Origin of the sequence: Curtobacterium sp. MCLR17_055 (genome assembly GCF_003234305.1) — a bacterium.
Classification (GTDB): domain Bacteria; phylum Actinomycetota; class Actinomycetes; order Actinomycetales; family Microbacteriaceae; genus Curtobacterium; species Curtobacterium flaccumfaciens.
In genome coordinates this window covers 54,729-103,325 of sequence record NZ_QKSX01000016.1, presented here as the reverse complement: position 1 = coordinate 103,325, position 48,597 = coordinate 54,729, and the positions used below count along the sequence as shown (strand labels likewise).

Sequence of the window (48,597 nt, the reverse complement as noted above, 5' to 3'; positions counted from 1 at the left end):
TAGCGAGAGGGAAACGCCCGGTCACATTCCGAACCCGGAAGCTAAGCCTCTCAGCGCCGATGGTACTGCAAGGGGGACCTTGTGGGAGAGTAGGACGCCGCCGGACTTAACTTATAAGAACCAGGGAACCCCTGACCATTCGTGGTCAGGGGTTTTCTGCGTTCTGCGGCCCGTTCTGGGTCCTTGTCGACGGGGACCGGTCAGGCCGTAGGATCAGCCGACGACGGAGGAACGATGACCGAAGCCTGGCCGGCCCTGCCCGACGGCTCCCGCCTGGCGCTGCGGGAGATCCTCATCCACGGGGTGCTCTCCCGTGCCGAGATCGCACGGTCACTCGGGCTCTCACGGGCGAGCCTCACGCGGGCGATGCGCATCCTCGTGTCACAGCGGCTCGTGGTCGAGGTCGGCACTGATGTTCGCGGCGCCACCGGCCGCCCGTCGGAGCTCCTGCAGGTGAGCAGCGGGCAGTGGGAGTTCCTCGGCATCAAGCTCACGAAGGACCGCCTGTACGCCGCGGTCACGGACCTGGGCGGACGGGTCCTCGCGCTGCACGAAGAGGCGATCGACGACACCGCCGCCGAGTCGCTCGCGGAGCAGATCACCCTGGTGCTCGCCCGGCTCCGGGATGCGCACCCGGCCATCTGTGCGATCGGGGTCTCGCTGCCCGGAGACGTTATGGTGCGGGCGGGGGAGTCCGTCGTCGCGGCGTCGGTGTTCCTCGGGTGGCACGAGGTGCCGTTCGCCCGGATGCTCGAGGAGCGGACGGGCATCGCCACGTTCACCGCGAACGACGTCCATGCGCTGACGGCGAAGGAGCACTGGTTCGGTGCCGGCGCCGGCCGCGGGTCGATGGTGCTCGTGACGGTCGGTGAGGGCCTGGGCCTCGGGCTCATCGCGAACGGGCAGGTCTCCACCGGGGAACACGGGCGGCTCGGGCGCATCGGGCACCTCCCGGTCCTCGGGGGCGGTCCGGACTGTGGTCTCGGGCACGCCGGGTGCGCCTCGAGCTACCTGCCGAGCCCGGTCATCGTGCGGAACGCCGGGCACGAGGGGAAGACCTACGACCAGGTGGTCGAGCTTGCCCGGGACGGCGACGAGGGCGCCCTCGCTGCGTTCGAGGATGCCGGCCGTGCCCTCGGGGTCCTGCTCGCCACCGCGGTGCACATCGCGGACCCCTCGGCGATCGTGCTGACGGGTGACGGGCTGCCCGTGTACGACCTGGCGCGGGCGACCGTGGACGAGTCGATGCGGGCCGCACTGGCGCCGTACACCGAGCCGGTGACGGTGGAGGTGCAGCCGTTCGAGTTCTCGGAGTGGGCACGTGCCGGGGCGGTCCTCGCCATCCGTCGGCTGCTGGGGGAGTAGTCCGCCACGGGAACTACAGAGGTGTCGGCGCGTTAGTTACGCACGTTGACAAACGCGGACGCAGACGGGAGGCTTGAGCGGTCCACACCATCGAAGGAGATGCCGTGACCGCTGCCCCCACCGTCCCGTGGCCGACCGACGGCCTGTCGTTCGGCGGCGACTACAGCCCCGAGCAGTGGCCCCGGGAGACCTGGCTCGAGGACGTTCGCCTGATGCGTGAGGTCGGCGTGAACCTGGTCACCGTCGGGGTGTTCTCGTGGGCACTGCTCGAGCGGTCGCCGGGGGACTTCACGTGGGAGTGGCTCGACGACGTCCTCGCGCTGCTGCACGAGAACGGCATCGCGGTTGACCTCGCGACGCCGACCGCTGCACCACCGAACTGGCTGCTGACCGCACACCCGGAGATCCTGCCCGTGGACGCCACGGAGCGGCGAGAGCGACCGGGCGGACGACTCGGGTGGTGCCCGGCCTCCGAGCTGTTCCGGGAGCACGCGCTCCGCATGGTCGACGCGCTGGCGGAGCGGTACGGCCGGCATCCCGCGGTGCGGCTCTGGCACGTGAGCAACGAGCTCGGCGGCGGCAACGGCCGGTGCTACTGCGAGGAGTCGGCAGCGGACTTCCGGCACTGGCTCGTCGCGAAGTACGGCGACGTCGAGGCCGCGAACGACGCGTGGGGCACGGCCTTCTGGGGGCACACGTACACCTCGTTCGACGAGGTCTCGCCGCCGCGCGGGGTGGGCGGGGCACCGAACCCCGGGCTCGCGCTGGACTTCGAGCGGTACTCCTCCGACGCGCTGCTCCGCCACTACGACGCCGAGAAGGCCGTGATCGAGCAGCACTCGGACGTGCCTGTCACGACGAACTTCATGGTGGGCGCCGGGTCGCAGGTCGTCGACTACGCCGGGTGGGCCAAGCACGTGGCGATCGTCGCGAACGACCACTACACGCTCGTCGACGACGCCCGCCGCGAGCAGGACCTCGCGCTGGCCGGTGACCGGATGCGCGGGATGTCGGCGGACCGTCGTCCCTGGCTGCTGATGGAGCACTCGACGGGTGGCCCGAGCTGGCAGCAGCGCAACCGCGCCAAGGAACCGGCCGAGCTCGTCCGGAACGCCCTGGCGCACGTCGCGCACGGGTCCGACGGGGCGCTGTTCTTCCAGTGGCGGGCCTCCACCGCGGGTGCGGAGCAGTTCCACTCGGCGATGCTCCCGCACGCCGGCACCCGCACTCGCATCTGGCGCGAGGTGCTCGCCCTCGGCCGGGCGCTGCAGGCCCTCGCACCCGTGCAGGGCACCCGCGTCGAGCCGGCCCGGGTCGCGATCGTCGTGGACGAGGCCTCCGGGTGGGCCGTGCAGTCGGGGCTCAAGCCGCACCGGGGCCTGCGCTACGGTCGGGAGCTCCGCGCCTGGCACCGCGCGTTCCACGACCGGCAGGTGCTCACGGACGTGGTCCCCGCCGACGCCGACCTGGACGGCTACGACGTGGTCGTCGTGCCGACGATGCTCATCGTCGACGACGCGACCGCCGCGCGGCTGTCCGCCGTGGTGGACCGCGGCGCGACCCTGATCGTCACGTACCTGTCCGGCGTCGCCGACGAGACAGCCCGCATCCGCACCGGCGGCTACCCGGGCGCGTTCCGCGAGGTGCTCGGCGCCTGGAGCGAGGAGTTCACCCCGCTCCAGCGCGATGAACGCTGGACCCTCGACGACGGCGAGGTCGTCACCGACTGGGCCGAAGCGGTCGTGCTCGAGGACGCCGAGTCCGTGCTCCGGTACACCGACGGCCCGCTCGCGGGCCGGCCCGCCGTCACGCGCCGCCCGGTCGGCGGCGGCGCCTGGTACGTGTCCGCGATGCTCGCGGACGACAGCATCCAACGGCTCGTGGACGGGGTGATCGCGGAGCGGGGGATCCTGCGGACGGTCACCGGGCCTCCCGGCCTGGAGGCGGTGCGTCGCGTCGGCGACGACGGTTCCGCCTTCCTGTTCCTCGTCAACCACCGTGCTGACGACATCACGGTCGTCGCGTCCGGCACGGACCTGCTCGACGGGTCCGGCCACGGGCCGGACACCGTCGTGCCGGCCGGACGCGTCCGCGTGCTGCGCGAGGAGCGGGCCTCGTGACCGTCGTGGAGCGCGAGTCGACAGCCGTCGGTGCCGGCGATCGACGTGTGTACGTGCTGCGATCGGCCGGGGTGTCGCTGGTGCTGGCGTCCGCGGCGGACGGGCTGCCCGAGGTGCTGCACTGGGGTCGGGACGTCGGGCCCGTCGCGCCGGACGATGCGGCCGACCTGCTGCTCGCACTCGGTCGGCCGCTCGGACCGAGTGCGCTCGACGCGCGGTGGCCCCTCACGGTGCTGCCCACCGAGCGCGACGGGTGGGAGGGGCGACCGGGGATCGCCGGGCACGTGGACGGGATGCCGCTCGTGCCGCGGTGGTTCGACGTGGTGGTGATCGGTGACGACGAGCGGATCGTCGTGACCGCCGAGTCGGACTCGTTGGCGCTCCGGAGCGAGTTCGCGCTCGACTCCGCGGGGGTGCTGCGGGTGCGGCACACGGTGACGAACACCCACGCCCAGCCCGTGCACGTGCAGGCGCTCGAGGCGACGCTGCCGGTGGGGGAGCGGATCACCGAGGTGCTCGACCTGGGCGGACGGTGGACGCGTGAGCGCACACCGCAGCGCCGGGCGGCGACGGCCGGGAGCCACGCGCGGGAGAGCCGTCGCGGGCGGACGGGCCACGACTCGCCGACGTTGCTCGTGCTCGGCACGCCCGGGTTCTCAGACGCCGAGGGTGAGCTGTGGGCGGTGCACCTGGCCTGGAGCGCGGACTCGGTGTACCGGTACGACCAGCTCGCCGAGGCGCGACCGCTGCTCGGTGCCGGAGAACTGCTGCGTGCCGGCGAGGTCGTGCTCGGCGAGGGGGAGTCGTTCGCCGCTCCCGACGCCGTGTTCGTGTGGAGCGACACCGGGATCGACGGGCTGTCCGACCGGCTGCACGACTCGTTGCGCAGCCGCCCGGGGCACCCGCGACGACCCCGGCCCGTGGTGCTCAACACGTGGGAGGCCGTCTACTACCGGCAGGAGCTCGAACCCCTGGTGGCACTGGCGGAGACGGCAGCGGACATCGGCGTCGAGCGGTTCGTGCTCGACGACGGGTGGTTCCTCGGCCGGCGGTCGGACTCGACCTCGCTCGGGGACTGGCGCGTCGACCCGACGGTGTGGCCGGACGGGCTGGCACCGCTCGTCGATCGGGTGCGTGCGCTCGGCATGGAGTTCGGCCTGTGGTTCGAGCCCGAGATGGTCAGCCCGGTGTCCGAGCTGGCGGAGGCACACCCCGAGTGGATGCTGCAGCGCCCCGAGGACGACGTCCGCACGTGGCGGAACCAGTACGTGCTCGACATGGCGAACCCGCTGGCCCGGCACCACGTGCTCGAGAGCATGTCCCGCGTGATCGGCGAGCACCACGTCGACTTCGTGAAGTGGGACCAGAACCGGGACATCGTGCACGCGGTGCACGCGGGACGCGCCGGCATCGACGCGCACACCCGCGGCGTGTACGCGTTGATGGACGAGCTGCGTGCGCGGCACCCGTGGCTCGAGATCGAGGCGTGCGCGAGCGGCGGTGCCCGGATCGACCTCGGCGTGCTCGAGCGGACCGACCGGGTCTGGCCGTCGGACTCGAACGACGCCTTCGAGCGACTGCCGATCCAGCGCTGGACCGAGGCACTGCTCCCACTCGAGCTGATCGGCTCGCACGTCGGGCCGGAGGTCTCGCACACCACGAGCCGGCACCTCGACCTGGACTTCCGGATGGCGGTGTCGTTGTTCGGCTCGGCCGGCATCGAGACCGACATCACGAAGCTGTCGCCCGAGGAGCTCGACCGGCTCCGGGCCTGGACGGCGCTGTACCGACGGGAGCGCGGGCTGCTGCACTCCGGGCGGCTGCGGCACCTGGACCTCGGAGACCCGGGAACGGTGGCGACGTCGGTCGTGGCCACCGACCGTTCGCGGGCGCTGGTGCGGGTGGCGCGGACGGAGACGGGGCCGAGGTCGTTGCCGGTGCCGCTCCGGGTGCGTGGACTCGACCGGTCGCGGCGCTACCGGCTCGCCCCGGTGACCGGGCTCGCTGTCCCGCGCGGGCTCGACATGGTGCCGCCGGAGTGGCTCGTGCGCGGACACCTGGAGCTGACCGGCGCCGTGCTCGAGGACGTCGGCGCGCGGCTCCCGCTGCTCGCACCCGCGACCGCGATCGTGCTGGAGCTCCGCGCGATCGACTGAGCGCCGTCAGCCGCGCTGTTTCGGCGGGGGAAGCGTTTCCTGATCGGCGACGTGACGGTTCTGGTTCGCGATCCTCGGCGATCGTGAACCAGAACCGTCACGCGTCGAGAGGAAATGGCCGTCCCGGGGCGATCGGTGGGGTGCCGCGCGGTGAACGAGGGGCGGTGCGGGACGATCACTCCGTCCGCGGGCTTCGGTGCTGCGGGCTGCCGGGTTGCGGGTGCAGCGGAGGTGGGCGGGCGTGCTCGGGTGACGGTTCCGGTTCGCGAACCCGGGGGATCGTGAACCGGAACCGTCAGCGGCGCGAGGGAACGTCGCCGTCCCCCCCCAGGGCACCCGGGTCAGGGCAGGAGCGAACCTGCGTGGCGGAGGACGAGCGGGTGGACGAGCTCCTGTGCAGCGATGCCCGGCGCGCCCGTCACCGTGAAGGTCACCGACTCGCCGGGGAGCAGGGACACCAACCCGTCGTCGACGCGGGCGGCCGCATCGACGCGGTCGGGGAACAGCGAGACGTCGCGCGCGTACGCCTTCGCCGTCACGGTGACCGTTGCGCCGTCCTCCGTCGCCGACACCACCGTGGACAGGGGCGAGGGCTCGAGTGCCTGGTCGACGACCTCGGCGAAGTCGTGCACGGTGTGGGTGCCGGCTCCCGTGACGACGAGGACCTCGGAACCGGGGTCGCCCGGTGCCGCGAGCGACGACGGCAGCTGCACCCGGTCGGCATCGGCGGGGGCGGCCGCGAGCATGAACGACGACGACTCGAGCACGGTGCCGTCGAACGCCACGCGGGAGACCGTGACCTCGTCGGCGACCGACGCACCGGACGCGTTGACGAGGACGACGTCGAGACTGCCGTCGCCGTCGCCGTCGCCGTCGTCACCCTGGGCACCGGACGACGGCTGCACGGTGAGCAGCACGGGCTGGTACGCCTGCTGGACGGCGTACCAGACGGGCTTCCGGATGCCGGCGTGGTCGACCAGCGCCCAGGACACCACGGGCCAGTCGTCGTTGAGCTGCCAGACGACCATGCCGGTGTTGTCGGGCGTGCGGGAGCGGAACCACTCCATGCCGAAGCGGATCGCGTGCGCCTGGTTGAGCTGCGCGGCGAAGTGCCAGTCCTCGATGGAGGTCGGCTCGGGCAGGTGCCCCCGCATGCCGTCGGCGAGCTTCCGGTTGCCCTGGTCGGCCTTCTGGTGCACGAGCATCTCGTGGCCGTCCGGGTCGAGGGGCTCGTCGTGCACCACCGCGGTCAGGGTCGACCACGCCGGCGGGCCCTGGAACCCGAACTCGGCGACGAACCGCGGCTCCCAGTCGGCGTAGGCGCGGTAGTCGAGCCGGTTCCAGACGTCCCAGATGTGCACGCTGCCGTTCCGCTGGTCGTTCGGCGTCAGGTACTCATCGAACGAGAACGGGCTGCCCGGCGTGTACGGCCTGGTCGGGTCCAGCTCGGCGACGACCGCCGGCAGCAGGGAACGGTAGTAGCCGTTGCCCCAGGTCCGGCCGACGAGTGACTGCCGCCAGCCCCACTCGGCGTAGGCGACGAGGTTCTCGTTGTTGCCGTTCCACACCACGAGCGACGGGTGCGGGCTGAGGCGGGTGACGGCCTGGCGGACCTCGGGCTCGACCTCGTCGGCGAGCCAGGGCTCCTCGGCGTAGGCGGCACAGGCGAACAGGAAGTCCTGCCACACCAGGACGCCGAGCTCGTCGCACCGGTCGTACAGGTCGTCGGACTCGTAGATGCCGCCGCCCCAGATGCGCAGCAGGTTCATGTTCGCGTCGATCGCGTCCTGGATCCGGTCCGCGTACCGCTCGGGCGTCATCTCGGTCAGGTAGGCGTGGTCGGGGATCCAGTTCGCCCCGCGCACCATGACCGGACGGCCGTTGACGCGGAGCAGGAACGGCGCGCCGCCGGCGTCGGCGGCGGTGTCGAGGGTGACCGTGCGGAAGCCGACGCGGCCGGTCCACACGTCGTCGCCGACCTCGACCCGGACGTCGTACAGCGGCTGGTCGCCCTCGCCGCGGGGCCACCAGACGGCGACGTCGGGGACCTCGAGGCGGACGGTCGCGGCGCCGTCGACGACGGGACGTGCGCCGACGACCCGGCCGGCGGTGTCGGATACCGTGTGTCCTGCGGACGCGGGGTGCGGGGCCAGGGTGATCCGGGCCTCCAGGCCGGTGCCCGCGGAACCGTCCGCGGACGCGACGGGCGCGCTGCCGATGGCCTGCGAGAAGGAGCCGGTGGAGCCGGCGTGCTCGACGTCGACGTGGGCCGTCAGCACCCCGGTGGTGCCGTCGAGGTCGACGAGCGGGCGGACGGCCGCGATGCGGACGCCGCTCCAGGACTCGATGCCGATCGACTTCCAGATGCCGCTCGTGGCGACGTCGACGCCCCAGTCCCACCCGAAGTTCGACGCGTTCTTGCGGAGCGCGTTGTAGGGGTGGTGGTTGACGTGGGGCAGCTCGCCGCCGTGCAGGGCGGACAGGCGCTCGGCTGCGGGGACTGGGGCGTCGAACGTGACGACGAGCTCGTTCGTGCCCGGTCGGAGCAGGTGCCCGACGGGGAACCGGTACGAGCGGTGTTGGTTGGCGGTCGTCGCGACGACGATGCCGTTGAGCTCGATCGTGGCGAGGGTGTCGAGGCCCTCGGCGACGAGGTCGTGGCGGGTCTCGTCCGGTGCGCTCCACTCGAACGTGCGGCGGTAGCGCCAGACGGTGTCGCCGATCCACTGGGTGGCGGCCTCGCCGTCGCCGGCGAACGGGTCGGGGATCCGCCCGGCCCGCAGCAGGTCGGTGTGCACGCAGCCGGGGACCTGCGCCTCGACCGGTTCGCGGTGCTCCGCCGACTGCTCGGGCCCGGTCACCGCCTCGAGGGTCCACGTGCCGTCCAGGGTGGTCCGCTCCATTGCGTCTCCTCATCGTTACGGGGCCGTGACCCGACCCCTTGACCGCCTTAGTTTACGCGTGTAACAATCACGCTCACAACGTGGACCCTGCGACGACGCAGACCGAGAGGACAACGATGTTCAACCCAACCCGTTCACGGCTCGCCATCGGCGGCGCCGTTCTCCTCGCAGCCGGCCTCGCGCTCAGCGGCTGCAGCTCCAGCGGCACCGCCAGCACGAACGACGCCGCTGCCTCGACCCTGGTGGCGTACACCGGCCAGTCCGGCGACTACCAGATCAACTTCAACCCGTGGTCGCCGTCCAACATCGGCGGCGTCGGCACGATCTACGAGTCGCTCTTCTTCATCACCAACGTCAACACGAAGGACCCGAAGCCGCTGCTCGGCAAGTCCTCCGAGTGGAACGACGACGGCACGCAGCTCACCATCACGCTGCGCGACGGAGCCACCTGGAGCGACGGCGAGCCGTTCACCTCGAAGGACGTCGTGTTCACGCTCGACATGCTCAAGAAGCAGAAGGCCCTGAACTCGATCGGCTACGACGGCACCGCGAAGGCCGACGGCGACGACAAGGTGGTCGTCTCGTTCGACAAGCCGTCGTTCGTGCTCGGCCCGAACCTGCTCGGCAAGACCTGGATCGTGCCTGAGCACCTGTGGAAGGACATCGACCCGACCACCGACGTCGTGCGCGAGCCCGTCGGCACCGGCCCGTACACGCTCGGCACCTTCAAGGCGCAGGCGTTCACTCTCGAGGCGAACAAGAAGTACTGGGACGGTGCCCCGGCCGTGAAGACCATCCGCTACCTGTCGCTCTCCGGCAACACCGCCGGCGCCGACGCACTGAAGCAGGGGTCGATCGACTGGCAGACCGGCCCGGTGCCGAACATGGACGACATCCCCGCCAACTACAACGGCTACGACGGCATCACCGTCGGCCAGAACCAGATGGCCCTGCTGACCTGCGCGAACACCGACCTGGGCTGCGCCGGCCCGCAGACCGACCCGGCCGTCCGCCACGCGATCGCCGACGCCATCAACCGCAAGCAGCTCAACTCGCTGGCGTTCGAGAACACCGCGAGCGAGATCTCGCCGACCTTCGCGCTCACGACGACGCAGAAGGACACCATCTCGAAGGACATCGAGCCGGCCGTGATGCCGGAGACCGCCGACACCGACGCGGCCGCCTCGACCCTCGAGGACGCCGGGTGGAAGAAGGGCTCCGACGGCATCTACGCCAAGGACGGCAAGAAGCTGTCCCTGACGGTCGAGGTCGTCACCGGGTGGACCGACTACATCACCGCGATCGACACGATGACGCAGCAGCTCAAGGCCGCGGGCATCGAGCTCAAGGCGCAGCAGTCGTCGTGGAACGAGTGGACCGACAAGAAGACCAAGGGCAACTTCGAGCTCGCGATCGACTCGCTCGGCCAGGGCCCGACGGCGAACCCGTACTACCTGTACAACAACTACTTCACGACGGCCAACACCGCGAAGGTCGGTGCAGCAGCCCCGATGAACATCTCGCGGTACAGCAACCCCGACGTCGACAAGGCCATCGCGAAGCTCGCCACCATCAACCCCGAGGACACCGCGGCGACCCAGCCCGAGCTCGACACGATCCAGGAGCACATCGTCGAGGACCTGCCCTACATCCCCGTGATGACCGGCGGCACGACGAGCGAGTTCCACGCGGCGAAGTTCACCGGCTGGCCGACGAAGGACGACCTGTACGCGTTCCCGGCGGTCTGGGCGAGCCCGGACAACGCCGAGATCTTCAAGGCGCTCAAGCCGGCGAAGGGCTGACACCGATGGGATCGCGACCGAGGGGCACTCGACGATGACCTACTTCCTGCGCAAGATCGGCTTCTACGTCGTCGCACTGTGGGCGGCCCTGACGCTGAACTTCATCATCCCCAGGCTCCTGCCCGGCAACCCGGTGGACATCCTGCTCGCCAAGCTCCAGCAGCGCGGCGGCCAGGTGACCCCGGCGACCCGGGAGGCGTACGAGCTGCTCCTCGGTGGCGATTCCTCGGAGCCGCTCATCTCCCAGTACGGCCACTACCTGGTCAACGTGTTCCGCGGTGACCTCGGCGTGTCCGTCAGTTACTTCCCGGCACCCGTCACCGAGGTGATCGGCAGTTCGCTGCCGTGGACCATCGCCCTGGTCGGGATCGCCACCATCGTGGCCGCGATCATCGGCGTCGGCCTCGGGGCCTTCGTCGGGTGGCGGCCCGGCACCTGGCTCGACTCGTTCGTGCCGGCCACCACCCTGCTCGCCGCGGTGCCGTACTTCTGGCTCGCGCTGATCCTGGTGTACTTCTTCGCCACCGGGCTCCACCTGTTCCCGGCGCAGGGCGGCTACGACGTCATCCTGACCCCCGGGTTCAACTGGGACTTCATCGTCTCGGCGGTCCAGTACGGGGTGCTGCCGGCGGTGACGATCGTGCTCGCGTCACTCGGCGGCTGGCTGCTCGGCATGCGCAACATGATGGTGTCGACGCTGTCCGAGGACTACATCACCACCGCGCAGGCGAAGGGCCTGTCGGACGGCAAGATCCTGCGGAACTACGCCGCCCGGAACGCCGTGCTGCCGTCCGTCGCCGGGTTCGCGATCTCCCTCGGGTTCATCGTGTCCGGTTCCGTCGTCACCGAGCAGGTGTTCTCGTACCCGGGCATCGGGTCGAAGCTGCTGTCCGCCGTGACGAACAACGACTACGCGCTCATGCAGGGGATCTTCCTGTTCATCACCCTGGCGGTCCTCGGCGCGAACCTCGTCGTCGACCTGCTGTACGGACTGATCGACCCGCGCACGCGGGCCCGGAGCTAGGGGAGGAGACGACCATGACCAACATCCAGCAGGAGACCGAGCCCACCATCGGCGCGCTGACCGAGGAGGCCGACAGCACCACGTCGATCGCCACCCGGCGCGCGTCGAAGGGCGGCATCCGTCGGTTCCTCCCCACGCTCACCCCGTGGCTCGTCACGGGCATCGCGCTCGTCGCCGGCGTCACGCTGTTCGGGGTGATCGGACCGCTGCTCGTCGGCGACCCGACCACCATCCGCGACACCGGGCTGCAGGGACCGAGCGGCTCGAACGTCCTCGGCACCACCCAGACCGGTCAGGACGTCCTGGCGCAGCTCGCCTTCGCCACCCGGGGCAGCCTGCAGATCGGGCTCATCGTCGGCGTCCTCGCCACGGTGCTGTCCGCGTTCTTCGGCATCCTCGGCGCCTACCTGGGCGGGATCATGGACGAGGCGTTCTCGCTGTTCTCGAACGTGTTCCTCGTCATCCCCGGCCTGCCGCTCGTCATCGTCATCTCCGGCCTGGTGCCGCGTGAGGCCCGCGGGCTCTGGACCATCGCCGTCGTCCTGGCGATCACGTCGTGGGCCGGGTCCGCCCGGGTGCTGCGCGCGCAGACGATGTCGATCCGCAACCGCGACTACGTGTCCGCCGCCCGGGTCGCCGGCGAACGGCCCTGGCGGGTCATCGCCGTCGAGATCCTGCCGAACCTGCTGCCGGTGCTCGCGTCGCAGTTCGTGTTCGCGGTGATCGCCGCGATCCTCGGGGAAGCGGGGCTGTCGTTCCTCGGGCTCGGGGCGTCGAACTCCTCGACGCTCGGCACCATGCTCTTCTACGCCCAGAACGGCTTCGCGCTGGCGAACGGCGCCTGGTGGTGGTTCGTGCCGCCGGGCCTGCTCATCGCCCTGCTCGGCATGGGCCTGTCCCTGGTGAACTTCTCGATCGACGAGGTCATCAACCCGCGACTCGCGAACGTGCGTGCGCAGCGACGGCGCGACCGTCGTGCGAAGCGTGCGGCCCGCTCGGGAGGCCCGGCCCGCGTCGCCACCGCCGGTCACGACACGAAGGGGGTCGCCCGATGAGCGCCACCGACACCGCACGACCGGTCACCTCCGACGCCCCGGGCGACGGCCGCCGCCCGGCCGTGCTGACCATCGACCACCTCGACGTGGTCTACGAGACCGAGCACCCCGTGCACGCCGTGAAGGACGTCTCGCTCACCCTGGCGCCCGGTGAGATCCTCGGACTCGCGGGGGAGTCGGGCTGCGGCAAGACGACCCTGGCGTACGCCATCACCCGGCTGCACCGGCCGCCGGCGAAGGTCACGTCGGGCAGCATCACGTTCCACGACCGCGACGGCACCGACGTCGACCTGCTCGGCCTGCCGCACGAGCAACTCCGGGCCGTGCGATGGTCGAAGCTGTCGATGGTGTTCCAGGGGGCGATGAACGCGCTCAACCCGGTCACCACGATCCGCGCCCAGCTCGACGACGCCCTGGTCGAACACCGCAAGGGCCTGCCCCGCAAGGAACGACGGGCCATCGCCGAGGACGCCCTGCGCCGCGTCGGCGTCGACCCGTCCCGCATCACCGCGTACCCGCACGAACTGTCCGGCGGCATGCGGCAGCGCGTGATGATCGCGATGGCGATGCTGCTCGAACCGCAGATCATGATCATGGACGAGCCGACCACCGCGCTCGACGTCGTGGTGCAGCGGGAGATCCTGCGCGAGATCGTCCGACTGCGCGACGAGCTCGGGTTCGCCGTCGTGTTCATCACGCACGACCTGCCGCTGCTGCTCGAGATCAGCGACCGGATCGCGATCATGCTCCGCGGCGAGGTCGTCGAGTGCGACCGCGCCAGCGTGATCCAGCACGACCCGCAGCACCCGTACACGCGGAAGCTGCTGCAGTCGTTCCCGAGCCTGTCCGGAGCCCGCGGCGCGTTCATCCGCACCGGGGTCGAGGACGGCGCCGAACCCGAGACCGACACCCGGGCCGTCGTGGTCCAGGCAGCACAGGAGACGGACCGATGACCAGTGTGACCGTCAGCCACCTCGGCAAGGACTTCCACACCCGCAAGGGCCTCAAACGCACCACCCTGCGGGCCGTCGACGACGTGTCGTTCGACCTGCTGCCCGGCCGGACCGTCGCACTGGTGGGGGAGTCCGGCTCGGGCAAGTCCACCATCGCGCGGATGCTCGCCAAGCTCGAGACCCGGACGCGCGGTTCGATCGACGTGCGGCTCGAGGACGGCACCCCCGTCGAGGGCAGCATGTACCGGCGGCACGTGCAGATGGTGTTCCAGGACCCGTTCGCCTCGCTCAACCCGTTCCACTCGATCGAGCACCACATCGCCCGACCGCTGCAGCTGCACCACCGGGCCCGCGGCGCCGACGAGACCGCCGACAAGGTAAGGGAACTGCTCGGCCGGGTGAACCTCGACGAGGACTTCGCGTCGCGGCGGCCGCACGAGCTCTCCGGCGGGCAGCGGCAGCGCGTCGCCATCGCCCGCGCACTCGCCCCGGGCGCCCAGGTGCTCATCGCCGACGAACCCGTGTCGATGCTCGACGTCTCGATCCGCCTGAGCGTGCTCAACCTGCTCGGCCGGCTGCAGCGCGAGGACGAGCTCGCCGTGCTCTACATCACGCACGACCTGGCGACCGCGCGGCACTTCTCCGACGAGATCCTCGTGCTCTACCGTGGCCGGGTCGTCGAGCGGGGACCGTCGGACGCCGTCATCCTCGACCCGCACCACGACTACACCCGGCTGCTCGCCGAGGCCGCCCCCGACCCGGAGCGCACCGAGCGCCGGATCACCGCGGGGCCGCCGCTCGACCGGACGAAGATCGACAACACCACGTGCTACGACCACACGGTCGGGGACTGGGTGTCGAGCGAGCCCGCACCGGTCGGGGCGCGATGAGCGACGGGCCGACGTTCGTCGACTGGGTCACCGACGGGTTCGCGGCACGGTTCCGGGTCGGTGCGGACCAGCCCGCGGCGCTCGTGTCGTTCGTGCCGGCCGGCGGAGCGTCGGCTGGCGGAGCGCTCGCCGGCGGGCCGGACGACCCGCAGCCGCTCGTCGAGCTGACGACGATCGGGCACGGGCGGTTCCCGGGCGGGTTCCGCCACGTGGACTCCACGATCGGGGCGCGACTGCGCCCCGTGTCGCACCACGTGCACGACGACGGGACCGACCTGTGGTTCCGGATCGTGCAGGCGGACGCGGCCACGGGCCTCCAGGCCGAGTCGGTGTTCCGGGCGCGCGCCGGCGTGCCCGCGTTCCAGACGTGGACGGAGGTGTCGGCCGGGCACGGCGAGCACGTCGTGGACTCCGTGTCGTCGTTCGCGACCGGGGCGTTCCTGACCGACTCGGGCGCCTCCGTCGACGACCTCGCCCTCGTGCACGCCGACAACGACTGGGCAGCGGAGAGCCGGTGGCGGACCGATCCGCTGCGATCGATCGGGCTCGCGGCGATCGACCGGGAGGCCCAGCACCACCCGCCCCGCAGCCGCGCCGTCGTGCAGAACCGCGGTTCGTGGTCGACCGGTGAGGCGCTGCCGATCGGGGTGCTGCGGGCGGAGGACGCTGTGCCGCTTCCGTACGCGCTCGTCTGGCAGGTCGAGCACAACGGGCCGTGGCTGTACGAGCTCGGCGAGACCCGGCGGCACGCGTACGTGCTGTTGAGCGGCCCCACCGACCAGGAACACCAGTGGACCACCGTCGTCACGCCCGAGCAGCCGTTCACCTCGGTGCCGGTGTCCGTCGGCATCGCCGGGTCGATCGACGACGCCTTCGGGGTGCTCACACGGCAGCGTCGGGCGTTCCGGCACGTGCGGGAGGCCGACCGCGCCCTGCCCCTGGTGTTCAACGACTACATGAACACGCTCATGGGCGACCCGACCACCGAGAAGCTCCTGCCGCTGATCGACGCGGCCGCCGACGCCGGAGCGGACCTGTTCTGCATCGACGCCGGCTGGTACGCCGAGGGGCACTGGTGGGACACCGTCGGAGCGTGGGAGGAAGCGGCCTCGCGGTTCCCGACGGGGCTCGGGGCCGTCATCGACCACATCCGTGCGCGCGGCATGCAGGCCGGCCTCTGGCTCGAACCCGAGGTCATCGGCATCCACTCGCCGCTGGCCGGGACCCTGCCGTCGTCCGCGTTCGTCGAGCACCACGGTGTCCGGGTCGCGGAGCACGGGCGGCACTTGCTCGACCTGCGCTCGCCGGAGGCCCGCGCGCACCTCGACGCGGTGGTCGACCGCCTCGTCGGGGAGCTCGGGGTGACGTTCTTCAAGATGGACAACAACACGATGACGGGGCCGTTCGCCGGGATGCTCGACCACCAGCGGGCCCTGCTCGACTGGCTCGACGCGGTGCAGGAGCGGTACCCGGCACTGCTCATCGAGAACTGCGCCTCGGGAGCGATGCGCGCCGACTGGGCCATGCTGTCGCGCCTGCACATGCAGTCGACGTCGGACCAGCAGGACCCGGTGCTGTCCGCCACGATCGCCGCCGCCGCTCCCGCCGCGATGCTGCCCGAGCAGGCGGGGAACTGGGCGTACCCGGCGCCGACGATGGACCCGGAGCTGTTCACGCTGTCGCTCGTGAACGGGGTGCTCGGGCGGATGTACCTGTCCGGGTACCTCAACGAGATGTCGTCGTCGCAGCGTGCGGTGGTCGGTGACGCGATCGCTGCGCACCGGCAGGTCCTGGACGTCGTCGAGGCGTCCGTCCCGGTCTGGCCCCTCGGGCTGCCCGCCTGGGAGGACCCCTGGACCGCACTCGGCCTGCACGCCACCACGGGCGACCTGTACCTGTCGGTGTGGTCGCTGCCCGGTGCGTCGGCGTCGGTGTCGTTGCCGCTGCCGGCGTTCGCCGGGCAGGCGGTGGTCGTCGAGCCGCTCTTCCCGACGGCACTCGGGTCGTGGTCCGTGGCGTGGGACGCCGCTTCGGGCTCGCTCGAGGTCGCGAACGGCGGGTCCACCCCCACAGCGCGGGTGCTCCGCGTCCGGTCGCAGGAGGCGGACGCGGGGGCCTGAGCGGGCGCGCGTCGCGATGGCAGGGCGCGCGCTGGAGCGGACGGGAGGCACGGTGCGGGCAGGCACCGTGCCTCCCGTTTCGTCGGTGGTCGCGTCCACGGCGCGGGGGACGCGGGTTCGTGTCCGCGCGGTGACGGTTCTGGTTCAGGATCCTCGGGGATCGTGAACCAGAACCGTCAGGAGCGCTGCAGAACGGGGTCTCCGGTCACGCCTGGTCCTCGTCGTCGGGGCGTCGTGGAGCCCGGAGGCGCAGGGTGGCGCCGAGGCCGATGACCAGGAAGCCGGCGGCGGAGAAGGCGGCGGCGCGGGTGCCGTCGGAGAACGCGTCGGCGGCGTCGGCGCGCGTGGCCCCGTCGAGGCCGGAGATGGCTCCGCCGGAGGACTGCACCACGGCGTCGGCGATCTTCGTCGCGGTGGCGGCCGGGGTGCCCGCGTCCTGCAGGCGGTGCTCCAGGATGCTGCCGGTCGAGGTGAACAGGACGGTGCCGAGGACGGCGATGCCGAGCGCCGAGCCGATCTGGCGCGCGGTGCTCTGGGCGCCGGACGCCTCACCGCTGCGTTCGACCGGGACGTCCTGCAGCACCACACCGGTGAGCTGGGCCGTCGCGAGCCCGACGCCGAAACCGTAGACGAACAGGCACGGCACGATCGCCCACCACGGCGTCGACGACGTCACGACGAACCCGATCGCGGCGACCCCGACGATCTCGGCGCCGATGCCGATCCGGACGATCGGCAGTGCTCCGACGCGTTGCCCGACCGTGGCGGCGAACCCACTCGCGACGAACGACCCGATCGCCAGTGCGAGCAGCACGAAGCCGGTCTGCAGGGCGGAGTACCCGAGCACGTTCTGCAGCCAGAGCGGCAGCGACAGGATGATGCCGAACTCGCCGAGCGACACGATGAGCGCGGCGACGGAACCGTTCCGGAACGAGCCGATGCGGAACAGGTCGAGTGCGATCAGGGTCGAGCGTCCGCCTCGCTGCCGGCGCAGGGAACGGACCACGAAGGCGGCTCCGGCAGCGACCGCGATCACGAACGCGACCGGGATCGGGGAGATCGGGCCGTCCCACGACCACGAGCCGATGGTGAGCGGCGTCGACGACGGGGTCCACCAGCCGTAGGTGCGGCCCTCGATGAGCCCGAACACCAGGGCGGCACTCGCGATCACGGACAGTAGCGCTCCGACCAGGTCGATGCGGCCGGTGTGCCGGGCATCCCGCGACTCCCGCACGGCGACGGCGAGCCCGACGAGGATGACCGCGACGATCGGGACGTTGATGCCGAAGGCCCACCGCCACGAGAAGTCCGTCGTCAGCCAGCCCCCGAGCAGCGGGCCGACCGCGACCATGCCGCCGATCGTCGAGCCCCACACGGCGAACGCGATGCCACGCTCCCGGCCGGTGAACGTCGCGTTGAGGATCGAGAGCGTGGTGGGCAGGACCATCGCGCCGCCGATGCCCTGCAGCACGCGGGACACGACGAGGAGCTCACCGGTCGGCGAGAGCGCGGCGAGCACCGACGCCACCGCGAACACGATGACGCCGGTGGTGAGCAGGCGTCGGCGGCCGAACCGATCGGCCACGGACCCGAAGACGAGCAGCAGGGCGGCGAACACGAGCGTGTAGCTCTCCTGCACCCACTGCACCAGGGTCGAGCCGATGTCGAGGTCGGCGACGATGCTCGGGATTGCGACGTTGACGATCGTGGAGTCGACGATGATGAGCGCCACGGCGAGGCTGATCACGACCAGGCCGAGCCAACGACGACGGTCCGGCGTGGTGGGTGCTGCTGCGGCGGGAGCGCTCATTCCGGTGGTTCCTCTCAGATGGTCAGCATGCTGACGACCTGACGGTACACCCGCTCCCGGTGACCGGCGGACCGGGGACTCACGGGAGGAGCTGGAGCTCCATCGCGCGGGTCACGGCACGGGTGCGGTCGTTCACGCCGAGCTTCTCGAAGACGTGGCCGAGGTGGGTCTTCACCGTGGCCTCGCTGAGGAACAGCGCGCGGCCGATCGCCGGGTTGCTGTTGCCCTGGGCGACGAGGCGCAGGACGTCGAGCTCGCGCGGGGTCAGCGACGGGCCGGCCGCGGCGGGGAGTGAACCCGTTGCTCGGCGGACGAGTGCTGCGGCAGCCGAGGGGGCCAGCGCCGTCTCGCCCCGTGCGGTCGCCCGGACGCCGGCGAGGATCTCGGACTCCGGGGCGGCCTTGAGCAGGTAGCCGGTGGCACCGGCCTCGATGGCGGCGAGGATCTGGTCGTCGGACTCGTACGTGGTCAGGATCAGGACGCGGACGCCGGGGTCGGCGGCGAGGATCTCCGCCGTCGCCGCATCGCCGTCGAGCACGGGCATCCGGAGGTCCAGGAGCACGACGTCGGGGCGTTCGGCCAGCGCCACCGTCACCGCCGCGCGGCCGTCGCTCGCTTGACCGACGACCTCGACGTCGTCGGCGTCCTGCAGCAGGGCCACGATGCCCGACCGGACGATCGGGTGGTCGTCGGCGACCACGACGCGGATCACCGGGTCACCTCCGCCACGGGGTGACGATCGACGGCCGGGAGGCTCGGCTCGGGTCCGGTGGGCAGGCTCGCGTCGACGACGGTGCCGCCGCCCGGGGTGCTCGTGATCGTGCAGGTCCCGCCGGAGAGCGCCAACCGTTCGTGGAGGCCCCGGAGACCGTGCCCGGCCGTCGGGACACCGATGTCGAAGCCGACGCCGTCGTCGGTCACACGGACGCCGACGTGATCGGGCGCGTGCCGCAGGACGACGCTGACGGAGCCGGCGTCGGCGTGCGCACGGATGTTCGCGAGGGACTCCTGGACGACCCGGAGCAGCACGACCTGGGCATCACGGTCGAGCGGGCCGTCGGTCGCGTCCACGGCGACGGGCGTGCCGGTCTCGCGGGTGTAGCGCTCGGCCAGGCGGTGCAGGGCCCCGGCGAGGCTGCCGCTCGTGGCACCGGCGACCCCGGCGGCGATGAGGGCGCGGGAGTCCTCGAGTGCCGCTCGTGCCGACTCCTCGAGGACCGCCAGCCGTTCGTCGAGCGCGGCACCGCGGTCGTTCGCCAGGTCCTTGCGGGCACGTTCGGTGAGCATGACGATGCCGGCGAGGTTCTGCGCGACGGTGTCGTGGATCTCGCGGGCCAGGCGCTCCCGTTCGCTCGCCACACCGGCACTGCGGTGGGCGTCGGCGAGGGACTGCTGGGTGGCGCGGAGTTCGTCGAGGAGCTGGCGGCGCTCCTCGGACAGGCCGGCGACGCTCGAGATCCACACGCCCATCGCGCAGGCACCGATGACGCTGATGCCCTCGATGAACAGGGAGCTGACGAGGGCGTCCGAGCCGCCGGAGACCTGCAGGCCGATGCCGCTCGCGACGCCGACCGCGACCGAGAGCAGGACGGCGGTGCGGACCCGTTCGGACTGCACCCACACGAGCGGGAACGCGATGCACTGCACGAACGCGGTGCTCGGCACGACGGCGGGCAACACCAGGGCGGCGACGAGGACCAGCGGCAGGAAGGCCGCGGCGGCACGGGGGCTGTCGTAGCCGCGGTGCCCGAACACGGCGTAGGCGACGACGAGCACCACGACCGCGGTGTAGGCGGGCCAGCGGATCGACCACGGGGACCACCCGAACACGGTGATCACGGCGGTGAGGAGCATCGTGCCCGCGAAGAAGACGTGCAACCACCGGTTGCGCATCCACGTCTCGCCGCTCATGTGCCCAGCATCCCACCAGCGGGGCGCCATCAGGCGTCCTTGCGGTTCCACCGGAACGTCAGCAGACAGGCCACCGTGCCCAGGACCAGCCACGCTGTCAACACGAGGGCTCCGAGACCGAGGTGCCACGCGCCTCCCGGCTCACCCGACTCGAACGCACCGGGCAGGAAGACGGACCGCATGCCGGACGCCATCCAGCGCAGGGGGAAGACGGAGGCGACGTCCTGCAACCAGGTGGGGAGCTGCGTGAAGGGCAGGTAGACGCCGGAGATGAACTGCAGCACCAGCACGATCGGGACGATGGTGGCGGTGGCGCGGCGGCCCTCGCGGGGGAGCGCCGAGACCGCGATGCCGAGGACGCAGCTGGTGGCGATGCCGAGGACCATCACTCCCGCGAAGACACCCCAGTTGCCCGCGTCGGTCGGCAGGTCGACGCCGAACACCAGGCTCGCGATCGCCAGCAGCAGGGCCGTCTGCACGAGCGTGGTGACGAGGACCATCCCGATCTTGCCGACGAAGTACGACAGGACCGGGAGCGGTGTGCCGCCGAGACGCTTCAGCGTGCCGTCGCTGCGCTCGGTGGCGATGTCGACGCCGAGGGACTGCGTGCCGGAGAGCAGGATGCCCGTCGCGACCAGGCCGGGCAGGTAGTAGGTGGCGTAGTCGACGCTGACGTCGGGGCCGGCCTGGATGTCGGCGGCGCCGGAGAACGCCACCGAGAAGAGCGCCAGCATGATGATCGGGAACAGGAACGTGAAGAAGACCGCGTCGGGAGCGCGGAAGTAGGTGCGGATCTCGTACGAGATGCGGCTGGTCGCTGTCTTCACTGCTGTCCCACCATGTCGAGGTAGACGTCCTCGAGGGACGGACGGATGACTTCGAGGTCGTGCATCGGTGTGGTGCTGCTGCGGATGAGCGCCGTCGGGTCGGTCGTGCGCTCGTCGTGGTGTCCGCCGTCGTCGTCACGCCAGCGGACACGGGGCGTGCGGGCCTCGGCGCCGCCGATCTCGTCGATGGGAGCGAGGTCGAGGAGCTTCCCGTCGGCGATGACCGCGGCCCGGTCGGCGAGCTGGGCGGCTTCGTCGAGGTAGTGCGTGGTGAGCAGGATCGTCGTGCCCTCGTGCTGCACCTGGCGCAGGAGGTCCCAGAACTGCCGGCGGGCCTCGGGGTCGAAGCCCGTGGTCGGTTCGTCGAGGAACAGGACCTCGGGGCGGCCGATGATGCCGAGGGCGACGTCGACGCGGCGGCGCTGGCCTCCGGACAGGCGGCTGATGCGGGTGTTGCGCTGCGTCTCGAGCCCGACTGCGGCGAGGAGCTCCTCGGTGCTGCGGTGCTTCGGGTACAGCGTCGCGAAGTGGTTCAGCTGCTCGGCGACGGTGACGTTCGGGGACTCCGCGCTGGTCTGCAGGACGATGCCGATGCGTGCGTTGTGGCTGCGGCTCGTCCGTGCCGGGTCGTGGCCGAGGACTCGGACCTCGCCGGCGGTGCGGGAGCGGTAGCCCTCGAGGATCTCGACCGTCGTGGACTTGCCGGCACCATTGGGGCCGAGGAGCGCGAAGGTCTCGCCGCGCTCGATCGTGAAGGAGATGTCGTCCACGGCACGTTTGCCGGTGGCGTACTGCTTGCCGAGGTGCTGGACCTCGATGGCGGGGGACTCGGGCATGGGTCCAGCTTCGCCGCCCGGCTGCCAGGGGGGATCGGCCGGGGCGGTGGTCTCGGCATCGTCCGATCGGGGGATGGTGCCGGATCGGAGGCGCGGTGCAGGTTGGTCGTTCACAGACCACTCCATTAATGGTTGTGTCCGGCAACTCTTTGATATGTTGCCTGCGGGGAAGTGGCGCGGGGCCGCTGCGGCGAGACGGGGGAGACGATGGCCGATCTGACAGTGTCGTGGAGCACGCTCGAAGCCGTCCACGGTGCGCTCGACAAGGCGACGGGCACGTTCACGGGCGCCTCGCTCCCGGCCGAGGGCGGCGCGTCCGGAGCAGAGGACGTCGCGCAGGCGTTCGCGACCTTCCGGACGGCGCAACGGCGTTCGGGCGAGTGGCTGGCCGACACGAGCCGGACGCTCGGCGAGTACGCGAAGGACACGAAGTCGCTCTTCGCCGACGCCGACGACGACCTGGCCGGCAAAGCCGGGGGCAAGTGATGGCGGCCGATCCACTCGCCGGCGACCCGGGCGCGATCACCAGGCTCTCGAGCGCGCTTGCCGATCACCAGGACGACATCCGCACGGGCGCGCATCACGTCGCCAGCGCGCTGCACGACGCCGACGGGTGGGAAGGCGCATCGAAGGACCGCTTCACCACCACCGTCGGGACGATCGCGCCCGCCGCGCAGCGCATCATCAGTCGACTCGACGCAGCGATCGACGTGCTCGACACCTACGCCGAGGCCGTCCGACAGATCCAGGACGAGGCCGAACGGATCCAAGCCGCTCAGCTGACCAACGCCGTCGACTCGATCGCCAACGCCGTCTCGTTGGGCAGCGCTCAGTCGACCGCCGCGGGCAGCGACGCCACCGAAGCCGACGACCGACGAGTCGATCGTCTGCAGACCGACGCCGGCGACCTCGCCGCCGCTGCGAAGCGACTCGACGCGGAGTGGGACGCCCTCGTGGAGCGGCGGGCTGCTGCGGACCGGGCAGCAGCCGCGGGCCTCACCGACAGTGAGGTGCTCGGGGTCGCCGTCGGGTACGCGGGGACGCTCGCCGCGATGAGCGACGCCGACTTCCTGCGGGCGGTGGCCGGGATGCCGCCGGAAGTGCTCGCGGCGCAGGACCAGGCCGTCGCCGACCGGATCGCCGGGATGCCGCCCGAGGTCGTGCAGGCGTGGTGGGACGGGCTCGGTGGACGCGGGACCGCGGGGGAGCACTCGGCGGCGCAGGACGCGCTGATCACGGCGTTGCCCGCGGTGATCGGCAACCTGAACGGGGTGCCGTACTGGGCGCGTGACCAGGCGAACCGGCTGAGCGCGCAGCGGGCGTACGTGCAGGCGAAGGAAGCGGTGAAGGCCGCGAAGAAGGACCTCAAGACGGCGATCGGTCGGACCGCGCAGCTCGCGGCGCAGCAGAAGCTGGACGCCGCGGAGCGTCGGTACGACCAGCTCAAGAACTTCGTCGCAGGAGTCCGGACCGGCCTGAACGGTGTCGACGGGATGCCTCGCCAGATGGTCTCCTTCAGCGATGCGCAGCCACCGCTCGGTGCCATCTCCATCGGCGACCTCGACACCGCCGACAACGTGAGCTACCTCGTGCCGGGGATGGGGACCACCCTGCAGGACACGACCGTGCTCATGCGCGCGAGTGCGAACGTGGCCGCCACCCAGCGGCTGTCCGAAGCAGGACAGAACACGGCGATGGTCTCGTGGATCGGGTACGAGGCGCCCGGGAACGTGCTCACGACGGGTGACCCTGGTGTGTTCGGGGAGTCGCACGCCCGGGCCGGCGCCGAGCGACTCGCGGACGACCTCGGTGGATTCCGTGCGATCCGCCCGGACACGACGCTCAACGTGGTCGCGCACTCCTACGGATCGACGACCGCAGCGATCACCTTGCACGACCACCCGGAGCTCGGAGTGCACTCATTCGTCACCCACGGATCGGCAGGGATCCCGAACAGCATCCCGGACGCAGCCGCGACGAACGCGGACCACGTGTACTCCGCTCAGGCGGAAGAACGTTGGAACGTCGCGCACATCGGGCGGTCGTTGAGCTACCCGCAACGACTCGATCCCACCGACCCTGATTTCGGGTCGACGGTGATCGACGCCTCCGGGGCCGACCGATCGCCAGCGGTGGACGTCCACGATCTCATCGTCAACCCCGATGGGGACCCCGATGCTGATCACGGCTACCTCGATCTCGACACGAACACCCTGCTCGAGACGGCGAAGGCGACACTACGGTGAGGATGATGACGAGGCGAGCAACGAGACCCATGACCGCCGCTGCCGTTGCGTGCGCCATCGCGCTCGGTGCAGCCGGCTGCGGCACGACAGGAGCAGGGAAGACCATGACGATCGATGAAGCACGATCTGAAGCCGTCACGGAGCTGCGCTCGGTGCTCGAACTGGCGCCGGACACGTGGCCGCAGGAGGTTCCGAAGCCCGTCGCGAATGACTGCAAGGTCGACGGTCAGACGGCCGTCCAGTTCAGCTACTTCGTCGAGGTCGCAGAGCCGGGCGATCCCGAGTCCTTGGTCGAGGAAGCAGGCGACCACTGGAAGCAGCGCGGATACGAGCTCTCCACGACGACGTCGGAGATGGACGCCGCCACCGGGAAGGTGTACGCGATCGTCGCGCGTGCGAAGGACAAGCCGCGCGCCTCGATCGCGGCGACCAAGGTGCGCGCCCATGTCAACGTCGACTCCGTCTGCGTGCTCGGCGATCCGGACGACTACCGGTAACCGGGAACCGGCGCCGACGCATGCCCAGTCCTCTCCAATCAGCCGCCGGTGCCGGCGCCGATGCTGACGCGCCCCCTGCCGAGCGGGCGGCCCTCCGGCGCAACCGGCTCGTCTTCGGCCTCGTCGTTGCTCCGATAGGGGTCCTGATCGCACTCTTCGTCGGGTTCCTCATGCAGATCGATGCTGCCTGGGCCGGGGTGCACCACGGAGACGAAGTAGCGGGGCCGCTGTTCGTCGCGATCGGGATCGGTCTGGTCGCCACGGTGCCGGCACTCATCGCAGGCATCCGAGCGCTCCGCGACAAGGCCTGGGTCGGGCTGGCGTCGGCGACGACCGTCGTGAGCGGCATCGGACTGGTCGCCGTCGCGCTGTTGGTCGTCGTCCCCGCCTTCGACCTGCTGCCGCGGTCGGCCCGACAAGCGGATGCGTACCGCGAGCAACAGCAGCGGGAGGAGCTCGAAGACGTGGGGTACGACGGGCCGTCCTCGGCCGAGGCGGCCGGCGCTTCCATGCAGTCCCACGTCGCCGACGCGCTCGATGTCCTGGATCTGCGTGAGAGCGATGTCGAGCAGCGGACGTGGTTCTCGACGAGCACGACCGCCCTCGGGAACCGGTGCAGGTCGTTCCGCCAACGGGTCGACCTTCCCTCAGCGCTCGACCGTGTCGCCGCGGAGAAGACCCTGACGGCCTCTTGGAGCACCGGAGGGAACCGTCGGGATTTCGGCACCACTGTCAACGGGAATCCGCTGCTGCTGGACATGTCGGCGGAATCGACGATCACGTTCGATCGGCGCGAGGGAACGCTTTTCGTCGCGAGTGACTGCATCCCCTACGCCGACGCAGGCTAGGAGGTCCAGCCGTGAGGGCGAAGCACACGAAGACCTGGTCAGCCATTGCGGTCGGGGTGATCGTCACGTTCGGTGTGACCGCATGTGCCGGAGGCGGACCCACGACACGGACACCGGAGCAAGCGCAGGCCGAAGCCGTGGAGCTCCTGCGGAAGACCCAGGCGGCGGTCGACCTGCCGTGGCCGGAGACGCCGGCGCCGTCGGCCGAGCCTTGCTCGGCGGGCGTTCGGTTCAACTACTTCGTTCCGGTCGAGGTCGAGACCGATGCGAGTTCGCTGGCCCAGACCCTGCGCCGGTTGTGGAGATCGGAGGGGCTGACGGTCTCCTCGTCGCAGGAGGACTTCGGTGAAGCCGGCGGTGTCCTCTACTCAGCGACCGCCGACGCCGACGCCGAAGGCGGGGCCGGGGCCGCCTACCAGGTGAGCGCAACGTCGGTCGCCGTGCAGATCACGTCGCCCTGTGTCGAGGGCTCGCCTGATGACGAATGAGGTCTGACGGTTCTGGTTCGCGATCATCGGGGATCGCGAACCGGAACCGCCACGACTTCAGTACTGCGGGCGGATCCAGTCCGTCGGTTGCACGAAGCGGGCGCGCGGCAGGACCTCGTCCGGCTCGGCGGTCCGCACGCTCGTGATGATCGTGTCCTCGCCGTACTCCGACAAGCGGCGGGCGATGCCGTCGCGTTCGTCGATCACCAGTGTCGCGCGGGTCGCCGGGTTCCCACGGTGCTCGAAGGTCACCAGGATCGAGTGCTCGCCGATGTGCTGGACCAGGATCGGGTGGAAGCTCTCGGGGCCGCGACCCCAGCGGAGCATCAGGTCGGGCACGGCCATCCGGACGACGGGATCGGAGACCATGCTCCGGGCGAACGAGATCTCGTCCGGACCGTCGTCGGGGTCGTGCAGCACGCCGTCGCGGTAGGAAACCGGCTTGGCCCGCTGGCGCACGAGGGTCCAGGTCTGCGCGGCCTCGTCGATGTCGACGCGGAACTGCCAGTACTTCTGCCGGGACTCCTGGTGGACGCCCTCGAGGACGTACCGGGCGGGTCGACGGAGGGCGGCGAGCTCCTCGGCGATCGCAGGACCGTCAGACCGGGTGAGGAGTTCGTCGAGACGCACGGTGCCAGCATGGCGCACCACGTGCGGTGGACCGCACCCCCTGACGGGCGGGAGGGGCGGGGCGGGGTGGTGCCGGGCCTCCAGGCCGTGGGGTGGTCGCGTCAGGTTGCGTCAAGCAACGTGCGCGTAGACCGGGGGGATGCAGGTCGTCGGAGTCGAACAGTTCGGAGGGCCCGAGGCCCTCGCCGTCCACGAGGTGCCGGAGCCGCACGCCGGTGCGGGGTCCGTGCGGATCCGGGTGCAGGCGTTCGCCGTGAACCCGACCGACACGGGGGTGCGTGCCGGGCAGCGGGACAGCTCGCAGGCCTCACCGCCGTACGTGCCGGGGATGGACGCCGCCGGCGTCATCGACGAGGTGGGGCCCGACGTCACCGGCTGGCAGGTCGGCGACGAGGTCATGGCGATGGCCCTGCCGCTCAGTGCCCACGGTGGCGCCTACGTGCAGGAGCTCGTCGCGCCGGTGGGGTCGTTCACGCGGATTCCTCGCGGGACGTCTCTTCCGCTCGCCTCCACGGTGCCGATGAACGGGCTGACGGCGTTGCAGATCCTGTCGCACGCCTCGCTCGCGCCGGGGCAGACACTCGCAGTGACCGGGGCCGCTGGGCTGCTCGGGAACTACGTGGTGCAGCTGGCGAAGGCCGCCGGGCTGACCGTGATCGCGGATGCTGCTCCGGCGGACGAAGCCCTCGTCCGGTCGCTCGGGCCGGACCACGTGGTGCCGCGAGGTGCTTCCTTCGCCTCCGCTGTCCGTGCGCTCGTGCCGGACGGGGTCGATGCGCTCGCCGATGCTGCCGTGCAGCGCGACGAGGTGGTGGACGCCGTTCGCGACGGGGGAGTGTTCTTCGACGTGCGGGGGTGGAAGGGCAACGGTGCTCGGGGGATCGAGTTCGTGCAGGTGATGGTGTTCTCGGAGTACCGGTCGTTCGACAAGCTCGAGCAGCTGCGGCACGCGGTGGAGAGTGGGACGTTGACGCCGCGGGTTGCGGAGTCGCTGCCGGTTGCTCGGGCTGTGGAGGCGCATGAGCGGTTGGAGGCTGGGGGGACGCGGGGGCGGTTCGTACTCACGTGGTGAGGTGACGTCGGTGTGGCGGACGGGAGGCGCGGTGCCGGTTGGTGCCGTGCCTCCCGTCGTTCATCGGCAACGCTGTCGAATGCCGTTGCATGAGGTATCAAATATCAGTAGGTTGCTCTCGTGCACAGCACAGTGGCTGTGTCGGGAGGGACAAACTTGAACATCCAGAAGCTCCACCGTCCGCGGGTTGCCGTGCTCGGATTCGTGACTGCCATCCTGCTGCTCGCGGCATCGTTCGTCGGTTCGCCAGCCGCGGCGACGGCCGTCGAACCGGTGGCAGCTGCGAGCAGCACGTCGGGCCTCTCAGAACAGGATCTGCTGCTCGTCGACGGGGCGCTGTTCGGTGTCGGCCCCGTTGCGAAGCAGCTCGGCACGAGCATCGAACCAGTCTTCTCCGGCGATGAGTTGGAGCGAGTCGCGGCCTACGCGCGTGAATCCCGTGAAGGACTCGTCGCATCGAACCCCGATGCGGTCGAGCGCGCTGTGGCCAACATTCGGTCGGGATCAGTGAACTCCGTTGCGAAGGGCTTCGAACAGCTCGGGGGAGCCTTCAACTCCTACATCAGCGAGAAGTACACCGAGGAAGAGTTGAACGCAGCCAAGGAGGAGTACAGCTCGACGCCGGCCGTACCGATGTGTGGAGCAGTCGCCGCCTGTGTCGCAGCAGTTGCCTTCGCCGTCTACGCAGCAGCTGCCGTCCACAATGCTGCGGTCATCACAGCGGCCGCTGCTGTCCTCGTGTCCGTGTATGCGTGGTGCGGAGCCTGGACCGGTTGCGGGCGCAGCGGCCAAGCAACCGGGAATGACCGGGTGAAGCAGGAGAAGTTCCTGGCCAACGCAACCCGCGTCGGGCAGACGCTGCCCGCGTGAGCCTGAAGCTCGCCGAGACGACCGTGGTCACGGTGGCGGCTCTTGCAGTGGCCACGGTCGGCTTCGCATCACTTCCGATCAGTACCCACGCGTCGGGATTCGTTGCTGACGGTCTGCGTACTGTCAGCGAGATCACGCCGCAAGGATGGGGCTTCTTCACCCGTGATCCGCGCTCTCCGATCACGCAAGCCCGCGTCCGCACCGCGGAAGGAGAGTGGAAGACCGTGAATCGGGGTCCGAACGCGACCCTGCGGAACGCGTTCGGGTTCAACCGGTCGTCGCGACTCGACGAGTACGACGTGTCCCAGGTCACCGGGTCTCGCGACATCGATGAACTCTGGTCGGACTGCACAGGAAACTCGATCGCGGAGTGCGCCCAGCGTGCTGCGTCAGAGCGCGGTGTTCAGGAGTGGACGGCCGAAGGCTACGACCTCCGGCTCTGCGGGGAGGTCCTCTTGCTCGCCGTGGATCCGGTGCCGATCGACTTCGCTGGCCTGGAGTACGACTCCTCGACGAAGGCCATCCGCGCGACTGTCCGATGCGATGCTCTGGAGGACCAGTGATGACCTCTGCCGCCACACTGCAACGTCACAACGGTGGCGGAGTGGGCGGGCGAGCGTCTTTCGAGCGGTACGTGTCGGCCGTCAGCCCGTTCACGCCGGTACTCGGGCTCGTGCGATCAGCGATCGCAGCAGCCGCCTTGCTCACGCTCGTGTTCACCCCGACCGATCAGCTCTTCTTCCGGAGCTCGACGTTCCCGACCGGTGCGAACTGCGGGAACAGCACGTCGTGGATGTCCTTGTTCTGCATCGGGTCCTCCAGCGGGCATCTCGAACTGACGAAGTGGGTCGCGGTGTCCGTACTCGCCATCGTCGTCACCGGACTGTTGCCGGCGATCACTGCCCTTCCACACTGGTGGGTGACGTGGAGCCTCATGACCTCGAGTACGGCCGTCGACGGCGGCGAACACCTCGCCGCGAACCTGACGCTCATCCTCGTTCCGCTCGTACTGCTCGACCGCCGTCGCTGGCACTGGACGCCTGACAGGCGGTACGTGGGCCGTTCTTCGTGGGTAGCCGTGATCGGGTACACCACCCTCGGGCTCTGGACTCTCCAGATGATGGGCGTGTACTTCCAGGCCAGCGTGGCCAAGTTCTCCGTCCTCGAGTGGTCGGACGGGACGGCGCTCTGGTATTGGATGCAGAACCCGGTCTTCGCCCCGGCCGGAGCCGTCGGAGACCTTGTTCGGAACACGCTCCAGTGGTTACCACTCACCGTCATCGCGACGTACGGCACGCTCGCGCTACAGCTCGCTCTGGTCGGCGCTGTCTTCGTGCCGCGCAGGCCTCGGCATGTGCTCCTGGGCCTCGCTGTCGCGTTCCACCTGGGGATCGCCGTGCTGATGGGCCTGTGGAGCTTCTCGATCATCATGATCGCGGCAGACCTGCTGTTGCTCCTCCGCCCCCACGAATCGGAGAGCGTCGCTCGTGCCCTTCACATGGGCTCACGAAACGAACGGCAGGTGAACCATGTCAGCGCCTGACGGGTCCTTCCGAAGCCCAGCGGATCGCGGAGCGGCGCTCGGGGCACTCTTCATCCTGGTCCCCATCGCGGTGATCGGAGTCGCCGGGGCTGCGGCGAAGGGCTTCGATGGCCCGTCGCTTGTCGTTCTCGTTCTGGTTTTCGGCGGGCTTGTCTGGGCGATGGTGGTCACCACGCGGGCGGCTGCGTTCATCGAGTTGTCAACCGAGCGCGTCACGGTCGGGTTGGCGCCGTTCTGGAGGACGCGGCTGCCTCGACGTGAGATCGCAGATGTCGCGATAGTGCACATTGACACCTACGGCGACTACGGAGGCTGGGGCATCAAGGGCTCGGCCCGAAGATCGAAGGGGCGCCTGTACTCGGTCGGCGGCGAAACCGCCTTGCGGGTGCTGATGCGGGATCAGCGGACGTTCTTGGTCGCGTTCAAGGACCCCGGGACGGCGGAGCGAGCAAGGCGAGCGCTGCACGGCAGGTGCTGATCGCGCTGAGCGGGATGGGTGTGCCGGTGAAAGACGCGCTGCCGCCCAGTCGTCAGCGGCTGCGCGTTGCTCCGCTCCGCCCGCCGACCCGCAGACGATCCCGTGCGCGGGTCATCTCGACGTAGAGATCCCGGCGCTCTCGACATGGCCACTCCTGTTCGATCTCCGATGGGTCGACCGGATCAGCGTTCAAGGGTCGCGGAGTGCCATGCGACAGGAGTAACTGCTTGACCTCGAGGCCCTTCGCGGACTTGATGGACACCACTCGTTCCGCATCCGACGTCCCTCCCACCTGGTGCTGCAGGGAGATGGGCGGAACGCCCGCGGCGCTAGGGCGTCAACAATGCCCTGAGCCTGACGGTTCGGCGCCGTGAGGATGTCGAGGTCGCGCTCTGGCCGATTCGCATCACCGTCGGGGCAGCGCGGGAGCAGGAGAGGTCAGTCACCGCATCGTCTACCCAATCGACGCCCTCGATGTCCATGAAGGTGTCGTCCGCGACCGTGTCCTTGCGAGGTGGGATGTTCCAGCGATGATCTCGGCGGTGTTCCGGTGGTTGACCTGGAGCACGTTCGGGCTGTGGATCGACGCGATCAGTTGTGTCCGAAGCGCTCCCGATGCGCCGCGAAGTATCGGCGAGACTCCGGGCGCGAATGCCAGATGTCCACGACCTGCCCTCGTAGCTTCGCGCGCCAGTAGCTGAGCGCCTCCGCGTCAGAGAGGTCCTTCGACTTCTTCAGTCGTCCTCGGTCGTCGACCCAGATCAGTCCGCGCTCGTAGAGTTCGTCGCACCCGAACTTGCAAGCAGCCATGGCGATCGCGGGGAGGTCGTTCTTCTCGTCGTCGGAGCAATCGGAGCGCCGTTTGATGTGGGCTGCAACGAGGAACGAGGACTCCATGAACCTCCCGCACATAGCGCAGACGCCCGAATCGCCCGGAAGAATCCACGTTCGCAGATACCGCTGCTCGAGCCGTCGCGTCGTCGTCACCTCAGCGTCGAGTTCGTCGAATCGACGGGCAATCGATGGATAATCGAACCCCCCGACAGGCCGGATGAGCGCTGACGTGTCTTGGTCGAGCAGTGCGAGGACCGGAACACTCACCTCCGTCCCGTAGACATTGAACTCTCGGGTACCCAGGGCGCGCACTCGCGCTGACGCCTCGGCCATGTCTGCGTACGACAAGCGCACTTCCACCGGATCAGTGAAGCTGAACATGAGCTCCCAAGGGCGCGCGTTCCCGTCCGCGCTCCGCTTCCGAGGCCAGAGCTCGTCAGCAAGGCTTTCACTGACCCATTTGTGAGTGATGGTTGCCGCGAGGAAGGCGTGATTCCCCCCGAGGAAGAAGATCGCGTCGCCGTAACGGATTCGCTCCCACCGCGATCGCATCTGGCCTCGTTGTCCCGCTGTCGTACCCCACATGGGTACCTGACCTGAGGGGTGGCTCCTCTCGAGCGACCGTCGGTCGTCGGCGCCCAGGTGCGGTGCCCATCGAACGCGATCGACCGGCTTGTGCACGGTCTCGTTCAGGTTGGTCCGTGCTGCTGGTCCGGCTGGCTGAAGAATCAGGTTTCCACGGTGAGTCGCGTCGAGCAGATCGGTGAGTTCTGGCATGAATACAGAATGTCCAAGAAATGTTCAGATTGCGAACTGCGCTCGCGGGCGGCTGCGAAGGTCGCTGGCCGATGACCTGGACGATCGAGGTCGGGCAGACGCTCCGACGCCGGGAACTGCACGAGATAGTCGGTGGAGGCAGCTGGCAGAACGGCATCGCACCCGTGCGGTCGACGCCGGACATCCTCGTCTTCACCGACCCGGTCTCGGGGGCTGCCCACGGGTACGACCGCTTTGAAGGCTTGCGAGAAGACGGGACCTACGCGTACACCGGTGAAGGGCAGCGAGGCGATCAGCAATTCGTACGCGGCAACCGGATACTCCGAGATTCCGCTGAGGACGGCCGAGTGGTTCGACTGTTCAGGACCTCAGGGCGGAACGCCACCTACGTCGGTCCGTTCACCTTGGGTGATCCCGCCTACGAAGTGCGGGAGATACCGTCGTCAGACGGTGCGCTCCGCGCGGGCATCATCTTCAATCTGGCACCCTTGGAAGACGCGGCGCTAGAGCTCCTGCCGACCTATGGCCGCGACGACATCGATCCCCTTGTCAGCAAATGGTCAGTGCCCTCGTTCGATGACTACACGGTCAACCTGAGGCGGACTGGTGAAGAAACGTATGCATCGCGCGTGGAATTCGAGCTTCAAGCAGCGTTCGGTCGATGGCTCACGCTTCGTGGAGACGAAGTCAAGCTCCTCGTGCTCGAAACGGCCGACGGCATCCTTCGGCCGGATCTGTACAACGAGACCACCGGGGAAGTCATCGAGGCCAAGAAGTCGGTGGCTCGGACGTATGTGCGCACGGCGATTGGGCAGGTCCTCGACTACGCCCATGTGGCACGGGTGAAGTCCCTTGATCTTGCGCCTTCGATCCTACTTCCGGGGCGTCCCTCGAACGACATCCTCGAACTCTGCCACTCGCTCGGGATCACCGTTTGGCACCCGGACACGATCGGCTTTGTGCGACTTGAACCGTCCTGATCCTGACGACCCCTTGTCAGCCAGTCAGTCGTCGTCGTCGGCCAGGAGCGCTACGACCGGTCTGTCAGCTGGAGCCCAGTCCCTGCGGGCTAGCTCGCTGCGGGAGCACCAGGCGATTTCATCGTGGTCGGTGCTCGAGATGAACGCTGAGTCGCCCATCGGAACGATGTAGCAGGCGAGGTCGATTGCCCCGTCGGGGGTGAGCGTTGTCCTGCGGTCGATCATGCGCCCGATCTCGAGGTTGAGACCAAGTTCTTCCAGAAGTTCCCGCGCGAGTGCTTGTTCTGGGGTCTCGCCGTGCTCGATCTTCCCCCCTGGGAACTCCCAAAGGCCCGCAGCTGATCTGCCCGCAGCCCGGCGGCAAGCCAGGTACCGCCCATCCGGGCGTCGGATCACGGCCGCTACGACTTCGACGGTGTGCACCCTCCAGTTCTACCCGATTGACCTACCTGAGACAGCTGAGCTGCGGGCGATGATCAGCTTCCATCGGCCGAGTTCTTCTTCGACGACGGACGCAGCAGCTGCAGCGTCTTCGTGTTCCCAGAAACGGAGAACCCGCCAGCCCTCTGACTCGAGGGTCGCTTGGTTCCTCGCATCGCGCTGACGGTTCGCCAGCAACTTCCGGCGCCAGAGGTCGGCGTTCGCCTTCGGAAGGTGGGCGTGCTCCTCGCAGAAGTGCCAGAAGCACCCGTCGACGAAGACCGCGATCCGTGCACGTGGAAACACGAGGTCGGGTCGAACACGGCACTGACTGCTCACGCGCCGATCGACGAAGAACCGTCGCCCTCGGCGGTGCAGTTCACGGCGCAGCGCGAGCTCGGGCGCGGTGTCCCGTCGACCGAAGCGGGCCATGTGCCGCCGACGAGCTTCGTCTGCTTCCCAGGTCCCCACGCTCCGATCCTCGCCTGACGATGGTTCGGGCGAGGATCGGAGCGATGGTCTGTGAACGGATCGGCGGTGAATCGCGATGTGGAGGAACGGGCGATCAGCGCGAGGTAGCCGCGGTCGCACCGACCGGCGTGACCTGGACGTCGAGCGGCGCGTCCGGAGCGACCGGATCCCCGGCCGAAGCAGCCGACTGCGCCTCCAGGTCCGCCCGCACCGACGCGGACACCCCGAACAACAACGTCGCCACGAACCCCACGACGTACGCCACCAAGAGCCCCGACCCGTACCCGAGCAACGCCCACCCGTACCCGGACGACCCGTTCAGCAGCGGGATGAGCGACAGGTCCGAGGCCCCGATGGCGATCGCCCCGACGGAGTGCCCGAGCTGGTCGAACAGCCCGACCACACCGCCGCCGAACGCCCCACCGATGCACGCGGTGATGAACGGCCGCCCGAGGGGGAGCGTCACGCCGTAGATCAGGGGCTCGCCTACGCCGAGGAACCCGGCCGGCAGCGCTCCGCGGATGGTTCGCACCAGCGAAGCGTTCGACCGGAACCGAACCCACAGCGCGATGCACGCACCGATCTGCCCGGCGCCACCCATCGCCAGCACGGGCAGCAGCACGGTCCACCCTGTCTGGTCGATCAGGGTGGTGTGGATCGGGATGAGCCCCTGGTGCATCCCGGTCATGACGAGCGGCAGGAAGAGGCCTCCGAGCACGAAGCCGGCGAAGGCTCCACCGTTCGCGAGCAGCCAGGTCGCAGCAGTACCGATCGCGACCGAGACGACACCGGCGACGGACATCAGGATCCCCAGCGTCACCGACCCGGCGACAAGCACGGTCACGGTCGGCACGACGATGAGCGCGATGACGTCCGGCGTGACCCGGCGCATGAAGCGCTCGACGTACGCGGCGAGGATGCCGCCGGCCAGCGCACCGAGCACTCCGCCCTGCCCAGGCGCCAGGGTCTCGCCGAACACGGTCACGTTCGCGACACCGGCCGCGACGATGATTCCGCCGACCGCACCACCGAGGATGGGCGTGCCGCCGAACTCCTTCGCGGCGTTCATACCGACGAACACGGCGAGCAGCGACAGGAACCCGGACGAGAGCACGCCGAGGAACGGCGTCACCCCGGGCACCCACCCCAGGTTCGTCAGGATGCCGTTGATCCCGGCGATGAGCCCGCAGGCGATCAGCGCGGGGATGAGCGGGATGAAGATCGCGGAGATCTTCCGGATCGCGCGCATGGTGCGGCCGTCGGAACGGGATCGCGCGGTCGCCTTGATGGACGCACCGCGAGCAGCGAGCTCCTCCGGCGACGCACCAGACCCACCAACCGCAGCCGACGGGGCGGCCGCGCGCAGGGCCTCCAGGCCGTCGGCCACGCGGTCGACGAGACCCGGGCCGAGCACGATCTGTAGGTTCGAGCCGGCCGCGATGGCGGCCATGACGCCGTCGGTGGCCTTGAGGTCGTCGAGCGCGACGGAGGAGTCGGACACGACCTCGACCCGCAGGCGGGTCATGCAGTTCTCGACGTCGGCGATGTTCGCGGAACCGCCGACGGCGTCGAGGATCTGCTGGGCGAGTTGCTGGGCATCGGGCATTGCTGTGCTCCTCGGGGGAAAGGAAACGAACGGGGAAACGGGGTCTACAGCACGGCGCGCAACGAGCCAGCAGCAGCATCGAGGCGCTCGCGGGCATCGGCAGCCGAGGCGCCGGTCAGGATCACAGCGATGGCGGTCTTCACCTCGCCGTCCGAGGCGTCGAGCGCTGCCTGGACCTCGGCGGGGGGAGCACCGGTGACGTCCTGCACGAGTGAGAACGCCCGCGCGACGAGCTTCGCGTTCGTCGCCCGCACGTCGACCATGCGGTTGCCGTACGTCTTGTGGCTGCGCACCATCGCGAGCGTGGTGAGCATGTTCAGGACGAGTTTCTGCGCGGTGCCCGCCTTCAGGCGGGTCGAGCCGGCGATGAACTCGGGGCCGACGACGACGTCGATGGCGATGTCGGCTTCCCGCCCCGCGGCCGAGTCGGGGTTGCACGCGACGGAGACCGACAGGGCGGAGCGGCGCCGGGCCTCCAGGATGGCCGCGATGACGTAGGGAGTCCTGCCGGACGCGCTGATCCCGACGACCACGTCGTCGGCCGTCAGACCGAGCGCGTCGAGGTCGCGGACGGCGGCTGCTTCGTCGTCCTCCGCGCCCTCCACCGCGGTGGTCAGGGCGGGGCCGCCGCCGGCGATCACGCCGACCACCTGGCTCGGATCGGTGCCGAAGGTGGGCGGGCACTCGCTGGCGTCGAGGACGCCGAGCCGGCCCGGCGTGCCGGCGCCGACGTAGACGAGTCGGCCACCACGCGCGAACGCTGCGGCGATCGAGTCTGCCGCCAGTGCGATGGCCGGGAGGCACGGCTCCAGTGCCGCAGGCACGCTGCGGTCTCCGGCGTTCATGCGCTGGGCAGCTTCCAGCGTGGAGATCGTGTCGATGTCGTCCAGCGAGTGGTCGGTCGCCTCGGTGGTGAGGGCTGCGAGTTCGTCGCGGAGGGCGTCGTGGGTTTCGGCGGCGTGGGTTTCGTGCGTCTGGTTCATGGTGGTGCTCAGTTCCGGTGGTGGGTGCGGACGGCGTCGCGGCTGCGGGCGAGGAGCGGCTGGGAGCGCTCGTCGGTGCGCTGCGCGACGACGATGAACAGGGTGTCGATGATGGCGAGCTGGCTCATCCGGCTGCCCATGGCTGCGGGGCGCAGGGCACTCTCGGCACCGGCGACACCGAGCAGGACGTGGTCGGCGGTCGTGGCGAGCTGGGCGTTGGCGTGGCCGGTGATCGCGACGATCGTGACGTGCTGGGTGCGGGCGGCGTGGGCGACCTCGAGGGTCTCGACGGTGGAGCCCGAGTGGCTGACGAGCACCAGCACGTCGTGCTCGCCGATCACGCTCGCCAGGGTCAGGGCGTTGTGCGGGTCGTCGGCGATGGAGCTCACGATGCCGATGCGTTCGAGCTTCAGGTGCAGGTCTCGGGCGACGATGCCGCTCGCTCCCACGCCGTACAGGACCACGCGGCGGGCGTCGCTCACGGCGGCTGCCGCTGCCTCGAGGGCGTGCGGGTCGAGTGCGGCGCGGGTGTCGGCCATCACCGCGCGGACGTCCTCGGTGACCTTCGCGATGACGGTGGCGACGTCGTCGTCGACCGCGACACCCGCGTGGATCTCGGTGGACTCACGCTCGTGGATCCCGCGTTCGACAGCGCGGGTCATGCTGCGCTGCAGGGCGGCGAAGTTCGCGAAGCCCAGGTGCTGGGCGAAGCGGGAGACCGTGGCGGGGGAGACCCCGGCTCGGCCGGCGAGGTCGGTGGCGTTCGTGGTGGCCGCGGCAGCCGGGTCCTCGAGGACGGCGTCGGCGATGGCGCGCATGCTCGACGGCATGCTCGCCGACTGGGTGCGGACGAGGGCGAAGGCATCGGCGCGCTCGGACCGCTCGGATCGCTCGGGCCGCTCGGTGATCGTCATCCCGCCATGAAAGCGTCTTTCGTATGCGAGCGCCAGTGTAGAAAGTAAATTGCGTGTTACGTGGTGAGGGTGGTGCGGCTCGGCTTCGCGCAACCAAAGTACGCCCGCACCGCGGAGGTGCGTGGTGCGGTTGCGCTTTGGTTGTGCGACCGGCGGCGGCAGGCCTACTGAGTCAGCGCTGGCGGGCGGCTGCTTCGGTGGCCGCCTGCACGTAGCGTCGTGCAGCCCGGGTCTGACGCAGAATGACGGGGGACATGGCGGCAGCCACGACGAGGAGTGCTCCGCAGATGATGCGACTGAGGTCAGCTACGAACGAGTCGTCGTCGAACAGGTTCGGGATCTGCGGGCCAGCAATCCCCACGTAGAGCAGCAGGAACTGGCCGAGCGCGACCGGTTGGTAGGCGGCGCTGAGACGGGCGAGAGCGAATGCCCGTCGTGCGAGGTCAGAGTCCGTCGGTTCGATCGGGGTCCCGCTCGCGATCGCCTGCGCGAGCGTCTTCCGGCCGAAGCGTGAGAGCCCATCGATCGGCGCCTGCATGTCGGAGGATCGGCGGAGCGTCGTGGTGAGCATCGACAAGGTGCCGAGGAGACCACCAACTCCTGCGGCGATGCCGACGATCGCGAGGGTGGTCTCGACCGTGCTGTCCTGCCGTGCGAAGAGCGACCCGCCGACCGCACCGAGGACCACCCCGATCGTGACGATGACGGCGGTTCTGCGCCAGGCTCGGCGGGCAACGGCCTCGGGGGTGGCTGTCGCTTCCGACACGGCGGTCATGCGAGAGGGATCGGAGTAGTGGCGCGGCGATCGTTCTCGGCCGTCGCGGCATCCGCGTAGCGCTGAGCTCGGCGGCCTCGGACGACCAGCAACGGCGCGACGAACACCATCTCGATGACGAAGAGCGCGAGGAAGATCCGGCTGATGATCGCGTTGCCATCGCCGGTGACGACCCGGGCGAACTGGGGAGCTGCGGCTCCTGCGAACAGCATGAGGTTCTGGACGAGGATCAGCCCGTTGAACGCGGCGGTCCCGCGAGCGAGGGTGAGCGCGCGGTGCTGCAGTTCGGGGCCCGCGTCCTCCGCGAGCGGAACGCCCGAGCGGATGGCTCCCTTGATGGTCCTGCGGCGGTCTCTCGTCAGGCCCTCGGTCGCCTGCGTGATGGTCGACGACGCGCGTGCTGTGGCGGGGAGCAGCGAGAGCATCCCGGCCATGCCGACCAGCACGGCGACGCACGTGCAGATCGCTAGGGCGACGGTCCAACCGTCCTCGTCCCGCGAGGTTGCCCAACCGGCTACTGCCCCCGCGACCGCGGCGATCGACACGACCAGGGCGGTACGACGCCACGCGCGCCGGATGATTCGTTCGTCTTCCCCCACCCGCTCACCCTACGGGGCGGGGCAGAGCCGTGTTCTGGAGCCGAGCACCTGTCGGACGCTGGCGGTGCGGTCGAGGTGGGGCGGGCCTCCAGGCCGGACGCCGTCAGGCGACGCCGCGCCGCGGACGGAAGACGCCCGCCCGGACCAGCCACACGTAGAGCAGGCAGCCGATGCACACGTCGAAGACAGCGTTGAGGAACGCGGCGACCAGGGCGACTGCGGCACCGATCGGGGCGGCGTACGGCACGCCGAGCAGCGCGAGGAGCAGGGCGACCGCGGTCACGAACATGCCGACCTGCTGGGCGAAGGTCGGGGGTTCCGGGGCCTCGAGTTCGGCGGGCGGGGCCAGGCGTGGGCGGACGACCCGTCGGAAGAGTGCGCCGTAGGGGTGGCGGCGGATGCCGGCGATGCCTCCGACGGCGAACAGCGCGACGATGACCGCGAGCAGCACGATGCCGGCGACCCACGTCTCGGGGATCAGCGTGAGGACGATCGTCGCGGCGAGGAGCACCGTGGTGATGGCGGCGCCGAAGCGTGGGGAGCGCGGGTCGATGCCGTGTGTGGGGTCGGTCGTCGTGGTCATCGGGACTCCTGGGTGCCGGTCGTGTCAGCGGTGCCTGTGGTGCCTGCGGTCAGGACGGTATCGAGGGCTGCGGCGAGCTCTGGTGGGCGGGGTGGGCCTCCGAAGCGGGTGTGGACCGAGCGGTCGGCGTCGAGCAGCAGGACCGTCGGGGTCTGCAGGACTTCGAAGCGGCTCGCGAGTTCGGGTCGCTCCGCGAGGTCGATCTCGATGCGGCGAACGCCCTCGTGTTGACCGGCGACGGCGGCGAGCAGCCGGCGCGTGGCCGGGCAACGAGCACACGTCGGCGTCGAGAACTGGACGAGGGTCGCGGCCGCGCCGTAGTCGTTGTCGAGCGCGAGGCCGTCTGCGTCCTGCCTCGACGACGTGGCGGTGCCCACAGGTCGGGCTCGTCCGGTCCGGTGGCGGAGCAGGAGACCGAGGACCGTCGCGAGCGCGAGGACCCCCACGAGCACGGCCACTGCGGTTCCGACGTTCACACGGCGACGATACGCCCGGCTGACGAACTGCTGTCGAACGTGACCGGATGTGACCGCGAGGTGTGCGCGTCTCGCCGGGCTTGGCGGGTGCTCAGCCCTCGGGGAGCGTGCGGACCCACTGCTCGAACGCGGCGGCGTCGTCGTCGCTGAAGACGGCGGAAGGTCGCGACTCGTCCTTCGCCGAGTGCAGGAACAGCGTGCCGTCGGCCATCCCCGGCGTCGCGTCACCGAGGATGGACGACTTCGCCGCGACGCCCTTCCTGGTGAGGAAGGTCAGCTGTTCGCCGTTCGCCGATTCTGCGATCGCCGCTTCACCATCGAAGAACGAGGCGAGCTCCATCACCAGGAACGCGGTGGCCCCGTCCTGCGTGGTGAGGGCGACGGCTGGCTTCGTCCGGCTCTTGCCGAACGGATGCTCGACCACCGTGGCCGTGACTCCCGACCCGGTCCACGGTTGCACCTCGGTCAGGGGGAGCCTGGTGGCGACCCGCGCCGCGGGTCGTTTCCGCGGGAGGGCGGCCTGGAACAGCAACGACCCGATCACGACCGCGAGGAACCAGGCGTACGGCGAGAACGTCTTCGTCGCGATGAGGACGAGGAATCCACCGAGGAACCCCGCCCCGACCAGGTTCGGCCACCACCTCGACTCCTGACGCAGGCCGAGCGGCCACACCACCGCGCCGTACACGAGTCCGACGACGGTTGGGACCCAGAAGGCCGAGGGACGGATGGCGCCGGCGTGGAAGTGCAGCCAGACGTCCGCGACCGCCATGACGACCGCCATCACGACGAAGAAGACGCGCTGTGCGCGACGGTCCCGCTCTCGAGTGCTCAGTGCGGTCATGTGGTTCCCCCGTGGTGCTCGTTCCCCGTGCTGCTCAGTCAAGCAGAACGCGCGGTCATGGTCCCACCGCTCGGGCCGTACCCTCGGTCGCGTGACTGACGACGTGACCGCGGGCCGCTACCGACACTTCAAGGGCAACGACTACGAGGTGCTGCTCGTCGCCCGGGACGTCGAGACCGAGGAGCCCGTGGTCGTGTACCAGGCGCTCTATGGCGAACGCGGGCACTGGGTTCGCACGCTCGCCGACTTCACAGCACACGTGACACGTGACGGGTACGACGGGCCGCGGTTCGTGCCGATCGGCTGACCGCCCGGCGACCCGACGGGGTCGGTGTCGGGGCCCACCCCTAGGCTTTCAGCGCACCGGAGAGCAAGGGGGAGCGCATGCAGATCGGCGTCGACGGGCACGTGCTGCTCAGCCCGAGTGACCTGAGCACGTGGTCGGCCTGCGAGTGGGCGTTCCTCCGCCGCCTCGACGCCAAGCTCGGTCGCGGGGAAGCCCTGCCCGACGTGCACGACGACATGCTCGAGCGCACGGCTCGGCTGGGGGACCAGCACGAGCTCGACTACCTCGACATCCTCAAGCAGACCCGCGACGTCGTCGAGTTCGACCGACCCGCGCCGCCGGATTACGCACGCGCCGCAGCCGAAGCACGACAGGCCTTCGCCGACGGTGCCGACGTGCTGTACCAGCCGACGTTCCACGCAGCACCGACCGCAGACGCCCACGGCTTCATCGGCTTCGCGGACTTCATCATCCGCAACGACCGCGGCGAGTACGAGGTCTACGACACCAAGCTCGCCCGCCACGCCAAGATCAGCGCCCTGCTGCAGCTCGCCGCGTACGCCGAGCAGATGCAGGCGCACGGCATCCCCACCGGTGAACAGGTGCACCTGGTGCTCGGCGACCGGACGACGACCACGCACGACCTCGCCGACATCGCGCCGGTGTACCGCACGCAGCGCGCCGAACTGCAGCGGGTCATCGCCGAGCGCATCGCGGCAGAGGAACCGCTGCGGTGGGGCGACCCGCGCTACTCGAGCTGTGGCCGATGCGCCGTCTGCTCCACACAGGTGGCCGAGCACCGCGACCTCGTCCTCGTCGCGGGCATGCGCCTCGACCAACGAGCGAAGCTGATCAAGCACGAGGTGCGGACGATTGACGACCTGGCGGTCCGCACCCGGGCAGTACCGGGCTTGTCCCGCGCGACGCAGGATCGGCTGGTACATCAGGCGAGCCTCCAGATCGAATCGGAAGACGCCCGACGGAAGGGCGCCGACGGGCCGGACCAGCCCGTCAAGCCGCGCTTCGAGGTCCTCGACGCCCGTGCGCTCGACGCGATCCCGGCACCCGACCCGGGCGACGTGTTCTTCGACTTCGAGGGCGACCCGCTGCACACCGAGGACGGCGTGCACTGGGGCCTCGACTACCTGTTCGGCCTGGTCGACGACCGCGCTGAGTTCACCGCGTTCTGGGCGCACACCATCCGCGACGAACGAGTCGCGCTGGAGCAGTTCCTCGCGTTCATCGAGGCCCGGCGGCAGCAGTATCCGGGCATGCACATCTACCACTACGCGGCCTACGAGCGGACACACCTGCTGTCGCTCGCCGCCCGGCACGGGGTGGGTGAAGAGGTCGTCGACGACCTGCTGCGCGCCGGGGTCCTGGTCGACCTGTACCCGATCGTCCGCAAGGCCCTGGTCGTCGGCAGTCACAGCTACTCCATCAAGAAGCTCGAACCGCTGTACATGGGCTCGGACCTGCGCGAGAGCGACGTCACGAACGCCGCGGACAGCATCACCGCCTACGTCGACGCGATCGAGGAGCTCCGGAACGGCGAGGCCGCCGAGGGACAGCGGATGCTCGACCAGGTCGCCGACTACAACGCCTACGACTGCCGCTCGACCCTGCGCCTGCGCGACTGGCTCCGCTCGCTGCGTACCGACGACACCGATGCGGCCGACCCCGCGCTCGAGCTCGGGGTCCCGCCGATCCCCGTCGAGCGCGAGCCGAACCCGGTGTACGTCGCGTTGGCCGCGCAGCTCGAGGACGTCGACGCCCTCGACCGCACCCCTGACGAGACCGCGTTGGCGCTCGCCGCAGCCGCGATCGACTACCACCGCCGCGAGGCCAAGACCTTCTGGCAGGACCACTTCGACCGCCTGCGGAACCCGGTCGACGACTGGGCCGACACCCGGGACGTCCTGGTCGTGGAGCGGGCGTCCGTCGAGCGCGACTGGGACACGCTGCCGCGTGCCCGCTCACAGTCGCGGGAACTCCGGTTGTCGGGGACGCTCGCGCCCGGCTCGCGGCTCCGGCCTGGAGGCACGCCCCACCTCGTCTACGACGACCCGCTTCCGCCGTCGGTCGCTTCTCCGGGCCCCGGATCGAAGGGCGCGTCGTCGCGCGCCGTGATCGTGGACGTGTGGGACAACGGCGATGCCGTCGAGGTGCTCGTGAAAGAGGGCCTGCCCGTCGGTGGCGAACCGCACCACGAGTTCCCGGTGGCCCTCGCACCGTCGGCACCGCCCCGCGCGAAGCCCCAGCCCGAGGCGATCGCCTGGTGGGGTCAGGCCGTGCTTGACGAGCTGCCGGCGATGCTGCCCGACCCTGCGCTCGACCTGCTGCGTCGGGTGCCCCCGCGTGGCCCGATCGTCCCGGTGCAGGGCGACGACACGGTGTCGGCCGTCGTGTCGACCTTGCTCGGCCTCGACCGGTCGTACCTGGCGATCCAGGGCCCTCCCGGCACGGGCAAGACCTACGTCGGCTCGAACGTCGTCGCCCGGCTCGTCCGCGAGTACGGCTGGCGCGTGGGGGTCGTCGGCCAGTCACACGCGACGTCGGAGAATTTCCTCACCTCAGTGGTCAAGGCCGGCGTTCCCACGGACCGGGTCGTGAAGGTGCCGAAGTCCGGCGCGACCGAGGACGAGCTCGACGCCGCGGCCTGGACCCCGGTGAAGAACGGTGCTGCGGTCGCCGCGTTCCTGTCCTCGTGCGAGGCCTCGGGCACCGGCGGTGTCGTCGGTGGCACGGCGTGGACGTTCGCGAACGAGTCGACGATCGAGCGCCGTTCCCTCGACCTGCTCGTAGTCGACGAGGCCGGACAGTTCTCCCTCGCCCCGACCATCGCGTCGTCGGTCGCCGCGACCCGGCTCCTGCTGCTCGGGGACCCCCAGCAGCTGCCCCAGGTGTCGCAGGGCTCGCACCCGGAGCCCGTCGACGAGTCCGCGCTCCGCTGGCTCGCCGATGGCCAGCACGTCCTGCCGTCGGAGTTCGGGTACTTCCTGGCCCGGACCCGCCGCATGGAGCCCGCGCTGACCGAGTCCGTCTCCGCTCTGTCCTACGACGGGCAGCTCGCCTCGATGGTCTCCGGGCGGCACCTCGACGGCATCGACGCCGGGGTGCACCCCGTGCCGGTCGTCCACGCGGGCAACACGACGTCCTCTACTGAGGAGGCCGCCCGGGTCGTCGCCCTCGTCGGTGACGTCGTCGGCCGCACGTGGACGGACGGTTCCGACACCCGTGCACTGACCGACGAGGACGTCATCGTGGTGGCGCCCTACAACGCACAGGGGGCACTGATCCGGCAGGAGCTCGACCGCGCTGGCTTCACCGGCACTCAGGTCGGCACGGTCGACCTGTTCCAGGGCCGCGAGGCCGTCGTGTCGATCGTGTCCCTGGCGGCGTCGAGCGCAGCGGACATCCCGCGCGGCCTCGACTTCCTGCTCATGCCGAACCGGTTGAACGTGGCGATCTCGCGGGCGAAGTGGGCGGCGTACCTCGTGCACTCACCGGCGCTGACCACCGGACTGCCCCCGTCGATCGCGGGCCTGTCCCTGTTGTCCCGCTTCATCGAGCTCGTCGAGCCGCGCCCGCAAGCTGTCCGAGCCTGATCGCGAAGGCGGGGGACATGCTGGAGGACTGGGCGAGCCGACCCGCGCCGTGGCGCTCTCGGGCGTCGACGGCTGACCTCGTCGTGACCGTTTCGCTGTTCGTCGCGACGGCGCTGGCTGGGATCGCCGCTGTGCTCATCGGGTGGGTCTTTGCCGGACTGTCGCAGTACAGCTGTGACTGGGAGACGTCGACGCGTCCGTGCACGCCGTGGGTCGCGTGGCTCCCGAGCCTGGTCGAGAGCATCGTGCTCGTCGCCGTCTTCGTCGGGGGTGCGGTCGTGGCCGGCCGAGTTCGGCGGACGAGGTCGCAGGGATGGGCGGTCGCTGTCGGCACCGCGACCGTCATGGCGATCGTGGTGTCCGTGACCTGGGTGGTCGTCGCGGAGCACGCCGGCTGAGTCAGCGCTGCGTGACGGTTCTGGTTCACGAACCCCGGGGATCGTGAACCAGAACCGTCAACCGCGAGAAACCATGGGCCCGCCCGCCGCGCTATGACGCCAGAACGAGGGCTGGCCGGACCAGGCGTCGTGCTGGAACGGTGGAGGCATGGGGGAGCACACGATCACCGCAGACCGCCCGAGCCCGAAGGGAACGGCGCCGCTGACACTCCGCGCCCGCAAGCCCGGGTACGCCGTGATGCAGCAGTGTCTCGCGGTCCAGGCCGACGGCCGCGAACTGACGACCTGGCAGCGGTTTTGGGGGCACGACCCGCTCCGGCCGGAAGCCCGTTCGTGGTTCAAGGGGGCGATCGGCGAGCGGCAGGTCGCGGCGCAGCTCGAGGATCTCGGCCCGGACTTCACGGTCCTGCACGCCGTCCCGATCGGGAAGGGCAGCACGGACATCGATCACATCGTGGTCGGTCCGACCGGCGTCTTCTCGATCAACACGAAGAACCACTCCGGTCACGCGGTCTGGGCGGGCGGACGCACACTGATGGTGAACGGCCAGCGGACGCCGCACCTGCACCGCGCGCTGGCCGAGGGTGAGCGTGCGACTGCCCTGCTGTCGGCCGCAGCGGGCGGTCCGATCCTCGTGCAGCCGATCCTGGTGGTCGAGGCTGCCGAACTCCGGTTCGGCAAGAAGCCGCCGGCAGCCGTGGTCCTCGAGCCCGAGCGTGTGGGGAGCTGGATCCGCGGCCTCCCACGTGCGCACTCCGACGAAGCCGTGTGCTTCCTGTCGATGCTGGCGGAGGAACGGGGCACCTGGCACGTCGACGCCGTGGTCATCAACGACACACTCCGCCACGTCCAGCGCTTCGAGCGACTCGAACGCGAGATCGCCGACGCTCGCTCCCGCCGCAGCCTCATGCGCCGGGCTCGGGTCCTCGCGGTCCTGGCCGTTCCGGCGGGTGGTCTGCTCGGGTACTGGTGGGCCGTCGCAGTCGCGGCGATCGCGGCCGCCTGACGACGAAGGCTCCGAGCCTCCGACGGAGCGATCAGTCGTCGCTGGTCGGGACGCCGCTCTGCATCTGCACCCGCATCTGGGCGAGGACATCGGCGTGCAGGAAGTTCGCCTCGGCCGCACTCGTGGGGTCGACCACGATGCCGAACTCTTCGGGGAGCGCGGACACGAGCTCGGACATCGGCACCGGACGCCCCTCGGCCTCGGGCAGACCAGCGGCGAGTTCGGCCGGGTCCGTGAAGACGGGCACGAACGGCTTGTCACGGATCATGACGTGGGCGACGCTGCCGGCCTCCGGAGTGCCCGCCGGCTTCCAGGGGACCCACGCCGCGCTGCGCAGGAAGCCCGCGGGCGAGGCGGCCATCCTCCGTCGCAGTTCGGCGGCCGCGGTCGGCGGGGCCTTGTCGACGCCGCGGCCGAAGGCTGACCCGTTGGTCTGATCGGTACTCACACCAGCCATGCTGTCACGGGCGGCGGACACGGCGGGGCCGAGCCGCGCCTCCAGGCCGACACCCGGCACGCGAGGAGGTGCGCCGGGCGTCGGACCGGAGCGGCTCAGTACGCGGCCGACTGCCCGCCGTCGATCGGGACGACCGTCGCGTTGACGTAGGACGCGTCGTCAGACAGCAGGAAGGCGACGACGGCGGCGATCTCGGGGGCCTCGCCGTAGCGCTTCGTCGGGTTGACCTGGATGAACTCCTCGGCGGCCTTGCGGGGGTTCTCCGCGTCGAGCTGCTTCATCGAGTTCTCGACCATGGGCGTCCAGATGGCGCCGGGGGCGATGGCGTTGATGCGGATGCCGTAGCGGCCGTACTCGACGGCCGAGTTGCGGGTGAGGCCGACGACGCCGTGCTTGGCGGCCGCGTACCCGGACTGGTTGCCGATGCCGCGGATGCCGCCGACGCTCGCGGTGTTCACGACCATGCCGGAACCCTGCTCGCGCATGACCTTGAGCACCTTCTCGAGGCCGAGGAACACGCCGCGGAGGTTGATCGACACGACCTTGTCGAACTCGGCGGCGGTGAAGGACTCCGTGGGGTTCTGCTTGCCCTCGATGCCGGCGTTGTTGAAGAAGCCGTCGATGCGGCCGAAGCGCTCGGTCGTGGCGGTGACGTAGGCGTCGACCTGGGCCTCGTCGGACACGTCGGCGACGGTCGTCAGGACCTGCGCGTCCGGGGTGGCCTCGAGCACGGCGGTCTTCGTCGCCTCGAGCCCCTGCTCGGAGACGTCGACGAGGGAGAGCGCAGCGCCCTCGGCTGCCAGGCGGACGGCCGTCGCGCGGCCGAGGCCGGAGCCGCCGCCGGTGATGAGGACGACACGGTCGGCGAAGCGGGTGGTGCCGGTGGTGGTTTCGGGCATGGTGGGAGGCCTCCTGAGGTCTTCGACGGTGAAGGGCTCGGGGTCCGCGGTGGGGCAGCGAGTCCGATCGATGCATCTGCATCGAGATATCTAGACTACACCTGTCGTTTAGTGACCGCGTCAGCAGGCGTCCAGGCGCCCCATCACGCTGCCGGCCTCAGCTCGTCACGATCGACGTCGTCGTTGCCATGGTCGCAGCCATGATCACGACGATCGTCGCGGCCTCGATCTCCTCGAGCACGGCCTTCACCGCCGGGCTCGCCCAGGTACCCGAGGTGATCCCCTTCACCAGGTCCTTGTCGACGGCGCCGAACTGCTTGCGCAGGGTGTTCGTCGCGTCGAGCAGGCCGATGACCGCGGCGGAGAACGGCGTGGGTCCTGCTCGGCCAGCCAGCACGTCCCCGATGCCGGAACGCAGCAGTGCCTCCGGGGCTCCGTCCCGCTCCGGGTGCTTCGTGGTGGGGAAGAGGCCGAGCACCTTGCCCTGCTCGACGCTGATGATGCCCCTGGCGACGAGGCCGGCGAACACGTCGTCGCGCAGCCGCTGCTTGCCGAGTCGGCTCACCCACCACTTCGCCTTGCGCGGTGCACCGGATGCCGCGATCGACCCGACGACGCCGTCGAGCACCGGGTCACCCGTGGCGGCGCCGTTGACGACGGTGACCAGCCCGCCCTGCAGCGAGAGGACACCGCGGAGTGCGAGGTCGGCGAGGACCGCGCCCGCGAGACCCGTGTCCAGCGTCTGCCCGTCGAGGGACTTGCGGCCGTCGGGCTCGACCTGCAGGAGCACGAATGCCTGTGGGACCGTGAGTTGCTCAGCCATGCCCGCAGCCTGCCACGCGGGGCGGAGGTGCGCCGGGCCTCCGAGCCGACACCCAGCGGCGCCGGACCGCCCGACGTCAGCAGGCGTCCAGCACCCGCACCATCGCGTCCCGCTCCGCCGGAGCCACCCACAGGCGGTACTTCGCCTTCACCGTGACCTGGTGCTCGATGTAGGTGCAGCGGAACGCCTTGTTCGCGGGGAGCCAGGTCGCCGCGTCGCCGGAACCTTTCTGCGAGTTGGACCGCCCGTCGACGGCGAACAGGTTCACCGGGTCGTTCGCCAGCGCCTGCCGTTCGGTCTCGGTGAGCCGCTGCGCTCCGGTGCGCCAGGCGTTCTCGAGCGCGACGACGTGGTCGATCTGCACTAGCGTCGAGGTCGTGTTGCCGCGCACGAAGTCCACCGTCGCACCCGTGT

46 protein-coding genes and 1 rRNA gene (1 of these 47 cut by a window edge) are annotated in these 48,597 nt (G+C 70.1%); 25 read left to right on the top strand and 22 right to left on the bottom strand.

What is annotated here, in order from left to right:
• The 4 genes from rrf to DEJ09_RS14280 form a co-directional block, all read left to right on the top strand.
• A 5S ribosomal RNA gene (rrf, locus tag DEJ09_RS14295) occupies window positions 1-106 on the top strand; the annotation flags it as partial.
• Window positions 107-234: 128 nt separating this feature from the next.
• Window positions 235-1,365, top strand: a complete 1,131-nt coding sequence (locus tag DEJ09_RS14290) for an ROK family transcriptional regulator (protein WP_111089025.1) — start codon at window positions 235-237, stop codon at window positions 1,363-1,365.
• A gap of 104 nt (window positions 1,366-1,469) precedes the next feature.
• Window positions 1,470-3,485, top strand: a complete 2,016-nt coding sequence (locus DEJ09_RS14285; protein ID WP_111089024.1) for a beta-galactosidase — start codon at window positions 1,470-1,472, stop codon at window positions 3,483-3,485.
• The gene (locus DEJ09_RS14280; RefSeq protein ID WP_258373915.1) at window positions 3,482-5,641 is read left to right on the top strand and encodes an alpha-galactosidase; all 2,160 of its coding nucleotides are present in this window, start codon (window positions 3,482-3,484) and stop codon (window positions 5,639-5,641) included. The genes DEJ09_RS14285 and DEJ09_RS14280 overlap by 4 nt, the downstream gene beginning before the upstream one ends.
• 341 nt (window positions 5,642-5,982) lie before the next feature.
• On the opposite strand, the gene DEJ09_RS14275 is transcribed toward DEJ09_RS14280, so the two are convergent.
• A complete protein-coding gene (locus DEJ09_RS14275; RefSeq protein WP_111089023.1) occupies window positions 5,983-8,544 on the bottom strand; it encodes a glycoside hydrolase family 2 protein in 2,562 nt (853 codons plus the stop codon).
• 116 nt (window positions 8,545-8,660) lie between these two features.
• Between DEJ09_RS14275 and DEJ09_RS14270 the strand changes: the two genes are divergently transcribed.
• Genes DEJ09_RS14270 through DEJ09_RS14250 form a run of 6 tightly spaced genes read left to right on the top strand, consistent with a single transcriptional unit; the run spans window position 8,661 to window position 16,388 of the window.
• A complete protein-coding gene (locus DEJ09_RS14270) occupies window positions 8,661-10,346 on the top strand; it encodes an ABC transporter substrate-binding protein (protein ID WP_111089022.1) in 1,686 nt (561 codons plus the stop codon).
• 34 nt (window positions 10,347-10,380) lie between these two features.
• Window positions 10,381-11,370 (top strand): ABC transporter permease, encoded by a 990-nt coding sequence (locus DEJ09_RS14265; RefSeq protein WP_071247140.1) that lies wholly within the window; start codon window positions 10,381-10,383, stop codon window positions 11,368-11,370.
• 14 nt (window positions 11,371-11,384) lie between these two features.
• Complete coding sequence (locus DEJ09_RS18230; RefSeq protein ID WP_111023919.1) at window positions 11,385-12,425, top strand: ABC transporter permease; 1,041 nt, start codon at window positions 11,385-11,387, stop codon at window positions 12,423-12,425.
• Entirely contained in the window at window positions 12,422-13,378 is a 957-nt protein-coding gene (locus DEJ09_RS18225) for an ABC transporter ATP-binding protein (protein ID WP_181433373.1), read from the top strand. Before DEJ09_RS18230 ends, DEJ09_RS18225 begins: the two co-directional genes overlap by 4 nt.
• The gene (locus DEJ09_RS14255) at window positions 13,375-14,268 is read left to right on the top strand and encodes an ABC transporter ATP-binding protein (RefSeq protein ID WP_111023915.1); all 894 of its coding nucleotides are present in this window, start codon (window positions 13,375-13,377) and stop codon (window positions 14,266-14,268) included. The genes DEJ09_RS18225 and DEJ09_RS14255 overlap by 4 nt, the downstream gene beginning before the upstream one ends.
• Window positions 14,265-16,388, top strand: a complete 2,124-nt coding sequence (locus DEJ09_RS14250; protein WP_111089021.1) for a glycoside hydrolase family 36 protein — start codon at window positions 14,265-14,267, stop codon at window positions 16,386-16,388. Before DEJ09_RS14255 ends, DEJ09_RS14250 begins: the two co-directional genes overlap by 4 nt.
• Before the next feature lie 205 nt (window positions 16,389-16,593).
• On the opposite strand, the gene DEJ09_RS14245 is transcribed toward DEJ09_RS14250, so the two are convergent.
• From DEJ09_RS14245 to DEJ09_RS14225, 5 genes are all read right to left on the bottom strand, one after another.
• On the bottom strand, window positions 16,594-18,198 hold the full coding sequence (locus DEJ09_RS14245) for an MFS transporter (RefSeq protein WP_111089020.1): 1,605 nt from the start codon (window positions 18,196-18,198) through the stop codon (window positions 16,594-16,596).
• Between the two features lie 79 nt (window positions 18,199-18,277).
• Window positions 18,278-18,910, bottom strand: a complete 633-nt coding sequence (locus DEJ09_RS14240; RefSeq protein WP_111089019.1) for a response regulator transcription factor — start codon at window positions 18,908-18,910, stop codon at window positions 18,278-18,280.
• Window positions 18,907-20,109, bottom strand: coding sequence for a sensor histidine kinase (locus DEJ09_RS14235; RefSeq protein ID WP_146245738.1), 1,203 nt, complete (start codon window positions 20,107-20,109; stop codon window positions 18,907-18,909). Before DEJ09_RS14235 ends, DEJ09_RS14240 begins: the two co-directional genes overlap by 4 nt.
• Before the next feature lie 29 nt (window positions 20,110-20,138).
• Window positions 20,139-20,936 (bottom strand): ABC transporter permease, encoded by a 798-nt coding sequence (locus tag DEJ09_RS14230; protein WP_111089017.1) that lies wholly within the window; start codon window positions 20,934-20,936, stop codon window positions 20,139-20,141.
• Window positions 20,933-21,772 carry an ABC transporter ATP-binding protein gene (locus DEJ09_RS14225; RefSeq protein WP_258373914.1) on the bottom strand — a complete coding sequence of 280 codons (840 nt, stop codon included), beginning with the start codon at window positions 21,770-21,772 and terminating at the stop codon, window positions 20,933-20,935. Before DEJ09_RS14225 ends, DEJ09_RS14230 begins: the two co-directional genes overlap by 4 nt.
• Before the next feature lie 207 nt (window positions 21,773-21,979).
• Between DEJ09_RS14225 and DEJ09_RS14220 the strand changes: the two genes are divergently transcribed.
• The 5 genes from DEJ09_RS14220 (at window position 21,980) to DEJ09_RS14200 (ending at window position 25,851) form a co-directional block, all read left to right on the top strand.
• Window positions 21,980-22,258 (top strand): hypothetical protein, encoded by a 279-nt coding sequence (locus tag DEJ09_RS14220; protein ID WP_146245737.1) that lies wholly within the window; start codon window positions 21,980-21,982, stop codon window positions 22,256-22,258.
• The gene (locus tag DEJ09_RS14215; RefSeq protein ID WP_111089014.1) at window positions 22,258-24,018 is read left to right on the top strand and encodes an alpha/beta hydrolase; all 1,761 of its coding nucleotides are present in this window, start codon (window positions 22,258-22,260) and stop codon (window positions 24,016-24,018) included. The genes DEJ09_RS14220 and DEJ09_RS14215 overlap by 1 nt, the downstream gene beginning before the upstream one ends.
• A gap of 29 nt (window positions 24,019-24,047) precedes the next feature.
• Complete coding sequence (locus tag DEJ09_RS14210) at window positions 24,048-24,515, top strand: hypothetical protein (RefSeq protein WP_111055597.1); 468 nt, start codon at window positions 24,048-24,050, stop codon at window positions 24,513-24,515.
• Window positions 24,516-24,535: 20 nt separating this feature from the next.
• The gene (locus tag DEJ09_RS14205; RefSeq protein WP_111089013.1) at window positions 24,536-25,363 is read left to right on the top strand and encodes a hypothetical protein; all 828 of its coding nucleotides are present in this window, start codon (window positions 24,536-24,538) and stop codon (window positions 25,361-25,363) included.
• Between the two features lie 137 nt (window positions 25,364-25,500).
• Window positions 25,501-25,851: a hypothetical protein gene (locus DEJ09_RS14200; RefSeq protein WP_111089012.1), complete on the top strand. Its 351-nt coding sequence runs from the start codon at window positions 25,501-25,503 to the stop codon at window positions 25,849-25,851.
• 57 nt (window positions 25,852-25,908) lie between these two features.
• Here DEJ09_RS14200 and DEJ09_RS14195 read toward each other — a convergent pair whose 3' ends face one another.
• On the bottom strand, window positions 25,909-26,481 hold the full coding sequence (locus tag DEJ09_RS14195; RefSeq protein ID WP_111089011.1) for a hypothetical protein: 573 nt from the start codon (window positions 26,479-26,481) through the stop codon (window positions 25,909-25,911).
• A gap of 139 nt (window positions 26,482-26,620) precedes the next feature.
• Between DEJ09_RS14195 and DEJ09_RS14190 the strand changes: the two genes are divergently transcribed.
• The 5 genes from DEJ09_RS14190 (at window position 26,621) to DEJ09_RS14170 (ending at window position 30,444) form a co-directional block, all read left to right on the top strand.
• Window positions 26,621-27,553: an NADP-dependent oxidoreductase gene (locus DEJ09_RS14190; protein ID WP_111089010.1), complete on the top strand. Its 933-nt coding sequence runs from the start codon at window positions 26,621-26,623 to the stop codon at window positions 27,551-27,553.
• 156 nt (window positions 27,554-27,709) lie between these two features.
• Window positions 27,710-28,423, top strand: a complete 714-nt coding sequence (locus DEJ09_RS14185) for a hypothetical protein (RefSeq protein ID WP_111089009.1) — start codon at window positions 27,710-27,712, stop codon at window positions 28,421-28,423.
• The gene (locus DEJ09_RS14180; protein ID WP_111089008.1) at window positions 28,420-28,986 is read left to right on the top strand and encodes an SdpA family antimicrobial peptide system protein; all 567 of its coding nucleotides are present in this window, start codon (window positions 28,420-28,422) and stop codon (window positions 28,984-28,986) included. The genes DEJ09_RS14185 and DEJ09_RS14180 overlap by 4 nt, the downstream gene beginning before the upstream one ends.
• Window positions 28,962-29,966, top strand: coding sequence for a sporulation-delaying protein SdpB family protein (locus tag DEJ09_RS14175; RefSeq protein ID WP_111089007.1), 1,005 nt, complete (start codon window positions 28,962-28,964; stop codon window positions 29,964-29,966). The genes DEJ09_RS14180 and DEJ09_RS14175 overlap by 25 nt, the downstream gene beginning before the upstream one ends.
• On the top strand, window positions 29,953-30,444 hold the full coding sequence (locus DEJ09_RS14170) for a hypothetical protein (RefSeq protein WP_111089006.1): 492 nt from the start codon (window positions 29,953-29,955) through the stop codon (window positions 30,442-30,444). The genes DEJ09_RS14175 and DEJ09_RS14170 overlap by 14 nt, the downstream gene beginning before the upstream one ends.
• Window positions 30,445-31,035: 591 nt before the next feature.
• On the opposite strand, the gene DEJ09_RS14165 is transcribed toward DEJ09_RS14170, so the two are convergent.
• On the bottom strand, window positions 31,036-32,055 hold the full coding sequence (locus DEJ09_RS14165) for a hypothetical protein (RefSeq protein ID WP_146245736.1): 1,020 nt from the start codon (window positions 32,053-32,055) through the stop codon (window positions 31,036-31,038).
• A 71-nt stretch (window positions 32,056-32,126) separates the two neighbouring features.
• Between DEJ09_RS14165 and DEJ09_RS14160 the strand changes: the two genes are divergently transcribed.
• Window positions 32,127-33,035, top strand: coding sequence for a hypothetical protein (locus tag DEJ09_RS14160; protein ID WP_111089004.1), 909 nt, complete (start codon window positions 32,127-32,129; stop codon window positions 33,033-33,035).
• A gap of 24 nt (window positions 33,036-33,059) precedes the next feature.
• Here DEJ09_RS14160 and DEJ09_RS14155 read toward each other — a convergent pair whose 3' ends face one another.
• From DEJ09_RS14155 to DEJ09_RS14110, 10 genes are all read right to left on the bottom strand, one after another.
• A complete protein-coding gene (locus DEJ09_RS14155) occupies window positions 33,060-33,458 on the bottom strand; it encodes a (deoxy)nucleoside triphosphate pyrophosphohydrolase (RefSeq protein WP_111089003.1) in 399 nt (132 codons plus the stop codon).
• A gap of 9 nt (window positions 33,459-33,467) precedes the next feature.
• Window positions 33,468-33,887, bottom strand: coding sequence for a DNA mismatch endonuclease Vsr (vsr, locus tag DEJ09_RS14150; protein ID WP_111089002.1), 420 nt, complete (start codon window positions 33,885-33,887; stop codon window positions 33,468-33,470).
• A 133-nt stretch (window positions 33,888-34,020) separates the two neighbouring features.
• Window positions 34,021-35,532, bottom strand: a complete 1,512-nt coding sequence (locus DEJ09_RS14145; protein WP_111089001.1) for a PTS transporter subunit EIIC — start codon at window positions 35,530-35,532, stop codon at window positions 34,021-34,023.
• A gap of 44 nt (window positions 35,533-35,576) precedes the next feature.
• Complete coding sequence (gene murQ / locus DEJ09_RS14140; RefSeq protein ID WP_111089000.1) at window positions 35,577-36,515, bottom strand: N-acetylmuramic acid 6-phosphate etherase; 939 nt, start codon at window positions 36,513-36,515, stop codon at window positions 35,577-35,579.
• Window positions 36,516-36,523: 8 nt separating this feature from the next.
• The gene (locus DEJ09_RS14135) at window positions 36,524-37,429 is read right to left on the bottom strand and encodes a MurR/RpiR family transcriptional regulator (protein ID WP_111088999.1); all 906 of its coding nucleotides are present in this window, start codon (window positions 37,427-37,429) and stop codon (window positions 36,524-36,526) included.
• A 172-nt stretch (window positions 37,430-37,601) separates the two neighbouring features.
• Window positions 37,602-38,195 (bottom strand): hypothetical protein, encoded by a 594-nt coding sequence (locus DEJ09_RS14130; RefSeq protein WP_146245735.1) that lies wholly within the window; start codon window positions 38,193-38,195, stop codon window positions 37,602-37,604.
• A gap of 5 nt (window positions 38,196-38,200) precedes the next feature.
• On the bottom strand, window positions 38,201-38,803 hold the full coding sequence (locus DEJ09_RS14125) for a hypothetical protein (RefSeq protein WP_146245734.1): 603 nt from the start codon (window positions 38,801-38,803) through the stop codon (window positions 38,201-38,203).
• A gap of 103 nt (window positions 38,804-38,906) precedes the next feature.
• On the bottom strand, window positions 38,907-39,386 hold the full coding sequence (locus DEJ09_RS14120; RefSeq protein WP_111088996.1) for a DUF4395 domain-containing protein: 480 nt from the start codon (window positions 39,384-39,386) through the stop codon (window positions 38,907-38,909).
• The gene (locus DEJ09_RS14115) at window positions 39,383-39,862 is read right to left on the bottom strand and encodes a thioredoxin family protein (RefSeq protein ID WP_111088995.1); all 480 of its coding nucleotides are present in this window, start codon (window positions 39,860-39,862) and stop codon (window positions 39,383-39,385) included. The genes DEJ09_RS14120 and DEJ09_RS14115 overlap by 4 nt, the downstream gene beginning before the upstream one ends.
• Before the next feature lie 91 nt (window positions 39,863-39,953).
• Entirely contained in the window at window positions 39,954-40,706 is a 753-nt protein-coding gene (locus tag DEJ09_RS14110; RefSeq protein ID WP_111088994.1) for a hypothetical protein, read from the bottom strand.
• 91 nt (window positions 40,707-40,797) lie between these two features.
• On the opposite strand from DEJ09_RS14110, the gene DEJ09_RS14105 reads away from it, so the two are divergent.
• The 4 genes from DEJ09_RS14105 (at window position 40,798) to DEJ09_RS14090 (ending at window position 46,004) form a co-directional block, all read left to right on the top strand.
• On the top strand, window positions 40,798-41,013 hold the full coding sequence (locus tag DEJ09_RS14105; protein ID WP_258373912.1) for a DUF1653 domain-containing protein: 216 nt from the start codon (window positions 40,798-40,800) through the stop codon (window positions 41,011-41,013).
• Window positions 41,014-41,090: 77 nt separating this feature from the next.
• Window positions 41,091-44,600 carry a TM0106 family RecB-like putative nuclease gene (locus DEJ09_RS14100; RefSeq protein ID WP_111088993.1) on the top strand — a complete coding sequence of 1,170 codons (3,510 nt, stop codon included), beginning with the start codon at window positions 41,091-41,093 and terminating at the stop codon, window positions 44,598-44,600.
• A gap of 17 nt (window positions 44,601-44,617) precedes the next feature.
• Window positions 44,618-44,998, top strand: coding sequence for a hypothetical protein (locus tag DEJ09_RS14095; protein WP_111088992.1), 381 nt, complete (start codon window positions 44,618-44,620; stop codon window positions 44,996-44,998).
• Between the two features lie 148 nt (window positions 44,999-45,146).
• Window positions 45,147-46,004 (top strand): nuclease-related domain-containing protein, encoded by an 858-nt coding sequence (locus DEJ09_RS14090; protein WP_111088991.1) that lies wholly within the window; start codon window positions 45,147-45,149, stop codon window positions 46,002-46,004.
• 31 nt (window positions 46,005-46,035) lie between these two features.
• Here DEJ09_RS14090 and DEJ09_RS14085 read toward each other — a convergent pair whose 3' ends face one another.
• The 4 genes from DEJ09_RS14085 to DEJ09_RS14070 form a co-directional block, all read right to left on the bottom strand.
• Window positions 46,036-46,452, bottom strand: a complete 417-nt coding sequence (locus tag DEJ09_RS14085; RefSeq protein WP_181433371.1) for an SseB family protein — start codon at window positions 46,450-46,452, stop codon at window positions 46,036-46,038.
• A 104-nt stretch (window positions 46,453-46,556) separates the two neighbouring features.
• Window positions 46,557-47,360: an SDR family oxidoreductase gene (locus tag DEJ09_RS14080; protein ID WP_111088989.1), complete on the bottom strand. Its 804-nt coding sequence runs from the start codon at window positions 47,358-47,360 to the stop codon at window positions 46,557-46,559.
• A gap of 157 nt (window positions 47,361-47,517) precedes the next feature.
• Entirely contained in the window at window positions 47,518-48,183 is a 666-nt protein-coding gene (locus DEJ09_RS14075) for a GPP34 family phosphoprotein (protein WP_111088988.1), read from the bottom strand.
• Between the two features lie 76 nt (window positions 48,184-48,259).
• Window positions 48,260-48,597 carry the end of an HNH endonuclease family protein gene (locus tag DEJ09_RS14070; RefSeq protein WP_258373911.1) on the bottom strand. 454 nt of this gene lie beyond the right edge of the window, so 338 of the gene's 792 nt are visible here — the last part of the coding sequence; its start codon lies off the right edge, out of view — the gene reads right to left on this strand; the stop codon is at window positions 48,260-48,262.

What these genes read in the sequence shown, in the direction of transcription:
- DEJ09_RS14275 (WP_111089023.1), bottom strand. Translation starts at nt 8,544, where the DNA reads ATGGAGCGGACCACCCTGGACGGCACGTGGACCCTCGAGGCGGTGACC.
- DEJ09_RS14220 (WP_146245737.1), top strand. Translation starts at nt 21,980, where the DNA reads ATGGCCGATCTGACAGTGTCGTGGAGCACGCTCGAAGCCGTCCACGGT.
- DEJ09_RS14175 (WP_111089007.1), top strand. Translation starts at nt 28,962, where the DNA reads ATGCGATGCTCTGGAGGACCAGTGATGACCTCTGCCGCCACACTGCAA.
- DEJ09_RS14270 (WP_111089022.1), top strand. Translation starts at nt 8,661, where the DNA reads ATGTTCAACCCAACCCGTTCACGGCTCGCCATCGGCGGCGCCGTTCTC.
- DEJ09_RS18230 (WP_111023919.1), top strand. Translation starts at nt 11,385, where the DNA reads ATGACCAACATCCAGCAGGAGACCGAGCCCACCATCGGCGCGCTGACC.
- murQ (WP_111089000.1), bottom strand. Translation starts at nt 36,515, where the DNA reads ATGAACCAGACGCACGAAACCCACGCCGCCGAAACCCACGACGCCCTC.
- DEJ09_RS14075 (WP_111088988.1), bottom strand. Translation starts at nt 48,183, where the DNA reads ATGGCTGAGCAACTCACGGTCCCACAGGCATTCGTGCTCCTGCAGGTC.
- DEJ09_RS18225 (WP_181433373.1), top strand. Translation starts at nt 12,422, where the DNA reads ATGAGCGCCACCGACACCGCACGACCGGTCACCTCCGACGCCCCGGGC.
- DEJ09_RS14165 (WP_146245736.1), bottom strand. Translation starts at nt 32,055, where the DNA reads ATGCCAGAACTCACCGATCTGCTCGACGCGACTCACCGTGGAAACCTG.
- DEJ09_RS14255 (WP_111023915.1), top strand. Translation starts at nt 13,375, where the DNA reads ATGACCAGTGTGACCGTCAGCCACCTCGGCAAGGACTTCCACACCCGC.
- vsr (WP_111089002.1), bottom strand. Translation starts at nt 33,887, where the DNA reads ATGGCCCGCTTCGGTCGACGGGACACCGCGCCCGAGCTCGCGCTGCGC.
- DEJ09_RS14100 (WP_111088993.1), top strand. Translation starts at nt 41,091, where the DNA reads ATGCAGATCGGCGTCGACGGGCACGTGCTGCTCAGCCCGAGTGACCTG.
- DEJ09_RS14290 (WP_111089025.1), top strand. Translation starts at nt 235, where the DNA reads ATGACCGAAGCCTGGCCGGCCCTGCCCGACGGCTCCCGCCTGGCGCTG.
- DEJ09_RS14170 (WP_111089006.1), top strand. Translation starts at nt 29,953, where the DNA reads ATGTCAGCGCCTGACGGGTCCTTCCGAAGCCCAGCGGATCGCGGAGCG.
- DEJ09_RS14110 (WP_111088994.1), bottom strand. Translation starts at nt 40,706, where the DNA reads ATGACCGCACTGAGCACTCGAGAGCGGGACCGTCGCGCACAGCGCGTC.
- DEJ09_RS14250 (WP_111089021.1), top strand. Translation starts at nt 14,265, where the DNA reads ATGAGCGACGGGCCGACGTTCGTCGACTGGGTCACCGACGGGTTCGCG.
- DEJ09_RS14135 (WP_111088999.1), bottom strand. Translation starts at nt 37,429, where the DNA reads ATGACGATCACCGAGCGGCCCGAGCGATCCGAGCGGTCCGAGCGCGCC.
- DEJ09_RS14120 (WP_111088996.1), bottom strand. Translation starts at nt 39,386, where the DNA reads ATGACCACGACGACCGACCCCACACACGGCATCGACCCGCGCTCCCCA.
- DEJ09_RS14205 (WP_111089013.1), top strand. Translation starts at nt 24,536, where the DNA reads ATGCCCAGTCCTCTCCAATCAGCCGCCGGTGCCGGCGCCGATGCTGAC.
- DEJ09_RS14265 (WP_071247140.1), top strand. Translation starts at nt 10,381, where the DNA reads ATGACCTACTTCCTGCGCAAGATCGGCTTCTACGTCGTCGCACTGTGG.
- DEJ09_RS14080 (WP_111088989.1), bottom strand. Translation starts at nt 47,360, where the DNA reads ATGCCCGAAACCACCACCGGCACCACCCGCTTCGCCGACCGTGTCGTC.
- DEJ09_RS14235 (WP_146245738.1), bottom strand. Translation starts at nt 20,109, where the DNA reads ATGAGCGGCGAGACGTGGATGCGCAACCGGTGGTTGCACGTCTTCTTC.
- DEJ09_RS14090 (WP_111088991.1), top strand. Translation starts at nt 45,147, where the DNA reads ATGGGGGAGCACACGATCACCGCAGACCGCCCGAGCCCGAAGGGAACG.
- DEJ09_RS14190 (WP_111089010.1), top strand. Translation starts at nt 26,621, where the DNA reads ATGCAGGTCGTCGGAGTCGAACAGTTCGGAGGGCCCGAGGCCCTCGCC.
- DEJ09_RS14210 (WP_111055597.1), top strand. Translation starts at nt 24,048, where the DNA reads ATGACCGCCGCTGCCGTTGCGTGCGCCATCGCGCTCGGTGCAGCCGGC.
- DEJ09_RS14245 (WP_111089020.1), bottom strand. Translation starts at nt 18,198, where the DNA reads ATGAGCGCTCCCGCCGCAGCAGCACCCACCACGCCGGACCGTCGTCGT.
- DEJ09_RS14095 (WP_111088992.1), top strand. Translation starts at nt 44,618, where the DNA reads ATGCTGGAGGACTGGGCGAGCCGACCCGCGCCGTGGCGCTCTCGGGCG.
- DEJ09_RS14145 (WP_111089001.1), bottom strand. Translation starts at nt 35,532, where the DNA reads ATGCCCGATGCCCAGCAACTCGCCCAGCAGATCCTCGACGCCGTCGGC.
- DEJ09_RS14215 (WP_111089014.1), top strand. Translation starts at nt 22,258, where the DNA reads ATGGCGGCCGATCCACTCGCCGGCGACCCGGGCGCGATCACCAGGCTC.
- DEJ09_RS14160 (WP_111089004.1), top strand. Translation starts at nt 32,127, where the DNA reads ATGACCTGGACGATCGAGGTCGGGCAGACGCTCCGACGCCGGGAACTG.
- DEJ09_RS14225 (WP_258373914.1), bottom strand. Translation starts at nt 21,772, where the DNA reads ATGCCCGAGTCCCCCGCCATCGAGGTCCAGCACCTCGGCAAGCAGTAC.